This window comes from Pseudomonas sp. GW821-FHT11D10 (assembly GCF_058808435.1).
In genome coordinates, this window is the sequence record NZ_JBXARR010000005.1 from 341,561 (window position 1) to 399,231 (window position 57,671).

The 57,671-nt window shown below is 61.6% G+C and carries 46 protein-coding genes (2 of these 46 running past the window's edge); 14 read left to right on the forward strand and 32 right to left on the reverse strand.

The window, feature by feature from the left end; genetic code table 11:
• From urtB to cbiE, 16 genes are all read right to left on the reverse strand, one after another.
• Nucleotides 1-384 carry the beginning of an urea ABC transporter permease subunit UrtB gene (urtB, locus tag AC1RT4_RS17980; RefSeq protein WP_493086684.1) on the reverse strand. The gene continues 1,119 nt to the left of window position 1, outside the view, so only the first 384 of its 1,503 coding nucleotides appear in the window; its start codon is at nt 382-384; its stop codon lies off the left edge, out of view.
• Between the two features lie 81 nt (nt 385-465).
• Nucleotides 466-1,731 (reverse strand): urea ABC transporter substrate-binding protein, encoded by a 1,266-nt coding sequence (urtA, locus tag AC1RT4_RS17985; RefSeq protein WP_007950596.1) that lies wholly within the window; start codon nt 1,729-1,731, stop codon nt 466-468.
• Between the two features lie 205 nt (nt 1,732-1,936).
• A complete protein-coding gene (locus tag AC1RT4_RS17990) occupies nt 1,937-2,947 on the reverse strand; it encodes a FecCD family ABC transporter permease (protein WP_085609224.1) in 1,011 nt (336 codons plus the stop codon).
• Nucleotides 2,944-3,891 carry an ABC transporter substrate-binding protein gene (locus AC1RT4_RS17995; RefSeq protein WP_493086687.1) on the reverse strand — a complete coding sequence of 316 codons (948 nt, stop codon included), beginning with the start codon at nt 3,889-3,891 and terminating at the stop codon, nt 2,944-2,946. The genes AC1RT4_RS17990 and AC1RT4_RS17995 overlap by 4 nt, the downstream gene beginning before the upstream one ends.
• Nucleotides 3,888-4,676, reverse strand: coding sequence for an ABC transporter ATP-binding protein (locus AC1RT4_RS18000; RefSeq protein ID WP_493086689.1), 789 nt, complete (start codon nt 4,674-4,676; stop codon nt 3,888-3,890). The genes AC1RT4_RS17995 and AC1RT4_RS18000 overlap by 4 nt, the downstream gene beginning before the upstream one ends.
• A 12-nt stretch (nt 4,677-4,688) precedes the next feature.
• A complete protein-coding gene (locus tag AC1RT4_RS18005) occupies nt 4,689-6,815 on the reverse strand; it encodes a TonB-dependent receptor (RefSeq protein ID WP_493086691.1) in 2,127 nt (708 codons plus the stop codon).
• A 162-nt stretch (nt 6,816-6,977) separates the two neighbouring features.
• On the reverse strand, nt 6,978-8,357 hold the full coding sequence (locus AC1RT4_RS18010; protein WP_493086693.1) for a PepSY-associated TM helix domain-containing protein: 1,380 nt from the start codon (nt 8,355-8,357) through the stop codon (nt 6,978-6,980).
• 79 nt (nt 8,358-8,436) lie between these two features.
• Complete coding sequence (locus tag AC1RT4_RS18015) at nt 8,437-10,557, reverse strand: TonB-dependent copper receptor (RefSeq protein ID WP_493086695.1); 2,121 nt, start codon at nt 10,555-10,557, stop codon at nt 8,437-8,439.
• Between the two features lie 84 nt (nt 10,558-10,641).
• Entirely contained in the window at nt 10,642-11,088 is a 447-nt protein-coding gene (locus AC1RT4_RS18020; protein ID WP_493086697.1) for a DUF2946 domain-containing protein, read from the reverse strand.
• Between the two features lie 21 nt (nt 11,089-11,109).
• Nucleotides 11,110-11,589, reverse strand: a complete 480-nt coding sequence (locus AC1RT4_RS18025; RefSeq protein ID WP_134021659.1) for a copper chaperone PCu(A)C — start codon at nt 11,587-11,589, stop codon at nt 11,110-11,112.
• A gap of 48 nt (nt 11,590-11,637) precedes the next feature.
• A complete protein-coding gene (locus AC1RT4_RS18030) occupies nt 11,638-12,039 on the reverse strand; it encodes a DUF2946 domain-containing protein (protein WP_192563337.1) in 402 nt (133 codons plus the stop codon).
• 97 nt (nt 12,040-12,136) lie between these two features.
• Nucleotides 12,137-12,427, reverse strand: coding sequence for an addiction module antidote protein (locus AC1RT4_RS18035; RefSeq protein WP_085609233.1), 291 nt, complete (start codon nt 12,425-12,427; stop codon nt 12,137-12,139).
• Between the two features lie 3 nt (nt 12,428-12,430).
• A complete protein-coding gene (locus tag AC1RT4_RS18040; RefSeq protein ID WP_102620223.1) occupies nt 12,431-12,733 on the reverse strand; it encodes a type II toxin-antitoxin system RelE/ParE family toxin in 303 nt (100 codons plus the stop codon).
• 191 nt (nt 12,734-12,924) lie between these two features.
• Entirely contained in the window at nt 12,925-13,653 is a 729-nt protein-coding gene (locus AC1RT4_RS18045) for a cobalt-precorrin-6A reductase (protein WP_493086700.1), read from the reverse strand.
• The gene (locus AC1RT4_RS18050; protein ID WP_493086702.1) at nt 13,650-14,747 is read right to left on the reverse strand and encodes a cobalt-precorrin-5B (C(1))-methyltransferase; all 1,098 of its coding nucleotides are present in this window, start codon (nt 14,745-14,747) and stop codon (nt 13,650-13,652) included. The genes AC1RT4_RS18045 and AC1RT4_RS18050 overlap by 4 nt, the downstream gene beginning before the upstream one ends.
• Entirely contained in the window at nt 14,740-15,951 is a 1,212-nt protein-coding gene (gene cbiE / locus AC1RT4_RS18055) for a precorrin-6y C5,15-methyltransferase (decarboxylating) subunit CbiE (protein ID WP_493086704.1), read from the reverse strand. The genes AC1RT4_RS18050 and cbiE overlap by 8 nt, the downstream gene beginning before the upstream one ends.
• Before the next feature lie 185 nt (nt 15,952-16,136).
• On the opposite strand from cbiE, the gene AC1RT4_RS18060 reads away from it, so the two are divergent.
• The 6 genes from AC1RT4_RS18060 to AC1RT4_RS18085 all read left to right on the forward strand — a co-directional run bounded on the left by AC1RT4_RS18060 (nt 16,137) and on the right by AC1RT4_RS18085 (nt 28,713).
• Nucleotides 16,137-16,787, forward strand: coding sequence for a hypothetical protein (locus tag AC1RT4_RS18060; protein WP_493086706.1), 651 nt, complete (start codon nt 16,137-16,139; stop codon nt 16,785-16,787).
• A 144-nt stretch (nt 16,788-16,931) separates the two neighbouring features.
• A complete protein-coding gene (gene cobG, locus AC1RT4_RS18065; protein WP_493086833.1) occupies nt 16,932-18,230 on the forward strand; it encodes a precorrin-3B synthase in 1,299 nt (432 codons plus the stop codon).
• Nucleotides 18,223-18,849 (forward strand): precorrin-8X methylmutase, encoded by a 627-nt coding sequence (locus AC1RT4_RS18070; protein ID WP_011332253.1) that lies wholly within the window; start codon nt 18,223-18,225, stop codon nt 18,847-18,849. Before cobG ends, AC1RT4_RS18070 begins: the two co-directional genes overlap by 8 nt.
• A complete protein-coding gene (locus tag AC1RT4_RS18075) occupies nt 18,846-19,580 on the forward strand; it encodes a precorrin-2 C(20)-methyltransferase (protein WP_493086708.1) in 735 nt (244 codons plus the stop codon). The genes AC1RT4_RS18070 and AC1RT4_RS18075 overlap by 4 nt, the downstream gene beginning before the upstream one ends.
• Complete coding sequence (cobJ, locus tag AC1RT4_RS18080; protein ID WP_493086710.1) at nt 19,580-21,283, forward strand: precorrin-3B C(17)-methyltransferase; 1,704 nt, start codon at nt 19,580-19,582, stop codon at nt 21,281-21,283. The genes AC1RT4_RS18075 and cobJ overlap by 1 nt, the downstream gene beginning before the upstream one ends.
• Nucleotides 21,284-21,582: 299 nt before the next feature.
• Entirely contained in the window at nt 21,583-28,713 is a 7,131-nt protein-coding gene (locus AC1RT4_RS18085) for a TcdA/TcdB pore-forming domain-containing protein (protein ID WP_493086838.1), read from the forward strand.
• A 66-nt stretch (nt 28,714-28,779) separates the two neighbouring features.
• Here AC1RT4_RS18085 and AC1RT4_RS18090 read toward each other — a convergent pair whose 3' ends face one another.
• Nucleotides 28,780-29,376 (reverse strand): MarC family protein, encoded by a 597-nt coding sequence (locus tag AC1RT4_RS18090; RefSeq protein ID WP_493086715.1) that lies wholly within the window; start codon nt 29,374-29,376, stop codon nt 28,780-28,782.
• 232 nt (nt 29,377-29,608) lie between these two features.
• On the opposite strand from AC1RT4_RS18090, the gene AC1RT4_RS18095 reads away from it, so the two are divergent.
• Both AC1RT4_RS18095 and AC1RT4_RS18100 read left to right on the forward strand, forming a co-directional pair.
• Nucleotides 29,609-30,400 carry a hypothetical protein gene (locus AC1RT4_RS18095; protein ID WP_493086717.1) on the forward strand — a complete coding sequence of 264 codons (792 nt, stop codon included), beginning with the start codon at nt 29,609-29,611 and terminating at the stop codon, nt 30,398-30,400.
• Nucleotides 30,401-30,448: 48 nt separating this feature from the next.
• Nucleotides 30,449-31,150, forward strand: coding sequence for a hypothetical protein (locus AC1RT4_RS18100; RefSeq protein WP_493086719.1), 702 nt, complete (start codon nt 30,449-30,451; stop codon nt 31,148-31,150).
• A 13-nt stretch (nt 31,151-31,163) separates the two neighbouring features.
• Here the strand turns inward: AC1RT4_RS18100 and AC1RT4_RS18105 are convergent, their stop codons facing one another.
• The 13 genes from AC1RT4_RS18105 to gcbA form a co-directional block, all read right to left on the reverse strand.
• The gene (locus AC1RT4_RS18105) at nt 31,164-33,938 is read right to left on the reverse strand and encodes a hybrid sensor histidine kinase/response regulator (RefSeq protein WP_493086721.1); all 2,775 of its coding nucleotides are present in this window, start codon (nt 33,936-33,938) and stop codon (nt 31,164-31,166) included.
• A gap of 102 nt (nt 33,939-34,040) precedes the next feature.
• Nucleotides 34,041-35,333, reverse strand: coding sequence for a phosphoribosylamine--glycine ligase (purD, locus tag AC1RT4_RS18110; protein ID WP_007951030.1), 1,293 nt, complete (start codon nt 35,331-35,333; stop codon nt 34,041-34,043).
• Nucleotides 35,334-35,522: 189 nt separating this feature from the next.
• Complete coding sequence (gene purH, locus AC1RT4_RS18115; RefSeq protein WP_493086723.1) at nt 35,523-37,130, reverse strand: bifunctional phosphoribosylaminoimidazolecarboxamide formyltransferase/IMP cyclohydrolase; 1,608 nt, start codon at nt 37,128-37,130, stop codon at nt 35,523-35,525.
• An 82-nt stretch (nt 37,131-37,212) separates the two neighbouring features.
• On the reverse strand, nt 37,213-37,533 hold the full coding sequence (gene fis / locus AC1RT4_RS18120; protein ID WP_002555375.1) for a DNA-binding transcriptional regulator Fis: 321 nt from the start codon (nt 37,531-37,533) through the stop codon (nt 37,213-37,215).
• Nucleotides 37,530-38,540 (reverse strand): tRNA dihydrouridine synthase DusB, encoded by a 1,011-nt coding sequence (gene dusB, locus AC1RT4_RS18125; protein WP_007951027.1) that lies wholly within the window; start codon nt 38,538-38,540, stop codon nt 37,530-37,532. The genes fis and dusB overlap by 4 nt, the downstream gene beginning before the upstream one ends.
• A 185-nt stretch (nt 38,541-38,725) precedes the next feature.
• Nucleotides 38,726-39,991 carry a DUF3426 domain-containing protein gene (locus tag AC1RT4_RS18130; RefSeq protein ID WP_493086725.1) on the reverse strand — a complete coding sequence of 422 codons (1,266 nt, stop codon included), beginning with the start codon at nt 39,989-39,991 and terminating at the stop codon, nt 38,726-38,728.
• A 30-nt stretch (nt 39,992-40,021) separates the two neighbouring features.
• Nucleotides 40,022-40,900, reverse strand: a complete 879-nt coding sequence (gene prmA / locus AC1RT4_RS18135) for a 50S ribosomal protein L11 methyltransferase (RefSeq protein WP_007951025.1) — start codon at nt 40,898-40,900, stop codon at nt 40,022-40,024.
• A 166-nt stretch (nt 40,901-41,066) separates the two neighbouring features.
• The gene (gene accC, locus AC1RT4_RS18140; RefSeq protein WP_011332264.1) at nt 41,067-42,425 is read right to left on the reverse strand and encodes an acetyl-CoA carboxylase biotin carboxylase subunit; all 1,359 of its coding nucleotides are present in this window, start codon (nt 42,423-42,425) and stop codon (nt 41,067-41,069) included.
• 17 nt (nt 42,426-42,442) lie between these two features.
• On the reverse strand, nt 42,443-42,910 hold the full coding sequence (accB, locus tag AC1RT4_RS18145; RefSeq protein WP_007951023.1) for an acetyl-CoA carboxylase biotin carboxyl carrier protein: 468 nt from the start codon (nt 42,908-42,910) through the stop codon (nt 42,443-42,445).
• A 24-nt stretch (nt 42,911-42,934) separates the two neighbouring features.
• Nucleotides 42,935-43,390, reverse strand: coding sequence for a type II 3-dehydroquinate dehydratase (aroQ, locus tag AC1RT4_RS18150; protein ID WP_007951022.1), 456 nt, complete (start codon nt 43,388-43,390; stop codon nt 42,935-42,937).
• 132 nt (nt 43,391-43,522) lie between these two features.
• Nucleotides 43,523-45,280 carry a protein-disulfide reductase DsbD gene (locus AC1RT4_RS18155; protein WP_493086729.1) on the reverse strand — a complete coding sequence of 586 codons (1,758 nt, stop codon included), beginning with the start codon at nt 45,278-45,280 and terminating at the stop codon, nt 43,523-43,525.
• Nucleotides 45,281-45,338: 58 nt separating this feature from the next.
• Nucleotides 45,339-47,285 (reverse strand): methyl-accepting chemotaxis protein, encoded by a 1,947-nt coding sequence (locus AC1RT4_RS18160; RefSeq protein ID WP_493086733.1) that lies wholly within the window; start codon nt 47,283-47,285, stop codon nt 45,339-45,341.
• Nucleotides 47,286-47,335: 50 nt separating this feature from the next.
• Nucleotides 47,336-49,006, reverse strand: a complete 1,671-nt coding sequence (gene gcbA, locus AC1RT4_RS18165) for a diguanylate cyclase GcbA (protein WP_085609200.1) — start codon at nt 49,004-49,006, stop codon at nt 47,336-47,338.
• Nucleotides 49,007-49,434: 428 nt separating this feature from the next.
• Here gcbA and AC1RT4_RS18170 point away from each other — a divergent pair, with 428 nt between their 5' ends.
• The 6 genes from AC1RT4_RS18170 (at nt 49,435) to AC1RT4_RS18195 (ending at nt 56,126) form a co-directional block, all read left to right on the forward strand.
• Nucleotides 49,435-50,502 carry a DUF2333 family protein gene (locus tag AC1RT4_RS18170; RefSeq protein ID WP_192563354.1) on the forward strand — a complete coding sequence of 356 codons (1,068 nt, stop codon included), beginning with the start codon at nt 49,435-49,437 and terminating at the stop codon, nt 50,500-50,502.
• A gap of 3 nt (nt 50,503-50,505) precedes the next feature.
• Nucleotides 50,506-51,063 (forward strand): NUDIX hydrolase, encoded by a 558-nt coding sequence (locus AC1RT4_RS18175; protein ID WP_007951017.1) that lies wholly within the window; start codon nt 50,506-50,508, stop codon nt 51,061-51,063.
• A gap of 186 nt (nt 51,064-51,249) precedes the next feature.
• Nucleotides 51,250-51,621, forward strand: coding sequence for a translation initiation factor Sui1 (locus AC1RT4_RS18180; protein WP_007951016.1), 372 nt, complete (start codon nt 51,250-51,252; stop codon nt 51,619-51,621).
• 218 nt (nt 51,622-51,839) lie between these two features.
• Entirely contained in the window at nt 51,840-53,753 is a 1,914-nt protein-coding gene (gene speA, locus AC1RT4_RS18185; protein ID WP_011332271.1) for an arginine decarboxylase, read from the forward strand.
• A 232-nt stretch (nt 53,754-53,985) separates the two neighbouring features.
• Nucleotides 53,986-55,335: a type VI secretion system Vgr family protein gene (locus AC1RT4_RS18190; RefSeq protein ID WP_493086740.1), complete on the forward strand. Its 1,350-nt coding sequence runs from the start codon at nt 53,986-53,988 to the stop codon at nt 55,333-55,335.
• Nucleotides 55,332-56,126 carry a DUF4123 domain-containing protein gene (locus AC1RT4_RS18195; RefSeq protein ID WP_493086742.1) on the forward strand — a complete coding sequence of 265 codons (795 nt, stop codon included), beginning with the start codon at nt 55,332-55,334 and terminating at the stop codon, nt 56,124-56,126. The genes AC1RT4_RS18190 and AC1RT4_RS18195 overlap by 4 nt, the downstream gene beginning before the upstream one ends.
• 9 nt (nt 56,127-56,135) lie before the next feature.
• Here AC1RT4_RS18195 and AC1RT4_RS18200 read toward each other — a convergent pair whose 3' ends face one another.
• A complete protein-coding gene (locus tag AC1RT4_RS18200; protein WP_493086744.1) occupies nt 56,136-57,485 on the reverse strand; it encodes an MATE family efflux transporter in 1,350 nt (449 codons plus the stop codon).
• A gap of 37 nt (nt 57,486-57,522) precedes the next feature.
• Nucleotides 57,523-57,671 carry the 3' portion of a hypothetical protein gene (locus AC1RT4_RS18205; protein WP_007951010.1) on the reverse strand. The gene runs 145 nt beyond the window's last position, so 149 of the gene's 294 nt are visible here — the last part of the coding sequence; its start codon lies beyond the right edge, outside the window — the gene reads right to left on this strand; it ends in the stop codon at nt 57,523-57,525.

The window sequence follows — 57,671 nt, forward strand, 5'->3', positions numbered from 1 at the left end:
TTCGTCTTGTTCGCCAGCCAGTTGCTGGTCGAGGAATTTCAGCTGCGCGGGTTTGGCGCTTTTCTGCAATTGCTGCGCGGCGGTCAGACGGGTTTTGGCGTCGGCGGCGAGCAATTGGTGGCTGGCCAGCGCGGTGTCGATCAGACCCCGCAGGCGGTTGTTCAGGCGCAGGGTTTTGGGTTGGCCGTCAACGGTCAGCTCGCCTTGTTGCAGGGCGTTGATCAGTTCGACACGGGCCGGATCGGGCTGCGCGGCCCAGGCTTCCAGAAGTTTGGCCTGTTGCGTGGGGTTGGCGGCGACGAAGTCTTCGGCGTCGCTGGCGTGGGCGGTTATCGGTAGCAAAAGTGCGAGGGCCAGGATCAAGCGGCAAAGGGCAGTGGGCATAACGGGCGTTCCTGTATTGATCGTTCCCACGCAGACGGTTCGACGCCTCGACGTGGGAACGATCAGATTGAGCGGGTTAACTCAGTTGCTCTTCACCGCATACTCCGGCTTCTTGTCGTTACCCGGAATGAACGGGCTCCAAGGCTGCGCCCGAATCGGCCCCTCGGTCTGCCACACCACGTTGAACTGACCGTCGCTCTGGATCTCGCCGATCATCACCGGTTTGTGCAGGTGGTGATTGGTCTTGTCCATGGTCAGGGTGTAGCCCGACGGCGCGGCGAAAGTCTGGCCGCCGAGGGCTTCGCGGACCTTGTCGACGTCGGTGGACTTGGCTTTCTCCGCCGCCTGCGCCCACATGTGGATGCCGACGTAAGTGGCTTCCATCGGGTCGTTGGTCACCGCTTTGTCGGCGCCCGGCAGGTTGTGTTTCTTCGCGTAGGCTTTCCAGTCGGCGACGAATTTCTTGTTCGCCGGGTTATCCACCGACTCGAAGTAGTTCCACGCCGCGAGGTTGCCCACCAGCGGTTTGGTGTCGATGCCGCGCAGCTCTTCTTCGCCCACCGAGAACGCCACCACCGGTACGTCGGTTGCCTTCAGGCCCTGGTTGGCCAGTTCTTTGTAGAACGGCACGTTGGAGTCGCCATTCACGGTCGAGATCACAGCGGTCTTGCCGCCGGCCGAGAACTTTTTGATGTTGGCGACGATGGTTTGATAGTCGCTGTGGCCGAACGGGGTGTAGACCTCTTCGATGTCTTTATCCGCTACGCCTTTGGAGTGCAGGAACGAACGCAGGATCTTGTTGGTGGTGCGCGGGTACACATAGTCGGTGCCGAGCAGGAAGTAACGCTTGGCGCTGCCGCCTTCTTCGCTCATCAGGTACTCAACCGCCGGGATCGCTTGCTGGTTTGGCGCGGCGCCGGTGTAGAACACGTTCGGCGACATCTCTTCACCTTCGTATTGCACCGGGTAGAACAGCAGGCCGTTGAGTTCTTCGAACACCGGCAGCACCGATTTGCGCGACACCGAGGTCCAGCAACCGAACACCACCGCGACCTTGTCCTGAGTCAGCAACTGCCGGCCCTTTTCCGCGAACAGCGGCCAGTTCGAGGCCGGGTCGACCACCACCGGTTCGAGCATCTTGCCGTTCACCCCGCCTTTGGCGTTGATCTCGTCGATGGTCATCAACGCCATGTCCTTGAGCGACGTTTCGGAGATCGCCATGGTGCCGGACAACGAATGCAGAATCCCGACCTTGATGGTCTCGGCGGCCTGTACGGTCCAGGTCATGCCCATCGCGGCAATGGATGCCGTGAGTGTGAAAGCCTTGATCAAACTGCGACGCTTCATTGTGCGATCTCCATGAACGTTAAAGTTTTTTATGGTTGGCAGATGCGAACGACTGAAGGCTGTTTTGCAAGGGCTGTGCCCGGTCGGGTTTGGGCAGGGAAATGTCGGTTTAGAGCGGTCGCGCACGGAGTCGGCGCACCACGAGAGGACGTGTTGCATGCAAAGGTGCAACGGGGTGCGCCAGATTGGGGCGCACCCGGAGGATTCAGCGGCGGCGCATCAGGCCGATGAAGAACAGGCCGCCGAGGGCTGCGGTGGCGACGCCGATGGGCAGGTCTTCGGGGGCGATCAGTGTCCGCGCCGCGACGTCGACCCACACCAGAAACACACTGCCGAGCAACACGCACACCGGCAGCAGACGCCGGTGCTCGGCACCGATCAGGCGCCGGGCAATGTGCGGCACCATCAGCCCGACAAAACCGATGGAACCGCTGATCGACACCAGCACCCCGGTCATCAACGAAGCAATCACGAACACCCGCAGACGCACCGCCCGGGCATTCAGGCCGAGGGTGACGGCGGTCTGTTCGCCGGCCATCAAGGCGTTCAGCGGACGGGCCATGCCGATCAGCAGAATCAAGCCAAGCAACACACTGAGCGCCGGCACCGCCAGCAACTCCCAGCGCGCCAGACCGAGGCCACCGAGCATCCAGAACATCACCGCCGAACTGGCGCGGTGATCGCCCATGAACAACAGCAGGTTGGCGATCGCCATCATCACGAACGACACCGCCACGCCGCACAGCAGCAGACGATCACTGTCCAGCCGACCCTGGCGGTTGGCGATGCCCAGCACCAGAAACATGCTCAACAACGCGCCGATGAACGCGGCAATCGGCAAGGTCAGCAGGCCGACGATTTCACCGACGTGCAGCACCACGATCACTGCGCCGAGGGTTGCGCCGGAAGTGACGCCGAGCAGGTGCGGATCGGCCAGCGGATTACGCGTCACCGCTTGCAGCACCGCGCCGATCAACGCCAGCCCGGCGCCTACCAATGCACCGAGCAGCATGCGCGGTACGCGGATCAGCCAGACGATGTGTTCCTGGCCGGCGCTCCAGTCCGGCACGCCGAGGCCGAACAACTTGTGCAGCAGAATCCGCCACACCACGTCCACCGGCACCCGCGCCGGGCCGAAGCCCAGCGACACCACGCACGACACCAGCAGCACCGCGCCGAGGGCAATCAGCAGCCAGCCGTAACGACGATTGATCATTCGCCGTGGAAACCTTTGGCCAGGGTTTCAACCGCCAGCACGTTGTCGATCCCCGGCGTGGCCTGCACGTAAGGGATGACGATGAAGCGCTGGTTCTTGATCGCGTCCACCGATTGCAGCGCCTTGTTCTTCAGCAGGAATTCGATCTTCTGCTCGGCGGTGATCTCGCTGTAGTCGACGATCACGATCACCTGCGGATTGCGCTCGACCACGGTCTCCCAGTTGACCCGGGTCCAGCTCGCTTCGACGTCATCGAGAACGTTGCGCCCGCCGGCGGCGTCGATCAGCGCTTGCGGCATGCCGAGGCGGCCGGAGGTCATGGCGCGGTCTTCGCCGCTGTCGTACAGGAACACCCGTGGTTTCTCGGCGGGCAGGTCTTTGCGGACTTCGGCGACCTGACTTTGCATGTCGGCGATCAGCGCGTTGGCGCGATCCTGCACGTCGAAGATTTTGCCGAGGTTGCGCAGGTCGTTGTAAGTGTCGTCCAGCGTGGCGGCCGGGCGCTTCATCACGAATGCACAGGATTCGGTCAGTTCATAGACGTTGATGCCCAGCGGTTGCAGGGTCTGCGGCGTGAGATCGCCGCCGACGCGCATGCCGTAGTCCCAGCCGGCGAAGAAGAAGTCGACGTTGGCGTTGAGCAGGGTTTCCACCGACGGGTACTTGGCTGCCAGTTCCGGCAGACCGTCGAGCAGCGACTGCATTTCCGGTGTCACCGACTTCCAGCCACTGACGCCGCTGTAGCCGGCCATCTTCGACTTGAGGCCGAGGGCGAGCATCATCTGGGTCATGTTGATGTCGTGACTGACCGCGTGCTTCGGCGCTTGCTTGAAGGTGACTTCACGGTTGCAGCTCTGGATCGTCAGCGGGTACTTCGTGGCCTCGGCAAAGGCGTGGGTGGTGCCCAGCAGCAGAGTGAGGCAAAGCAGGGAGCGCACAGTCATGGTCGGGTTATCCAGGTGATTCGCGGGTAGCCGTGGAGGGGGTGGGAGTCGATCAATGCTTCGACGCCGAACACGTCGCGCAGCAGTTCGACGGTCAGGACTTGTTGCGGGGTGCCGCTGGCGACGATGCGACCGTGGTTGATCACATACAAACGGTCGCAGAACGCGGCGGCCAGGTTCAGGTCGTGGATGCTCGCCAGGGTCCCGATCTGCAAACGCTTGACCAGTTGCAGCAGCTCCAGCTGATAGCGCGGATCGAGGTGGTTGGTCGGCTCGTCGAGGATCAGCAGTTGCGGTTGCTGGGTCAGGGCCCGGGCGAGGATCACGCGTTGTTTTTCACCACCGGACAGGGTGGCGAACTCGTGGTCTTCGAAGCCGTCGAGTCCCACGGACTTGAGGGCCTGGGTGGCGAGCTGGCGGTCCTCCAGCGTGTCGCCATCGAACAGGCCCTTGTGCGGCGTGCGGCCCATGGCGACCACTTCTTCGACGGTCAGGCCGAAGGCGTCGGGGAATTCCTGCAGCACCACGGCGATGCGTTGCGCGCACCAGCGTGAAGATTGTTTCCACACGTTGTGGTGGTCGAGTCTGACCTCACCGTGTTCCGGCTGACTGAAGCGATAGGCGCAGCGCAACAGGCTGGTCTTGCCGCTGCCATTGGGCCCGATCAGCCCGACGAACTCACCGGCGGCCACTTGCAACGAGGCGTCACGCAGCTGGAACTGGTGATGGCAGTGGCCGTGGCCCAGAGGTGTCCAGGCGAGATGGGTGAGGGACAGTGAGGTCATTTCGTTCCTGTTCTAGAAGGTGTAGTCAGCGGTGACAAAGAACGAACGAGGCTCACCCAGAATCCACTGCTGGCCCTCATTGTATTGGCTTTGCGCATACGTCCGGTCAAACAGATTGTTCACCTGCAACCCAAGCGTGGTGTTACGCAGGGCTTTCCACGACAGCGTCGCATCGACCACGGTGTAACTCGGCAGCTCGTTGCGGTTGGCCATGTCGGCGTAGCGCGCATCGACGTAACGCACACCGGCACCGGCCTTCAGGTCATCAGTGAGCGCCTTGCTCAGCCAAAGATTGGCGGTGCGCCGTGGCACGTCCACCGGGCGATTGCCATTGCGTGACACCGGCACGCCGCCGACCACTTCTTCGAAATCGTCGTACTTGGCTTTGACGATCGCGGCGTTGGCTTGCAACTGCCAGGCGTGTGGCAATTGCAGATCGAGGCTGGCTTCCAGCCCGTTCGACGATTGCTGGCCGACCTGCTGCTTGAGCGTCGGGTTGCCCGGGTCGTCGGTCAGCAGCTTCTTCTTCACGATGCGATACGCCGCCAGCGTGAACTCGCCGCGCTGATCCCAGAACAGCTGCTTCAGGCCGATCTCGGTTTGCCGCGCGGTGGACAAGTCGTATTGCTGCTGGCTCGGGCTCAGGGAAATCAGACCGCCGATGCCATCGGTGCTGGTGGCGACCTGACCGTAGAACGAGGTGTCCTGCGTCAGCGCAAACACCAGACCGGCCTTCCAGTTGTTGCCGGTCAGGGTCTTGTCGCTCTGGCTGCCGTCGACCAGGTTGTTGCGATCCACGTGCACGTAGTCGCGGCGCACACCGGTCACCAGCGACCAGCGCTCGCTCAGTTGCGTGCGGTTTTCGGCGAACACCGACATCTGTTTGGTGGTGCTGTCGAACTGATCGCGATACGGATCGGCGCTCTCGAAATAACCGGGTTGCGGGTGATAGCGATCCAGCGGCTGACCGTTCGGCAATACGTCGTTGAACGGCGAGTTGCTGTCGAGCTGAAAGCGGATGCGGTTGTAGTCGACGCCGGTCACGGTCTGGCTGTCGAGGCCGAACAGCGAATGCTTGAAGGTGAAAGTCTGGCGGTCGCCGACCTGTTCCTGTTTGTGGCCGATGCCGAAGTAGCCGCTGCGGCTCAGCTGCTGGCTACCGGCGTCGAAGTTGTAGTTCTCGGCGTTCTGCCAGCGGCGCTGGGCCTTGAGGTAGTACAGCTCGTTGCTGGCGCTGACCGCCTCGTTGATCTGCCAATCCGTGGTCAGGCGCGTCCATTGATCGTTGTAGTGCTGCTTGTCGTCGCGCACGTTGTAGTTCTTGTTGCGCAGGCTGTCTTTCAACTGGCCGTTGATCAACGGTGTGCCGAAGTAGTTCTGCGGGCGCTGGTCGCCGTAATCGTGGGCGAGGGTGAAGGTCAGGTCGTCAGTGGCCTGCCAGCGCAGGGCGGCGCTGATGAAGTCGCTGGACGATTCACCGCGATCAACCCAGCCATTGCTGCGCAGGCGATTGAGGTTGAGGCGATAGCTCAGGGTGTCGGTCAGCGAACCGCCGCTGTCGAACGCCTGCTGCTGGCGGTCGAACGAGCCGTAGCCGACGCGCACGTGGTTTTCGATTTCACCTTCGAACGGCTTCTTCGGGATCACGTTGACCACCGCGCCGGTCGCGCCTTCGCCGTACAGCACCGAGGCCGGGCCGCGCAGCACGTCGGCACGCTCCACCGACCAGGTGTCGACCGGGAACGTCACGGTGCCCATGCCGGTGTACATGCGGTTGCCGTCATACAACTGCATCACTGAACTCTGTCCGGTAAAACCCCGGGCCTGCAACGAAGTGCCGCCATCGCCCGGCGTGCCAGTTCGGCTGATGCCGGTGCTGCGCGACACCGCGTCCTGCACGCTGCGATCACCACGGGCGCGGACTTGTTCGCCGCTCAGGCTTTCGACGCTGGCCGGGGTTTCCATGGCCGTGAGGTTCAGGCGCGAGCCGGCGCTGGTCGGCGTGGTCAGGCTGACAGTCTGGTCGTCACTGGCCGGGGCGGTGATGGTGCCGGTGGGCAGCGTCAGCGGGGCGTTGTCGGCGTGGGCGCTGTGGTTCAGGGCGAACAGACAGAGGCTGGACAAGAGGTACTTGTTCATCGGGGCGGTGAATCACTTCTTCAAAAGAAAAGCCCGCAGGCTCATGACGGTGCATGGCTGCGGGCAGAGCAGCAAATTTGCGTTATACAGTAACACTAAAAAATGCCGGAGTTTAAGCCCCGGCAGTTTAAAGACCTGTCTAGATCGCGCATCTCGCCTGTTTCATGATGAAGTTGAGGCAGATTCAGCTTGTCGGCCCAGACGCGACAACAGCAGCCGATCCAGTAACCACACCACCACCAGCGAAGCCCCCACCAGCGGAAACACCACCGCCAGAACCAGCATGATCGCCACCCCGGTTTTCCACTTCGGCAGATCGTGACGCAGCGGCGGCACGCCGAATTTTCCTTGCGGGCGGCGCTTCCACCAGATCACCACGCCGCTGACGGCGCTGAGCAGAATCATCAGGCAGATCAGCAGCACGATGATCTGGTTGAAGGTGCCGAACATCTTGCCTTCGTGGAGCATCACGCCGATCTCGGTAGCGCGGGCAACAGCGCCGTACTGCTCGAATCGCACGTCGGCCAACACCTTGCCGGTGTACTGATCGATGTGCAGGGTCGCATCGTTACGCGGGTCGTCGGCGAACACGGCGATGGTGAACACGCCGGTCGCGGTGGTCGGCATCGTGATGCTGTAGCCAGGCTCGACCTTGCGCTTGATGGCGATGTTCTGCACATCCTGCAGGCGGATGGTCGGGGCGGCGGGGCCGTGTTGCATGCCGCCGTGGGCCATGTGTTCGGCGTGGTCGCCGGACATCGGCATCGGCGTGTTTTCCATCGCCCACGGTACGGTCTGGCGGGCAGCGTTGTTGAGGCTGCCGGCCTCGACGTCGGAGGTCGGCACGTTGTCCCACATCGCCGCCGGGAACACGTTCCACACCTGGGCGTATTGCTTGCCCCAGAAGCCGGTCCAGGTCATGCCGCTGAGCAACATCACCAGCAGCAAGGCCGCGCCCCAGAATCCGGTAACGGCATGCAGGTCACGCCACAGGACGCGGCCACGACTGCTCAGGCGTGGCCACAGAATCCCCGCTGCCTGGCCTCGCGGCCACCACAGGAAAACCCCGGACACCACCAGCACCACGCCCCAGCCGGCGGCCATTTCGATCAGTCGGTCACCGACGGTGCCGATCATCAGTTCGCCATGGATCGCCCGGGCGATGGCTTGCAGGTTCTGCTTGGCATCCTGCTCGCCGAGGATGTCGCCGTGGTACGGATCGACGAACACGTTCAGCTCATGGCCGGCATTGGCCACGACAAATTGCGCGCTGCGCTCGGCATTCACCGGTGGCAGGTACTGGGTGACCTGGCCCTGTGGATAAGCGCTTTTGACCTTTTGCAGCAAGTCATCGGCCGGCACGGTGTGATGTCCGGCGGGGACGTTCAGCAGGCTGCTGTACATCAGCGAATCGAGTTGCGGCTTGAACAGGTAAATGATGCCGGTCAGGGCCAGCATCACCATGAATGGGGCGACGAACAATCCGGCATAAAAATGCCAACGCCAGGCCAGGTTGTAGAAATTCGGTTTGGGCTGTTTCATCACGTGTGCTCCGCTTGGCTTGGATCTTCTAGTTGTCTGTTGCCGCCCGCTCCCTGAAGGGAGCGAGCGCCCTTCAGGGTTAGAAACTCATGTCCACCTTGGTCCAGAACGTGCGCCCCGGTTCATTGATCGCTTGCGGGTCGTTCGCCGGGTAGCCGAACCCGGCGTTGCCCGCCAGGTTCAGGTGTTCGGCGTAAGCCTTGCCGAACAGGTTGTCGACGCCGGTACTGACCTTCCAGTTTTTGTTGATCCGGTAGGCACCGTTGAGCGAGAACACGCCGAAGCCTGAACTCTTGTCGTAATCCTTTCCGACCACGTTGCCCTTGTTCTGGTCGATACGGTTTTGCGCGGCGACCACCCTCCACAGTGCGCCGGCGCTCCAGTTGTCTTCGGTATAGGTCAGACCGAAGCGCGCATCCAGCGGCGGCATCTGCGGCAGGGCCTTGCCATCGCTGCTGTTCTTGCCCCAGGCGTAGGCCAGGGTCGCGTCGGCTTTCCAGTTGTCGGTGAGTTTGTAGGCGACACCGAGTTCACCGCCCATGATCCGCGCGTCGATGTTCTCGGCGCGGGAAGTGCTCATGCCCATCATCCCCGGGGTGTAATCGAACAGGATGTAATCGCGCACCTGGCCGATGTAACCCGAGGCCCAGGCTTCGAGCGCGGCGCTCTTGTAGTTCACGCCGAAGTCGAGCTGGGTGGTCTTTTCCGGCTTGATCGAATCGAACGCATTGACCGAACCGGCCGGGCCGGACTTGGGCGAAAACAGCTCCCAGTAATCCGGAAACCGTTGGGCGTGACCGAGGCCGGCGTAGAGCGTGGTCGGGCTGTCGGCCAGGTCATGCTCGTAACGGACGAAGCCGCTTGGCAGTGTGTCGGCACGGGTATCGCCGGCGGTCGGATTCGGACGGGACATCATTCCCGAGCCGGTGGTCTGGCGATAATCCTTGGCCGAGGCACGGTCGACCCGGGCGCCGGTGATCAGCCGGTCGCGATCGGCGGCGTACCAGGTCATTTCGCTGAACACGCCGTAGTTATGGAAGTCGGCGTCCTTGGTGAACGGCTGATCCTTGTAGGTATCGATGCCCATCCCGCTGCGCTGACGGTGTTCGTTGGTCTGCGCGTCGAGGCCGGTGATCAGCTGGATATCGGCCCAGCGCCAGGTGGCTTTGATCCGTGCGCCGAGGGTACGGCGGTCGACGTTGGACGCCATGGGACCGGCCATCATCCCGGTGCCGGACGGGGTGCGCAGGGTGTAGTTGTCCATCACGTGGTCGGCGTAGTTGTAGTAGACCTGCGCTTCGAGCTTCTCCAGCACGTCGCTGATGTTGGATTTCTCGACGCGCAGACCGAGGCTTTCGCGCAGGAACTGCGAGCCGTCCATGCCGCGTCCGGCGTAGCGTGCTTCGCCGTCACCCTTGCCGGCGGTGAGTTCGATCAGGGTGTCGGCGTCCGGGGTCCAGCCCAGCGCCACGTCGCCGTTCCACTTGTCATAGCGCGAGGCAACGATGTCGTTGTTGCCGTCGCGGTAGTCGTCGGAATGCGCGGTGTTGCCGATCACCCGCACGTAGCCCAGCGAGCCGCCGGCCGCCGCATCGACGACTTTGTCGAAGCGCCCGTGGGAGCCCGCCAGCACGCTGGCGTTCACCCGGGTGCCGAGCTCGCCGAAGCTTTCCGGCTCACGGTCGAACAGGATCGTGCCGGCCGAGGCGCCCGGTCCGTAGAGCACGGTTTGCGGGCCTTTGATCACGGTGAGTTTGTCGTAGGTCTCGGGCGAGATGTACGAGGTCGGCGCGTCCATCCGGCCGGGGCACGCGCCGAGCATCATGCTGCCGTTGGTGAGGATGTTCAGGCGCGAACCGAACATGCCGCGCAATACCGGATCACCGTTGGTGCCGCCGTTGCGCACCAGGGCGAAGCCCGGAATGGTCTTCAGGTAGTCGCCGCCGTCGCTGGCCGGCACCGGTTGGCGCGGGTCCTTCGGGTTGGTGACGATGGTCAGCGGCGAGCTCGGGGCGATGGCGGTGATCACCGTCGGACTCAGTTCGTCAGCGTGGGCGGCGTGTTCATCGGCGTGGACCAGCGGGGACAGCAGGACGCCGCAAAGGACGGCGGTAGCGTGCCTGAAACGAACGCGGGATTCGTTCAGGGCAAAGGACGCCGGGGCAGAACCCGGGCGTGGGACAGCAGAAAACCTGGACATGACAATTTCCATCAAACAGTCGTAAACGACACGGCCGGCAGCCTGAGGCTGTCTTCTCAACCGTGTGCAATCAGAGGTGGGTGTTTACGCTGCGACGGGCGGGGCGCGGGTGCGGGCGCCGGGAAAGAAGGTCTGCCGGGCATGGCCCAGGCGCGGGGAGGGTGGGGTGAAGGTGTTGACGAGCGGAATGCTGAAAGTGGCGAAGCTGCCGCCGCCGGTCAGTGCCGGGCAGTTGAACAGCAGGCTGCAATAACCGCACTTTTCCCACAGCACATGGTGCGAGGATTGCGGTGGGCAGTGCTCGGCGGTGGGCTGCGCGGTGTGCCCGGAATGATCCATGCCCGCCATGTCCATCGACATGTCCATGCTCATCGGCATGGAGGTCGAGGCGTGCTGATCCATCGGCATCGACTGGGAAATCAGCGGGCCGATGAAGATCATCAACATGGCGAACAGGGCGATCCAGCTGCCGCGGGTCAGGCGTTCAGTCTGACGGCGTTGCAGGGAGGGCCTGGCGCTCAGGGGGCGCATGGGCGGAGTCTGCCGGAACGGTTACTGGGCGTGCGCGTGGGCTTGCGTGGCTTCCGGCGACTTCTTCTGCACGGCGACTTCGACGGTCACGTCACCGGCCTTTTCGAAGTGCATCGTCAGGGGAAAGCGCTTGCCGTCGGTCAGCAGGCTGCGGTCGGTCGGATTCATCAGCATCACGTGATAGGCCATCGGCGCGAAGGTCACGTTTCCACCGGCCGGGATGGCCACGTTCGGCACCTGTTGCATCTTCATCAGATCACCCTGCATCACGTGCTCGTGCAGTTCGGCAGTCGGGGCGATGGGCGAGTCGACGCTGAGCAGGCGGTCAGCCGTCTTGCCGGCGTTGTGAATGATGAAATACGCGGCAACGGTCGGCGCGTTCGGCGGCAGTTCCTGCGACCACGGGTGGGCGATTTCCAGCTCGCCGGCCTTGTATTCGTGGGCATGGGCGAAGCACGCAGGCAGCAACAGCGCAGCGATGACGATGAATTTGTTCAACATGGCAGTTCTCCAGAACGATTTGAAACGCAGGTCAAATGCGGGAACAAATCAAACCAGAGGAGAGGCGCGGGGATTGAGGCTCGGCCATTGCTGGCGCGGTGTCGGAGTCTGCAGCAATGCGGGTGCCACGCTGCGATTGCTTTCGTATCGGGCGAAATACAGCTGCGGCGAATGCCCCGGCAACGCCACCACCGGCGCCGATCCGGAACAGCACCAGCAATGCTGCATGGTCGAATGATTGTCACCGCTCTGCGGCGCTTTCTGATCGAGGCTGCCGATGTCGATCGCCACCATCTTCGTCCCGCTGCCGGTGCAGAAACTGCTCCACAGCAACTGCTCGGCCGGTGTCTGCGCCGCCTGCGCCATCGCTCCCGTCAACGGCATGGCGAGCATGTTGAACAGCACTGCAAAGCAGGCGATCCAGGCAAATGCGAGCCGGTGTCGGTTCATGGGACAGATCCGTAGGGTGGGCGATCAGGCGCGGCTATTTAGCCTGATCAGGGCCGATAAGTAAAAAAGCGTCGTGCGGTTTGGTGTCGCAGAGGATTCAGCCTGCTACGGCATGTAACCGCAAGCCCAGCGCCTTCATGACTTTCATGATAGTCGCGAATTCCGGATTTCCAGTGCTGCTCAGCGCTTTATAAAGGCTTTCGCGGCCCAGACCTGCATCTCGTGCAACCTGGGTCATGCCTTGGGCGCGGGCAATGTCATTAAGCGCTGCACGGATGAGAACGCCGTCGCCAGCATCTTCGTCAAAACAAGCGTCCAGGTAAGCCGCCATTTCCTCGGGTGTTTTAAGAAACTCTGCAGCGTCGAAGCGGGTGAATTTTTCGGTCATGACTTACTCCTCATTACCGATGCTTTGCGCCATCCGGATGGCGCGTTTGATATCTCGTTTTTGTGTCGACTTGTCACCTCCCAGCAGTAGCAGATAAATCACGTCACCTTTACGTGTGAAGTACATCCTGTAACCGGGACCGTAATGAACACGCATTTCATAAACGGCACTGCCAACGAACTCGCAATCACCCATGTTTCCATGCTCTGCACCTCGAATTCTGGCGATGATGCGAGCTTTGCCATTGGTGTCTTTCATCGAGTCGAGCCAATCGGCAAATGCAGGGGATCGTTCAAATTCGATCATGTCGAAATCGTATTCCTTGGGATACAGACTGACAAGCCGCATTTTTCTTGAGCGCTGAAGTGCGCTTCAAGAATTTGCTCGCTGCAAATCTGTGGGGATTAAAGGAATCGAAATCTTGGCGTGAGGTGGCAAGAACGAACAGTCAGCTGCTTCCTGAAAATTTGCCGGTCAAATCAAGGATTAGCTCGAAATCAGGAATTATCTGACGTAGAGAGGGCTTTCAGGACTTCAGACGTACTCATGAATTCCCGATCAACCCCCGCCAACTCCGGCCGCTTCAACACCATCACCGGCACCCCAAGCTCCCGCGCCACGTCCAGTTTCGGCTCGGTTGCGGTGCTGCCGCTGTTCTTGCTGATCAGCACGTCGATCTGCCGGCGTTCGAACAGGGCCCGCTCATCCTCCAGCAGAAACGGCCCACGGGCGCCGATGACTTCGCAGCGCTCGTTGCCGGGGTAGACGTCGAGGGCGCGCAGGGTCCAGAACTGGTGCGCAGGGATTTCGTCGAGGTGTTGCAGCGGTTCGCGGCCAAGGGTGAACAGAGGGCGGCGGAAGGGTTCGAGGGCGGTGATCAGTTCGGCCCAGTCGGCGACTTCGCGCCAGTCATCGCCCGGCTCTGGTTGCCACGCGGGGCGGCGCAGGGCCCAGCAGGGGATGCCGGTGAGTTGCGCAGCGGTGGCGGCGTTCTGGCTGATCTGTGCGGCGTAGGGATGGGTCGCGTCGAGCAAAAGTGTGATGCCTTCGTCGCGAATGAACTGCGCCAGACCTTCGGCGCCACCATAGCCGCCGACGCGCACCTGACACGTCAGATCGGTCGGCACCCGGCCGACGCCGGCCAGGCTGTAAATGTGTTCCGGTCCCAACGTGCGCGCGATGGCCAGCGATTCAGTGACGCCGCCGAGCAACAGGATTCGCTTCATACAAAAGCCCCCGCATGGCCAACGATGCCGCCCTGACGATCAATCGCAAACACTTCGACCTGCACCTGCGCCGGCACCACGCTACGGGCGAACTCCAGGGCGTGGCGGCAAACCTCATCACCCAGCGCAACACCCGCCGCACTGGCCATCGCCAACGCCTGCTGACTGGTGTTCGCCCCGCGAATGGCTTGCTGCAATGCATCGTCAGCGCCAATCGCCGCCGCCCATTCGGTCAGTTGCGGCAGGTCGATGCTCGAATGGCGCGAGTGCAGATCCATGTGTCCGGCCGCCAGTTTGCTGATCTTGCCGAAGCCGCCGCACAGGCTGAGTTTATCCACAGGCACTTTGCGCAGGTGCTTGAGTACCGCGCCGACAAAGTCGCCCATTTCGATCAGGGCGATTTCCGGCAGGTTGTAGACCCGGCGCATGGTGTCTTCGCTGGCGTTGCCGGTGCAGGCGGCGATGTGCAGGTAGCCGTTGGTTTTCGCCACGTCGATGCCTTGATGGATCGAGGCGATGTACGCCGCGCAGGAAAACGGCCGGACGATGCCGCTGGTGCCGAGGATCGACAGGCCGCCGAGAATCCCCAGGCGCGGGTTCATGGTTTTCAGCGCCAGGGCTTCGCCGCCCTCGACATTGACCGTCACCTCGAAGCCGCCGCGATAGCCGGTTTCTTCGGCGAGCAGCGTCAGGTGATCGCTGATCATCTTGCGCGGCACCGGGTTGATCGCCGGTTCGCCGACGGCCAGCACCAGCCCCGGGCGGGTGACGGTGCCGACGCCGTTGCCGGCGATGAAGCGGATGCCCGGCTCGGCCATCAGTTGCACGCGGGAGTAGAGCAGGGCGCCGTGAGTCACGTCCGGATCATCGCCCGCATCTTTGATCGTCCCGGCTTCCGCGCCGTCTTCGGTCAGCCGGCAGAACTCCAGGCGCATCTGCACCTGCTTGCCCTTGGGCAACACGATCTGCACGGCGTCCGCCACCACTCCGCCGAGCAGCAGGCGGGCAGCGGCGAGGCTGGTGGCTGTGGCGCAGCTGCCGGTGGTCAGGCCGCTACGCAGGGGCGCGGGTTGTTCGGCGGTTTCGTCACGCATCGAAGGGTTTGACCAGATCGAGCAGGGTGATTGGCAAAGCCTGGCGCCAGGTATCGAACTCGCCCAGCGGCTGGGCTTGAGCGATGTGGATGCGGGTCAGCTCGCCGCCGTGGCGTTCGCGCCAGCTCATCAAGGTCATTTCGCTTTGCAGGGTCACAGCGTTGGCAACCAGTCGGCCGCCGGGTTTGAGTTGCGCCCAGCAGGTGTCGAGCACGCCTTCGCGGGTCACGCCCCCGCCGATGAAAATGGCGTCCGGACGTTCCAGCCCGGCGAGAGCCTGCGGGGCACTGCCGCGAATCAGTTGCAGGCCGGGAACGCCTAAGGCATCGCGATTGTGTTCGATCAACTGCTGGCGACCGTCGTCAGCCTCGATCGCCAGAGCGCGGCAACTCGGGTGAGCGCGCATCCACTCGATGCTGATCGAACCGCTGCCGGCGCCCACGTCCCACAGCAGTTCGCCCGGTGTCGGGGCGAGGCGGGCGAGGGTGATGGCGCGCACGTCGCGCTTGGTCAGTTGGCCGTCATGCTGGAAGGCCGAGTCCGGCAGGCCGGCGAGACGCGAAAGGCGTGGTGTATCTGGATCACCCAGGCATTCGATGGCGATCACATTGAGGTCGGCAACGAGCGGATCGTTCCAGTCGTTGGCGGTGCCATCGATCCGGCGCTCTGCGTTGCCGCCCAGATGTTCCAGAACACTCAGGCGACTGGCGCCGAATCCGCGCTCACGCAGTAACGCGGCAATAGCCGTGGGGCTTTGACCGTCATTGCTCAGCAGCAACAGGCGTACGCCGCTGGACAACTGTGCGTTGAGGGCGGCCAACGGTCGCGCAACCAAGGACACGATCACCACTTCCTGCAACGGCCAGCCCAGTCGGGCAGCCGCCAGTGAGCAAGAGGATTGCGATGGCAAAACCAGCATCTCGGCCCCCGGCACCTGCCGCGCCAGACTCGCGCCAACGCCGTAGAACATCGGATCACCGCTGGCCAGCACGCACACCGCTTCGCCGCGACGCTCGAGCACCGGGGCCAGGGAAAACGGGCTCGGCCACAACTGGCGCTCGCCACGGAGGCACACCGGCAACAGATCCAGCTGACGCTGACCGCCGATGATCCGCGAAGCGCCCATCAGGGCGCGCCGGGCATTCTTGCCCAGGCCCTTGAAGCCGTCTTCACCGATTCCCACTACTGTCAGCCAGACCGTCATGCCGTTCCTCAATTCATGTGCGTGTTCATGGGCGGCATGATAACGCGGTGGCTGTGCTCTCGCGCTGGTCTGTTGTCGGCCCCGGAAACTTCCTGTGGTTGAACGGCGATTGTCGGACGTGGTGTATTTGTTATGGTTCCGATGAACTTAAACAAAAGCCATGAATGGCAGGAAGTAATAAGGATATGAATGTGAAAGCAGGAACGCCCACCCATCATGCGACGCTGGTAGGGGATATTTTGTTGACGGGGTTAGAGGGGCAATCGCCGGGGGATTATCAATTCGCATTGAACTGTATTTACATCGCAAAGAAAGAAGCGGACAAACAGTACAACAGCGAAACACACCCCGGGCCCTGGATCGATTATTTCGCCGATCTGCTGTATTCGTACTTCTGGAAGAAGGACGAGATGGATATCGAATACGTCCAGCCGAGTTTTTCGGGAACTGTCGGTGAAATGTGGATGAAGCTGGCAAGGCCTTGGCTCAGTCCTGAACAGATCAGGGGTGTTGAATCGGGATTGTCGAGTCTGGAAGCGGATTTGATGCTGCTGGAATCAATCAACGGGCTGAGCGGAAAGGCTTTCGATTTCAAAGTGATCCCTGTCAGTTATAACGCCAACGGAGATCTGGAACTTGTCATTACAAATTTCAGGTTCATCAAGTCCACACTGACGACAAGTTTCCTGTTCTGGAAAGTTTATCAGCCGATGAATCAGCTGGATATTCGGGCTCGACGAGTATCGATGAGCCGTCACGCGATCGAAGTTCGTCGACCATTGGTGGAGAAGGCGATAAAAGAGATGTCGTTCGACTTTAGTCATATCGAAATCTAGCCGCTTAGGCGACAGAAAATCGGGCGATCGTGGTTATTCCATCCGGCAGGCATTTTCATGCGCTCGGGCAAAACAGGCATAATGGCGAACTTTCGCACCACCTGGTGCTGCCCGTCAGCCGGTCATCCCTTGAACGAACGCCCGATCTTCAACGCCATACGCCCCTCGGCCTGCCCGGGGTTGTTGCGTATCGTCCAGGCACTGGATGGCGGGATCTGCCGGATCAAGCTCGATGGCGGTTCGATCACGGCCGATCAGGCCGATGCGGTGGCCAACGCCGCCGAGCGGTTTGCCGGCGGGGCGATCGAGGCGACCAACCGTGGCAATCTGCAGATTCGCGGGATCGGCGAGCAGTCTGCCGCGCTGATCGAGAGCCTGCTGGCCGCCGGTCTCGGGCCGCGAACCGCAGCGGGCGACGATGTGCGCAACCTGATGCTTAGCCCGGCTGCGGGCATCGACCGGCAGATGCGCTTCGATACCCGCCCATTGGCCGGGCAGATCCTCGAGACCCTGCAAAGCCATCCGCGTTTCCATGAACTGAGCGCCAAGTTCGCCGTGCAACTGGATGGTGGTGAAGCGCTGGCGATGCTCGAACATCCTCATGACCTGTGGTTGTCGGCATTCGAAGATCGCGGCGACACGCTGCTGGCGTTCGGCCTGGCGGGTTGCCCGACGGATCGACCGCTGGCCGCCGTGGCGCTTGCAGACGGACATGCGCTGGTGGTCGCGGTGCTGGAGTTGTTCCTCGAACTGGCCCGACCGGAGCAGACACGAATGCGCCATCTGCTGGATGAATGCCCGGCGCCGGTGTTCCTGGAAAAACTCGCTCAGCGGATCAACCTGAAAGCCGCTGGTGATTGGCTGCGCGAAGCCAGACCGGAAGTTTTGCACCTCGGCATCCATCCTCAGCACTCGGCCGGTCAGGTCTATGTCGGTGCCGCACCGGCGCTCGGCCGCCTCGATCCGGACATGCTGCGTGGCGCCGCACAACTGGCCAGAACCTTCGGCGACGGCAGCCTGCGTTTCACCCCTTGGCAGAGTCTGTTGTTGCCCAATGTGCGGGAAACCGATGCGGTTCAAGTGCTCGATGAATTGGACAAGCTGAACCTGCTGACCCATGTCGAAGACCCGCTGGCGCACCTGATCGCCTGCACCGGTTCCAACGGCTGCGGCAAAGGCCTGGCCGACACCAAACACGATGCCCGTCTTCTGGCTACGCTTTTGCCACATGCCGTTGACGTGCACCTGTCCGGCTGCCCGCGTTCCTGCGCCGCCGCGCATCGGGCTGCGGTGACTTTGCTGGCGGTCGGCCCCGGTCACTACGATCTCTATTTTCGCGATGCAGCGCTGCCGGGTTTCGGCGCGCTGCACGCTCACAACCTTACTATCGAAGCGGCCGCGACCCTGCTCGCCGCCCGCTCACGGAGCCCCCTTGATGCTTGATTACATCCGCGACGGTCAGGAGATCTATCGCAACTCCTTCGCGATCATTCGCAGCGAGGCCAACCTGGCTCGCATCCCGGCCGACCTGGAAAAACTCGCGGTGCGGGTGATCCACGCCTGCGGCATGGTCGAGGCCATCGACGGGCTGCAATTTTCCGAAGGCGCGGGCAAGGCCGGGCGCGATGCGCTGGCCGCCGGCGCGCCGATCCTGTGCGATGCGCGGATGGTTTCCGAGGGCGTGACCCGCGCGCGCCTGCCGGCCAACAACCAAGTGATCTGCACCCTGCGCGACGACAGTGTGCCGGAGCTGGCGCGTGAGCTGGGCAACACTCGCTCGGCAGCGGCGCTGGAACTGTGGCGCCCGCATCTGGAAGGCAGCGTGGTGGTGATCGGCAACGCGCCGACCGCGCTGTTCTATCTGCTGGAAATGCTCGACGCCGGTGCCCCGAAACCGGCGCTGATCCTCGGCTTCCCGGTGGGCTTCGTCGGCGCTGCCGAATCCAAGGCCGAGCTGGCCGCCAACAGTCGTGGCGTGCCGTTCGTGATCATGCAGGGCCGCCTCGGCGGCAGCGCCATGGCCGCCGCTGCGGTCAATGCCCTCGCCACGGAGATCGAATGATGCAGGCTAAAGGACGTTTGATTGGCCTGGGCGTCGGCCCCGGTGATCCGGAACTGATTACCGTCAAGGCCCTGCGCCTGCTGCGCAAATCGCCGGTGGTGGCGTATTTCGTGGCGAAGGGCAAGAAGGGCAACGCGTTCGGCATCATCGAAGCGCACCTGCAGGACGCCCAGAATCTACTGCCGCTGGTGTACCCGGTGACCACCGAAGTGCTGCCGGCGCCACTGTCCTACGAACAGGTGATCAGCGATTTCTACGATGACGCGGCAGAGGAAGTGGCCGCGCATCTGGATGCCGGTCGCGACGTGGCGGTGATCTGCGAAGGTGATCCGTTCTTCTACGGCTCCTACATGTACCTGCACGATCGCCTCGCCAGCCGTTACGAAGCCGAAGTGGTGCCGGGCGTCTGCTCGATGCTCGGCGGCGCTTCGGTGCTGGGTGCGCCGCTGGTGTATCGCAATCAGAGCCTGTCGGTGCTGTCCGGTGTGCTGCCTCACGATGAACTCAAGCGCCGTCTGGCTGATGCCGACGCGGCGGTGATCATGAAGCTGGGGCGCAACTTCCCGAAAGTGCGCGACGTGTTGGCAGAGCTGGGCCTGGCCGAACGTGCGCTGTACGTCGAGCGCGCGACCATGGCCAACCAGAAGATCGTGCCGCTGGACGAGGTCGAGCCGATGTCGTCGCCGTACTTCTCGCTGATCATTGTTCCCGGCGAACGGTGGCAAGGCTGATGACCCAATCCACACCGGCCATCGTCATTCTCGGCCAGGGCGCGCTGGCCACGGCCCGTCGCCTTCAGCAGGTTTATCCGGCTGCGCAGATTCATGGTCTGAAAGGGCGCGTAGAAGGCGCCGACCTGACTTACAGCGACTTCGGCGCGACTTTGCGCGAGCTGTATCAACAGGACACGCCGATCATTGCCCTGTGCGCGGCCGGCATTGTCATCCGCACACTGGCGCCGCTGTTGCTGGAGAAAGGCGTCGAGCCACCGGTGCTCGCCGTGGCGGAAGACGGCAGCGCCGTGGTTCCGTTGCTCGGTGGCCTCGGCGGGGTGAACGTCATGGCTCGCGAGATCGCAGATGCGCTTGAAGTGCCTGCGGCGATCACCACCAGCGGCGAATTGCGTTTCGGCACTTGCCTGCTCAACCCGCCCGGCGGTTATGCCCTTGGCGATCTGGAGCAGGGCAAGCGCTTTGTCTCTGATTTGCTGGCCGGCCACAGCGTGCGCATCGACGGTGCTGCGCCGTGGCTTGAGCAAGCGCAACTGCCGGAAGATCCACAGGCGCAGCGCTCGATTCATGTCGGCAGCGATGCCCGCGCGGCGAGTACCAGTGAGTTGCTGATTTATCCACGCAGTGTGGCGGTGGCGGTGAATGCCGTTGTGGCTGACCTGCCGGATGCGATTCGCGATGCGTTGCAACAGGCCGGTGTGGCGATTCAATCGCTGGCCTGTCTGGTGGCAGCTGACGTTCAGATGGCGAGCCCGACGTTGCGTGAAGCGGCGCTTGAATTGGCGGTGCCGCTACGCTTTGTCGCGCCGGCGAATGACATCGGTGAACTGGCTCGCGATGCAGTCCCCGACGCTCGAATCATCACAACATCCCGTGACATGGCCATCGCCGTGGCCGAACAGCCGCTGGATGTTTCGCAGATCGGTCGCCCGCGCGGTCGTCTGGCCGTCATCGGCCTCGGTCCGGGTGCAGCCGAGTTGATGGTGCCAGCGGTGAAGGCCGAACTGGCCCGTGCCACCGACGTGCTGGGTTATGAAACCTACGTGCGCATGGCCGGCCCGTTCCGCGACGATCAAGTGCAGCACTGCACCGATAACCGCGAAGAAATGCAGCGCGCTCGCCATGCCTTCAGGCTGGCCGCTCAGGGCCGTTCGGTGATTGTGGTTTCGTCCGGCGATCCGGGTGTGTTCGCCATGGCGGCGGCGGTGCTCGAAGCGTTGCACGAGTCGACGGATCCGGCGTGGCACAGCGTCGATCTGGAAATCCTGCCGGGGGTGTCCGCGTCGCTCGCCACGGCTGCTCAGGCCGGTGCTCCACTGGGGCACGACTTCTGCGTAATGTCGCTGTCGGACAACCTCAAGCCGTGGTCGATCATCGAAAAACGCCTGGATCTGGCCGCCGAGGCGGATCTGGCATTGGCCTTCTACAACCCGATCTCCCGTGCGCGTCCATGGCAACTGGGGCGAGCGCTGGAAATCGTAGCGCAGCACCGCACGCCAGAAACGCCGGTGGTGCTGGGCCGCGATATCGGTCGGCCGGGGCAGACGCTGCGGGTGACGACATTGGGTGCGCTGACGCCGGATCAGGTCGACATGCGCACGATGGTGCTGATCGGTTCGTCCACCACCTGCACCTTCCCTCGTGCCGAGGGCGGGGAGTGGGTGTATACGCCGCGTTGGTACGGGGACAAGCCCGCAGGCTGATACCGTTATATTAATTATCGACGAAACCCAAAAGGCCGCGAATTCGCAATTCGCGGCCTTTTTGGTTTGTGCGTTTTCTGAAGGTTGTATTTATTTCAATAGCGTTTGTTTGAACGGCCTGGTGTTATTGGATGTTTCGTTGGACATCGTTTGAATGGCTTTGTGTTTGTCTATGGGTGTTGTTTTGCACTAGTTTCGGCTTTCTGAGGTTTGTTCAGTTTTTAGTGTTTCTTGTTGCAAGTTATTTGTCTCGCGGCGTCGGCGCGTGTATGCAATTTATTATGTCGAGGGAATATTCAATGCAGGAAGCTAAAGTTGATGGTGGGTATGTAAAGTTTGTCAATTTGTTCAAGTTATCTGATCTTGAACAAGCACTGTTGCCCTATAAGGGTTCCGCTCGTTATGACGAGGTGATCCGTTACTACTTTGCCTGCGTCGGTTTGCTCGACTCGCCACGGCTGTTGCAACCACTCGCGCTGTTCAAGCGGGCGCTTGAAGAGTTCGACGGACGGCGAGTGCGACGTGAAGTCGAGAAATCCCCCGCGCCGGGCCCGGAGATCGAGACAGCCCCCGATCTTTCAGAAATCAGTACCAGAGTCAGCGATTTCGAGTCGCGGCTCAATTACTCTGTGAAGTTGATGAAAACTCCCGCCACGGCAGTGCCGAAAATCCTGCACTTCATCTGGCTCGGTGGCGGCATCGGCGAGATTCAGCGCGATTACATCAATGTCTGGAAACAGGTGCTGGGGGGGCAGGGGTACCTGATCTATGTCTGGTATGACAGTGATGCGTTGCTGGCCTGGCAGGCCAATCGCTTGATGGTCGAGGCGGCCAAGGCTGACGCCATGGAACACGGGGGCATAGACAGTAGCTCCGACACAGTATTGGGCGAAATGTATGTCGCCCGCGCTATCGCTTTGAAACAACAGATGAGCGAATACATTAGTGCGGCGGTTGCGAGAGGCGAGCCCGCCGATGAGGCAAGATTGCAATTGTTGAACCGTGCCTATGGGCAGAATCTTCAGGATCTGCGGATCTTGAAGGCAAACAACAGAGCAAGTATTGATGCGCTGGTCGGCGATGATGTTCGCGTGCGCGATCTGGCCGGCCCGGATATACCTTTGAAGTTGCAGGATCTTTATCAGCGGGAAATGCGCATGCGCGGCAACTTCGCCGCTGCGTCGGATATTGTAAGGGCAGAAGTCCTGCACTTCGAAGGTGGCAGTTATAGCGATGTCGACAACTTGCCACCATTGCTGAAGGAAATCGCAGGTGTCGATATCAGTGGCTTTAGTACCGGTGCACGACTCGGTGTTTTGCAATTGATACTGGATCAGAATCCCGACTGGATGCCCGGTCGACAGGCACTGCGGGGGCGATACGGGGATAAGCTCTCGCAAATTCCCGAAGAGCATCGCCCGGTGCTGCAAGCGTTTGCCAAAAGCCGGCCGCTTTTGACTCAGGTGTTTCAGCCTCCGCAGGATCTGCTTGTCCGACCGTATGCGTTGCGCGCAGTGGCAATGGGACACACGATCAGCAATGCCTACATGATGGCTCATGCCGGTTCGGCGGTACTTGAGTCCGTGCTCAAGCGCTTCAGGTTCAACTATGAGCTGATCGATGACACCGCCCGATTGGCCATTGAAAGAGGCATCAGTCTTCAAGAAGGCGAGGCGATGAGCATGTTGGCCAACGAAGTACTGGAACGATCTTACGGGCCTTTGATTGAGTTGCCCGGAATGGAGTCCGTTTTTGCGGCTTATCTGGCGGATGCCGTTGCCGGATACCACAACGAAGGTATCCGTCCGGGAAACGAGGGGACGATCTATTTGACCGGGCCCGCCGGAATCAAGGATGGCACCAGCGATTTCGAAAAGACATTTTTAACGCCCGAGGGGGCGCAGGCGTCACGGCGGGAAATGGCCATCGCACCTCTGCAGACGGTCAATCAGCTCACTGAAGAGGAGCTGGATCACTCCTGGAAAGAAAACGAAACCGATACCCTGAAGTGGCTCGAGACTGAGCAGCAAAGCTGGCGCGACGGCCGATACAAAACCCGCTATGCCGGGAACATCGCCGAGTTGCTCAAGCAGACCACCGTCGAATTCGAACTCGGCTGGCCACTGGTCGAAGGACGTCATGTCCTGAATACCGAGCTGTTGCAGCGTATGGTGGATCACCTCGGGGAGCCGTTCACCAGGGCGATGATGAGCGGTCATGACGGTTCGATTGTGTTCGCCGACGGATTACCGCTGAGCTTCGATGATCGTCAGGCCATCCGTCATCAGGACACTCGCCTTCGGCCCCCGGCATTCCCGAAAAGTCCGATTGCCCAGAGTGTCGCGCTGGATGAGCTGTTGATCGGGCTGGGTACACGTTCCTGGCAACTCGCGCAGGTCACCCCGTTACAGCGTTTGACGATCGGAGCGTTGCTGGGCGCCGATTCATTGGATGCTCAGAGTTTTTCCGCATTGAGCGATACGCTGGACAATTTGATCAACAGCGTCAGTGAGCGCGGGACGTCCGGGCGCTACGCGGTGATTGAACAGCATCTTTATCGGCACCGGGCACCAGCGTTCATGGCAGGCATGTCCAGTGTGGATGATGAATTGCCAGCGCGCGCGGTCGACGCACTCAGCCTGAAAAAGAACGCGCTGGCCAACGCTGCGACGCTGTTTGACTGGGGGCGCCGGGTCGCGCAGATCCAGCGTCTGGCCACTCAGGAGCATCGCGATCAAATCCAGGAACGGGCGGAGCAGGTGCTCAATCAGTTCGAGGCCGGCACCGTCAAACTGGTGCCTCAGGATCTGTTGATGCACGGGCCGGGTGACACCGCCGCCGGACGCTGTTTTCCGCTGGCGCTGACGATGAGTGCCGCCCTCACGCAGGGTGAGGGTGCGACCCGACAATTGCGCGAGCGATTCTTTCTGGCGGTCCTTGAGCCGGAACACCCGGACTCGAAGGCGTTTCTGGCCGCGCTGGAGGAAATGCGTGGCGTGCACGCCGCAGAGGTGGGCACGGCGCTGGGGCGGCTCGATCTGGACAAGGTGGTCGCGACTCTCGAGGCGTCCGTGGGCCCGCGAACCCTGATGCTCAACTCGGACAATCACTCGATGCTGGTGGCCCGGACCGTCAACGGGACGGCTCACACTTACCACTTCTACGATCCGAACTTCGGTCTGTTCGAATTCGACAGCCCGGCGACCTTCCGGATGGCCCTGAAGCAATTTTTCAAGCAAGCAGACATCGCCCGTCATTACGCCGTGTACGGCAAACCTGGCCGGCCGGAATTCGATCTGATCGATGTGCAAGGTGAAAAGGTTGCCGCTCTGAACCTGTCGAACGGTATCAAGGTGGGTCAGTTGCTGCGCGATCACCCGCTGCCAGATAAACCGTTCAGGCCCGTTCGCCAGAGGATGAACAGTGCTCACGGGCGATCGCTCATGGACAATTCGCGCCTGGGCAGTGCATTGCTGTCTTCAGACAACGACTGGTGGGCCAAGCAGATTGCCGACGTCACTGCACGCTTGCAGGAGGACCATGAGTCGGTCACTCCGCTGGTGCCGTTGTTCGACTCGCTGGAGGTGACACCCGAGGGCGGTTACCGGGTAAACATGCTCGATCCGCAGAGTGGCGAGACGGTCGCCGTGGTCACCCGCCGGGATGATCGCCTGCTGCGGATCAGGAATTACCTGACGGATCTGTTTTCGGCGCTGGGGCACAAACCTGCGACCGGCGCTGTGGTGGATCCGACGGAGGCGGCGGCCGTGCACACGCTCAATGCCGGTTTTGCGGTACAGGCGCTGATGAACGCATTGCGCGGGCGCGAGGGTGATGAGCGCACATCGAGCACCGCGGTGCAGTGGCACGCCTACGTCAACTACGCACAACTGGTGCATGGCAATGTGGTCGACGTGGCGGGGCTGATCGGCCTGGTGCAAGCCGCGTTGCGTGATGAAAAACTGATCGCCCGCACCACTGCGAAGGTGGTCGGCGAAGCGCTCGAGCCGTTGACCGGCAGAACCCTCGGCGCGGTGGCCGGGCATGTGGCAAACGAGGGTGTCGGCGCGGTGCTGGGGCTGGCGAATGTCGGCTTTGATATCTATCAGTTGGCGAATGCTCGTAACGAGGTCGAGACCGCCACCTATGCCACCCAACTGACCTTCGACGCCAGCAGTCTGGCCCTGACCGGTGCGGGCCTTGGCGCAGCGGCCGCTGGCGCGGGTACGGCGGCTGCGGTGCTGGGAGGCGCCGGGGTGATTCTGGGTGGCCTTGCCGTTGGCGTGACTGCGCTGGCGCAGAATTTCGCGACCATCGCTGAAGAGGCCAAGGCGGTCGGATTGTTTTTCGCGGAGCTGGAGCAGGCACATCACGGGGACGGATATCACTACAGCGGCGAGCAAGGTGTCTGGTTGCCGCGACCGTCGCTGATCATCAACGCTCTGGATCTGAGCACCGGCAAATTGCTGCTCGACAGTTCTCGCCTGTATCCGCTGCACGATCATTTCGGCGTGCCGGACTTCGAGGTCGATTACGCGCGAGCCATCCACCTCAGTAAAGAGCTTGGCTACCCGGCCGAAATGACGTTCGCACCATCGGCCGAACAGGCGATTGTCCTGCCATGCACGCCGCTTGCCTGTTACCGCTACGAGTACCAGATATTGCCGTTCGCATCACAGCGCCACGACAAGGGCTTCGACATCGCGCGGCGTCTGGAGAAGAAAAAAGCCGACGGTCAATGGCTGTTCCTGTTTTCGTTCTATTCGTTTCCCAGCCACTACATCGTCCACCGGATGCACCCCGATTACCGGCCGACCGAGATCAGCGTCACGCTTGATACGCAGACGCGCAAACTGGTTGTGCCGGTGATTCCCAAGCCCTGGCACGAGCAGATCAGCTATCGGATTCAGGGTGGGGGAGGCACTTGCACGCTGGTGCTCAATCCAGGCGTCAACGTCGAACTGGTGTCAGTGGATGCGCAAAAGAACCGCTGGATCATTGTCGCACCCTGGGCCGGCGAGAAGGACATCGTGTTCGACGAGGACGGGCAGTTCAGTGTCAAAGGCTGCGAGTTCAAGATCACCGCAGGCAACGCGCCGGAGATTTCCCTGCTGATCGAAAATGGCCGGCTCTTCAGGATTGCCGACGGCAAACGGCACGAGCTGGAGCTGCTTCAGGAACAGGCGCCCAAAGGGCTGGATGACCAGACCCTGCAGGATCATCTGCAAGCGCTGGCACGGGCGCATCGGTTGGCGCTGCGCTATACGCCTATCCACAACTACCGGGTTCCTTTTGAAAACCCCAAGACGCCGCGTTACACCAACGGCTGGTACGACGCCACGGAGGATCGGGTCCTCTATATCCGCAATGATGAAGTGTTTGACGATGAGGGATTGTTCTCGGTGGTGACCGGTGGTTCGGCGTTTTTCCATGATCCGAGTGGCTACGATATCTGCCAGGTCGATGTCGGCACAGGGCTGCTCAGCCATCGTTATCGTTTGATGTTCCGGCTCAAGGGCGTCAGCACGATTCGCAGTGTCGAAGCCGATAGCCAGGGTGTTGTCCACGTGGTGCAGGAATATGTTTTTGAAGACGGCACGCTTGAACGCCTTAACTACCTGATAAACAGGGGTGAGCTGTGGTTGAGTTCGATCACTCACGGACTTGAACCCACCTACGAGGCGCTGCTCGACGATAGCCGGAACCTGGCGAATTGGGCTCCGGTGCTGGCTGACTGGGTGATGCACAAGCCGGTTCAGGATGACAAAGGCTATGCCACGATCGACTGGCGGTTCGCGCCTTACGTTTCGATCTGCTGGAAGATCGAAGAGAACGCCCGGGACATGGCCTGGGTTCGCACCCGTGACAAGCTGATCGTGCGCCCGGTACCGCGCCGCCACCATGCGCGCGCCTGGCCTGACTCGATCCAGAACCTGAACGAGCTGATGCTGCTGACGCTGGCCGACGACAGCGACGTGTTTGTCATTTACGACCGGCAGTTCCAGAACCTGTGCCGGGTTCAACGCACCGTGATGCAGGAACAGAATCAATGGTCGCACCGCTGGGTGCAACCCGAGCGCCTGAAACAGGTGACGGCTGAACACAATGGCTATCAGGCCCGTACCGAAAGCGGATTGTCATTCGCAATCGGCACTGACGGTGAAGTGCATTTTGCGGGGCTGGCGGAATCCTGGCTCAAGGGGCGCAAGCAATGGTGGCTGGCGTTCGAAGCTATCGCCCGGCAATACGCCGTCGAGCAGTTCCCGATTGTCGGCATTGCCAATGCCGACGGTGATTCACGCTTGCACGCCTGGTACATCGATAACCACTTGCTGTTATGTGAAGCGCAACAGACGCAGGTCCGCCTGCTGGGCATGACGCCGGACAATCAGTCGGCATGGCTGTTCGAACCCGAGAGCGGTGAGGTCTGGCGCCAGACGTTTATCGATCCGCAACATCTGCAGTCGGCATTTGGAGAAGGCACGCAATTGTTGCAGGCCCGAATGCTGACCAGGCCAGAGCGACTTTGGACGGCGTGGCATTTTACCGATGTGCGGGTCGACGGTGCCGGTCTTGTGGGCACGACGCGCGAAGGTGTGGTGCTGCAACTGGAGCATCAGGAGCAACCGCAGATCATCGGTGTGCAGCACGATTGGCTGGCGGCCCATGGCGAGCATCTGATTGGTGACTTGCAGGCTTTGCTGGCGAATGCAGCACATCGTCCGTTCATTTCTATCGCTTCTCACGACGTCAGTGTGCAGTGGTACATCGCTGACAGCGCGCGGTTGATCCAGATTCCCGCAGTCGACCTGCCGGAGGATTACGAGTTGCTCGGAACCCGACGGCATGCCGATGTCCTGCTGCATGAGCCGCAGGAGCGGGTCGTTCAAGGCTATCCGAGCATGCGCCAGATCAAACCGCTGGATTATGTCCAGCGCACGGGTGACGTGCTGGTGCTCGAAGGCCGGGTGGACGCCTACGATCCCCTGCCGCTGGTGCCGGACGATGTGCGCACTCTGGTTCTGCGGGTAGGGCGTGGCTGGATGAAGTGGCACCTGTCCGAGGCGCTGATGCGCAAGCTCGATTCGGTGGTGGTTGATTGCCGTTATCCGCTTGTGGGTTTTCCCGCGGTCATGAGTCGCTTGATCCTGACCATGGCCGATCCACACAAGCTCGAAGTAGGGATGGTCGACGAGCACCTGGTGGTGATCGACCCTGACAGTGAGCACTGTGTGCTGGTACGCAATGCGGATGCGTCAGATCCCTCGCTGCGGGGCGATGCGATGCTTGAGGTCAATGGTCTGCGTCCGTGCCAGGTGTCGACACTGGTTCGCTGGCTGAAGGCGCGCAAGGAAGGCGCCGAGGGCGTGACGCTGAAAACGTTGATCGATCAGGCGGATGCGAAGAAAGCCGTCGAGTCGGTGGGTTGACGGTCCGCGGTTAATGACGAAAAAAGACCGCCGACGTTACCGTCGGCGGTCTTTTTGTTTCACGGTTCAAGGCACCAGATAGCCTTTGACCCCGGTAAAGATGATCTGCGCCGCCAGTGCGCACACAAACAGCCCCATCAGGCGGCTGACGATCTGCAAGCCCTGGTCGCCGAGAATGCGTTCAATGCGGTTCGACAGGTACAGCACCACGCCAACCGTGAAGCTGGCGAGTACGATGCTCATGATCGCGAACAGCTTGTCGTCCCAGTGTGGCTGGCTGACACCCATCACCAATAGCGCACCGATGGTGCCGGGGCCGACTGTCAACGGAATGGTGAGAGGAACGATGGTCACATCCTGCTGCACATTGTCAGCTTGCACCGCAGGTTTGCCCTGTGCCATGCCCAATGCCGATATGAATAGCACGCTGCCGGCGCCAATGCGGAACGCGTCCACGGTGATTCCGAACACATCGAAAATCACTCGTCCGAACAGGTACAGCAAGACGCTGGAAACCAGTGTCGCGATGGCTACTTTCCAGGCCAGGCGCCGTTGTTCCTTACGCGAATAGCCGCGGGTCAGACTGATGAAACAGGACAATACGAAGAACGGGCTGTAGAGCACCAGCATCTTCAGGTAAACGCTGAACAGCACATGGACCATGGTTTCGACTCGCCGCTATGGAGTGGACGATGTGGAGTCTATCAGTCGTTTAGTTGTTTGTGTTTGGACAGTTGGGTTAATCAAGTTTCTTTTGTCTTGTGTCGATGGTTGCGGTTTTTGGAAAGTATAAGATATCAAGTTACAGGTTTTGCTTTGTTGTTTTTTTTGGATTTGGTTAATGTTGTTTTGCGGATTTATGAGGTGCTTGTAAATTAAATAATGGAAAATTGATATGTATAACAAGGTTGTTAGTGATAGTTATGTAAAAGCTTGTGTTGAAGCACTGGCTGAGTGTGATATCGGTGAATCGCTGATTATTAAGCCGCGTGGTCTTCAGATGCTAGGCGATGAAATTGAAGAGCCTTCGCGCGGTAGCATCGTCGGAGAGGGCGTGCTGGGCTTCTCCGGTAAACTCACCGGCGATAACAAGTCCGATGCGCAAAATGCCTTTTTGTTCGCTACCCGTGCAGCGAACAAAAAATATCCTGAAGAGTATCAAGGTAAAGAGTGGTATCTGTACTTTCGGGATGTGATGACCTTGGCAGGCTGGACGCCTGTCACCCGTTACTACAGCGATCTGGAAGTGGGCGGAACCAGTGTTCGTATGGACAAGCTGATTCTTGAAATTCTTGCATCGGTCGTTGCAGGTGCTGCCCTGCCTGGCCCGGCCACCGCGATGATGCTGAAAGTAGCGGGCGATGCTATCGCCGCCCTGCAAAAGCGTGACACCGCGGCACTCACGGTATACGAGCGTAACTTGCTCAATCAAGGGGTGGGTGGTCTAGCCAGCGCAGCCTGTGTCGAGGTTGAGGATGAAGCAATCATGGCAGTGGGTGCAGTACGCTTCCTGCGCCAGAATACTTCGACCAAAGTCATGTTTGTGGATGTAGATATTCGTAATGTAAAACTGTATCGCGGCGAAACCGTCTTCGCCAAAAATACACTGGTGGCTGATGGTGTCCGTGACATGATCAGGGATAGGTTGATTCCGCATAAAGACCAGATTGTTGATATCGAAATTTGATGAATTAAAAGGCGGCCGTAACAGGTCGCCTTTTTTTATGAGGTCTATATGAAGTGTGAATACTCTGTGGTGGTCGTCGGCGCTTGTTTGGTGTTGCTGCCGGCAGGGGATGATACGGGGCATTACAGTGATCTGGTCAATTCGATATTGTTGGCGCAGTTGGCCGCGAGCAAAAAAGTCGAAAACTCGAAAAGTGCTGACTGGTATAACGCTTATATTGAGTTGATGGATGATTATTGGCTTCGATATGCCCGCGTGCGACAAGATTGGTCCGTCAATGAGCAGGATGTCGAACCCGTCGGCGAATGGGTCAGCAGTGCAATCGCTAAGGGAGATCTGGAAAATGCCGATTCTGCGGTATTAACTTTGCAGCAATTGGCACTGTTGTCCGGTGCCGGGCCTGCAATGGCGCTACTGAGGGCTCACGTGCAGACGACAGCGTCCGCGGCCGATGACGCACCTGCTCCTGCCGAGGTGGTTCGATTGCTTGTGGTTGTTGCTTCTACGCCAACGCGTATTTCCAGCGTCTATATTGAACTCAAGACTCATGTGCGTATCGATCTCAATCCACTAGCCCAGCGTTTCGAGGCAAAGGAAATACAGGGAACAGTCTGTTTGCGTTACGCCAAGGCCAGTTTGTCGGAAACTCTCTACGGACCTGTGCGTGATGCGATCGCCTTAAAAGTCAGGGATAAGCATGAGGCTCATGTTTTGAAGATGACGCTGTCGGATAGCGAGGAAAATGCTTGATCGGCAACACCGTTCAGAACGTTGAGGCTGTGCGGTTCTGCTGATCACGCTGAGCCACCCAATGTTCGATCAGCTCACGCAGTTGCGACAGTTCCACCGGTTTGGCCATGTGCCCGTCCATCCCGGCCTGGCGCGCGCGTTCCTTGTGTTCGGCAAGGATGTGCGCGGTCAGCGCCACGATCGGCGTGCGGATGCGCTGATTGCCGACTTCCCACGCCCGCAGTTGCTGGGTGGCAGAGAAGCCGTCGAGGATCGGCATTTCGCAGTCCATCAGCACCAGGTCGTAGCGCTGGGCTTTCATCGCCTGCAAGGCTTCTTCGCCATTGCTGGCGGTGTCCGGCTGCAGGTTGAGTTTGCCGAGCATGCCCCGGATCACCTTGGTCGAAATGGTGTTGTCTTCGGCCACCAGAATGCGGAAGTCGCTCGGCACCTTGACCGGTGCGGCGGGGCTCGCGACCTGTGGCTGGAACACCACCTGGCCACGGTTGCGCTGGTTCAGTTCGTCGGCGAGCGTGGTCTTGAGGGTGTAGCCGGCCACCGGTTTGGCCAGGATGCGCTTGATCCCCGAGTTGCGCGCGATGATCTTGCTCGGCGCATTGCTGATGCCGGTGAGCATGATCAGCAGGATGTCGTGGTTCAGGCTCGGGTCTTCCTTGATCTTGGCCGCCAGTTGCATGCCGGTCATGCCGGGCATGTTCTGGTCCAGCAGGACCACGTCGAAGTAATCACGCAAATGCGCCTTGGTGCGCAGCAGGGCCAGCGCTTCCTTGCCCGACGGCACGGCGCTGACGTTCAGGCCCCAGGCGCTGCATTGCTGCACCAGCACCTTGCGGCAGGTGTCGTTGTCGTCGACTACCAGCACGCGTGCGCCTTGCAGCGGGCTGTCGAGGTCCGAGGTCGGATGCTCCAGGCGATCAGGGTCCAGCGGCAGGGTCAGCCACAGCGTGCTGCCCTGGCTGGCGCCGCTCTTGATGCCGAACTCGCCCTGCATCAAACGGATCAACTGACGGGCGATCACCAGCCCGAGGTTGCCGCCCAGACGGTTGGCCGACAGGAAGTGCTTGCTGTGCAATTCGGCGTGCATCAGCGCGTCGCGCTCTTCCTGATCCATCGGCTGGCCGCTGTCCTGCACGGCAATGCGCAGGCGGGGCCCGGTGCTGCGTTCGTCGAGGGCGACCACCACCAGCACTTCGCCTTCTTCGGTTTTCTTCAGGGCGTTTTCCAGCAGGCTCAGCAGTGTCTGGCGCAGGCGTGTCGGGTCGCCGCTGATGACCCGTGGCACTTGCGGCTGGATGAAACTGATCAGTTCGACGTTCTGCTGTTCGGCCTTGGCGCGGTAGATGCTCAGGCAATCGTCGATCAGCGCGTTGAGGTCGAACTGCACGTCGTCCAGTTCGATCTGCCCGGACTCGAGCCGCGAGATGTCGAGGATCTCGTTGATCAGGGTCAGCAGTTCGTTGCCGGCGCTGTGGATGGTCTGCACGTAATCGCGCTGCTTGACCGACAGCGGCGTGCCGAGCAGCAGTTCAGTCATGCCCAGTACGCCGTTCATCGGCGTGCGGATTTCGTGGCTGATCTTGGCCAGGAACTCGGCCTTGGCATTGATCTCGGCGTTGCTCGCCGCAAGGTCACGGCTGATGCTGAAACGGCTTTCGGTGATGCTGCGCTGACGCTCGCCGAGGGCGATGCTCATCAGCAGGCCACTGATGCAGATGAAACCCATCAGGGTCATGATCAGACCTTGCGGCGCCACCAGGGTCAGCCCCAGCAAGGCCGGGAGGATGATCAGCGTGCCGATGTTGAACACCACCATCGCGGCGACGAACAAGCGGGCAGGGCGGTAGCCTTTCTGCCAGTGATAGAACGCCACCAGCAACATGCTCAGTCCGGCCAAAGCCACCAGCGCGTAGGTGATGATGTTCAGCGGCAGGGTGTTGACGAACAACAGCAGCAGGCTGCAGATCACGATGAACAGGATGTCGCCGATCAGCAGCTTGTTCAGCGGATGCGGGCCGAGCGGGGCGAAGAAGCGGTAGGCGAACATCAGGCCAGCCGGAGCGGTCAGCAGCAGGGCCAGATAGGCGCCGGGGGTCTGGATCGCATGCCAATTCGGCAGCCACGGACCGGCGAGGTTGAGCAACAGCAACAGGCTCAGGCTCAACAGGCCTTCACACACCGCGAGCCACAGGCTGCTGCGCGAGCGGGTGTAGGCGTAACGGATCAGGTTATGCAGGATCAGCATCGCCAGACAGCCGAACAGCAGGCCGTAGATCAGCGTCTGGTTGTGATTGGCCGCGGCCATCACCGCCGATTGCAGAGTGATGTACGGGCGCAACTGGTGATCGGAAACCAGTCGCAGGTAGACGTCGAGGGGTTTTTCGCTTTGCGGCAACGGCAGCATGAAGTCGCTGCTCGGCAGCGGTCGTTCCACCTGGGGCTGGGTGGTGCCGGTGTCGCGTTGCTCGATCAGGCGATCGCCGTCGAGGACATACAGATTGAGGTGCGACAGGTCGGGGGCGAAGATCCGCAGCACTTGTTCGTGCTTGCCGGGCGCCAGCCTGAAGCGCAGCCACAGGGCGCCATCGGGTTCGGCCGCGGTGAGGCGGTCAAGCTCGATAGGGCTGAATTGATTGGTGTAGCGGGCGGAGCGGATGTCGCTCAGCTGGAGGTTGCCCTGATCGTCAAGCAATACCGACCAGCCACTGCCTTGCGCGGCCTGGGCCGGGAGCATGCAGAGCAAGGTCAACAGCGTGACGGTGAAGCCTATGGCAATCCTGAGCCAGCGCACGGCGAAATCCCTTCGTAGGTTGATGCCAGAATATAACGATGCGCAGCGTCGGAACAGTCCGGCAAGGGCGATGAGCCCCTGCCGGAAACACAGCGTAGCTTATTACTGAGACTCACCGCGTTCACGGGCAATGGCGCGGTAGCCAATGTCGGTGCGGTAGAAGCAGCCTTCCCAGTCGATGGCCTTGGCCAGTTTGTAGGCCTGCTCCTGGGCGGCGCCAACGCTGGCGCCCATGGCAGTGGCGCACAGCACCCGACCACCGGCCGTCACGACGTTGCCGTCCTTGAGCGCAGTACCGGCGTGGAAAACCTTGCCTTCCAGTGCGGCGGCTGCGTCCAGACCGTTGATCGGCGCGCCCTTGGCGTAGTCGCCAGGATAACCGCCGGCGGCCAGCACGATGCCGACGCTCGGACGTGGATCCCACTGCGCTTCAACCTTGTCCAGCGCCTGAGCCAGTGCGGCTTCGACCAGCAGCACCAGGCTCGACTGCAGACGCAGCATCACCGGTTGGGTTTCCGGATCGCCGAAACGGCAGTTGAACTCGATGACCTTCGGATTACCGGCCTTGTCGATCATCAGACCGGCGTACAGGAAACCGGTGTAGACGTTGCCTTCGTCGGCCATGCCGCGCACGGTCGGCCAGATCACCTGGTCCATCACGCGCTGGTGCACGTCAGCGGTGACAACCGGAGCCGGGGAGTAGGCACCCATGCCGCCGGTGTTCGGGCCGCTGTCGCCGTCGCCGACGCGTTTGTGGTCCTGGCTGGTGGCCATCGGCAGAACGTTCTTGCCGTCGACCATGACGATGAAGCTGGCTTCTTCGCCGTCGAGGAATTCTTCGATGACAACGCGCGAACCGGCGTCGCCAAAGGAATTGCCGGCGAGCATGTCGCGCACGGCGTCTTCGGCTTCGGCCAGGGTCATGGCGACGATCACGCCTTTACCGGCGGCCAGGCCGTCGGCCTTGATCACGATCGGTGCGCCTTTTTCACGCAGGTAAGCCAGGGCCGGCTCGATTTCGGTGAAGTTCTGGTAGTCGGCCGTCGGGATCTTGTGGCGCGCCAGGAAATCCTTGGTGAAGGCTTTCGAGCCTTCCAGCTGCGCGGCGCCGGCGGTCGGACCGAAGCAGTCCAGGCCACGGGAGCGGAACAGGTCGACAACGCCGGCCACCAACGGTACTTCCGGACCGACGATGGTCAGGGAAACGTTTTTCTCGGCAAAGTCAGCGAGCTGCTCGAGGGCCAGCACGTCGATGGCGACGTTTTCGCACTTGGCTTCAATCGCAGTGCCGGCGTTGCCTGGCGCCACGAAAACTTTCTGCACACGCGGATCCTGAGCCACTTTCCAGGCCAGTGCGTGTTCGCGGCCACCGCTGCCAATGATCAAAACATTCATTTCAAAAACCTCGGATGACGCTAATTCTGTTTTAGAACCTGAAGCGCTTCACGCTCCAGGAGGTCGCAATGAAGTCGGTAGATGCAAGGCGGAGACGACCTCGGTGAGCGGAGTTGCCTTTTGGCAATGAGCATCATCGAGGTCGGCTCCAACGCAGCAGATGCCGGCTTCAGTGCGGCCGTTGTCTGATTAGTGACGGAAATGACGCATTCCGGTGAACACCATCGCGATGCCGGCTTCGTCGGCAGCAGCAATCACTTCAGCATCACGCATCGAACCACCTGGCTGGATCACCGCCGTGATACCGACCTTGGCCGCATTGTCCAGACCGTCGCGGAACGGGAAGAACGCGTCCGACGCCATCACCGAACCAGCCACTTGCAGACCGGCGTGCTCAGCCTTGATCGCCGCGATACGCGCGGAGTTCACGCGGCTCATCTGGCCGGCGCCGACACCGATGGTCTGACGGTTCTTGGCGTAGACGATGGCGTTGGATTTGACGAACTTGGCCACTTTCCAGGCGAAGATCAGGTCGTGGACTTCCTGTTCGGTCGGGGCGCGCTTGGTCACCACTTTCAGGTCGTCGGCGTCGATCATGCCGATGTCGCGGCTCTGTACCAGCAGACCGCCGTTGACGCGCTTGTAGTCCCAGGCCGGAACGCGATCGGCCGACCACTCGCCGCAGGCCAGCAGGCGTACGTTGGCCTTGGCAGCAACGATGGCGCGGGCTTCTTCGCTGACGCTTGGGGCGATGATCACTTCAACGAACTGACGCTCGACGATCGCCTTGGCGGTCTCGGCATCCAGTTCACGGTTGAAGGCGATGATGCCGCCGAACGCCGATTCGGTGTCAGTGGCGTAGGCCAGTTCGTAGGCCTGACGGATGCCACCTTCGGCGTCCGGGCTCACGGCCACGCCGCACGGGTTGGCGTGCTTGACGATCACGCAGGCCGGTTTGACGAAGCTCTTCACGCATTCCAGCGCGGCGTCGGTGTCGGCCACGTTGTTGTACGACAGTTCCTTGCCTTGCAGCTGGGTGGCGGTGGCGATGCCGACTTCGGCAGGCTTGGCCTCAACGTAGAACGCCGCGCTCTGGTGCGGGTTCTCGCCGTAGCGCATTTCCTGGGCCTTGATGAACTGGCTGTTGAAGGTGCGCGGGAATTCGCTGCGACCTTCAGTGCTGAGGGTATCAGCGGCCTGGTTCACGGTGCCCATGTAGTTGGCGATCATGCCGTCGTAGGCTGCGGTGTGTTCGAACGCCTTGAGCATCAGGTCGAAACGCTGAGCGTAGGTCAGGCCGCCGGCCTTGAGGTTTTCCAGGACGTTGGCGTAATCGCTGGCATTCACCACGATGGCCACGTCTTTGTGGTTTTTCGCCGCCGAACGGACCATGGTCGGGCCGCCGATGTCGATGTTCTCGATGGCGGTCGGCAAGTCGCAGCCTGGTTTGCTGATGGTGGCTTCGAACGGGTACAGGTTGACCGCCACCAGATCGATCGGCTTGATGCCGTGCTCGTTCATGATGGCGTCGTCGATACCGCGACGACCGAGGATCCCGCCGTGGATTTTCGGGTGCAGGGTTTTCACCCGACCGTCCATCATCTCTGCGAAACCGGTGTAATCCGCGACTTCCACTGCGGCCACGCCGTTGTCCTGCAGCAGCTTGAAGGTCCCGCCGGTGGAAAGGATTTCCACGCCCAGGGCTTCCAGCTCCCTGGCGAATTCGAGGATCCCGGTCTTGTCGGAAACACTGATCAAGGCGCGGCGGATCGGCAGGCGGGTAGTCTGGTCGGTCATCTCAATTTCCATCAAAAGCAAGGGAAGTCAGCAAAAAAGGCGACCGGTTTTACGCGGGCGCCTTTCTGGTTTGATTGAATGCTTACAGCAGATCGTACTGCTTGAGTTTCTTGCGCAGCGTGCCGCGGTTCAGTCCGAGCAGCTCGCTGGCCTTGGTCTGGTTGCCCTTGACGTAGTTCATCACGCTTTCGAGCAGGGGAGCCTCGACTTCGGAGAGCACCAGGTTGTACACGTCCGTGACGGACGCGCCCTCAAGGTGGGCGAAATAATTGTGCAGCGCCTTCTCGACACTCCCGCGAAGGGTCTGGCCTTCTTCGCTCGGGGTATTGAGGTGCTGTTTCAAATTCACGTTGTCGCTCACGGGTGTTGTTCCACTCACTAAAGTCTCGGTCATCATCGTCATGCGGCCACCCCTTCTCCGTCCCCTGTCAGGCTCTTGTAACGTTCGGCGAAGAACTCCCGAACGTTGGCGCATTGTGTTTCCGTACCATCCAAACGATTGAAGTGGGCGCGAAATTCCCTGGCGCCCGGCAAGGTTGCGAGATACCAGCCCACATGCTTGCGGGCAATTCGCACACCCATCACGTCCCCATAGAAGGCGTGAAGGGCGGCCAGATGCTCAAGCAGAATGCGTTCCACCTCGATCAGTTCCGGCGCCGGCAGTTTTTCGCCGGTACGCAGGAAGTGTTCGATCTCGCGAAAAATCCATGGCCGCCCCTGGGCAGCCCGGCCGATCAACAGGCCATCGGCACCGGTCGCGTCGAGCACGTAGCGGGCCTTTTCCGGCGATACGATGTCGCCGTTGGCAAAGACCGGAATCGACACCGCCTGCTTGATCGCGGCAATGGTGTCGTACTCGGCTTCGCCGGTGTACAGGTCGGCGCGGGTGCGGCCATGCACCGCCAGCGCCGTGATCCCGGCCTGCTCGGCGATCTTCGCCACGGTCAGGCCGTTCTTGTTGTCGCGATCCCATCCGGTGCGGATCTTCAGGGTCACCGGCACATCAACTGCCGCCACGACGGCGTGCAGGATCTCGGTAACCAGTGCCTCATCCTTCAACAACGCGGAGCCGGCGGCCTTGTTGCAGACCTTCTTCGCCGGGCAACCCATGTTGATATCAATAATCTGTGCGCCCAGTTCGACGTTGGCCCGGGCCGCATCCGCCAGCATCTGCGCATCGCCACCGGCGATCTGCACCGAGCGTGGCTCGGGATCGCCTTCGTGGATCATGCGCATGCGCGACTTGCGGGTGTTCCACAGGCTCATGTCACTGGTGACCATTTCCGAAACTACAAGCCCTGCGCCCAAACGCTTGCACAACTGACGAAAGGGCTGGTCGGTGACACCCGCCATCGGGGCGAGGATCAAGCCGTTCTGCAATGTATATGGGCCGATGCGTACCGCCGACATAGGACTTCCCTGAAGTGGGGCCGGATCATGAGAGTTCGAAAAAGGGTTGGCATGATACCCGCTCTCGATGACTGGATAAAGGCTGAATTGAACAAAATCTGAACAGTTATTCTGTTATTACCGCCGGTTTGGTCGTGCGCTGCGCAGTCAGAAAACTGCCGTCAATCCGGGAGCGGTGAAGCGTTTCACTCGGGCGAGTGGAAACTCAGGCTGTAGTTCACGGCTTTCGGGCCTGGATCGAGGATGTCCAGGGCGATGTGGATCGGCGTCTGCGGCGGCATTTCCGCCATGCCTTCGAGGTCGCCGTTGAGGTATTCGCCGGGTTTGAAACGACGACTGGCGATCAGGTGACCGTTGAGGTCGGCGAAGCGCAGCTCCAGCAGCGGAAACGGCTGTGAGAACGGCGCGCGGTTATAGATGATTGCGTCCACCACCAGTGCACCGCTGAATTCCGGGTGGCTGCGCACCACCAGGTTGCTGCTCTTGATCTTGGCGATATCCACTTTGGACGGCACCGTGCAGCCGACTTGCGGGCACAGTTGCTGGAACCATGGCCGGTATTGATCCTGGCGCGCCAGTTCATCGAAGTGATAGGCGATGTATTGTCCGCCCAGGCCGGCGGCGGCCAGCACGATCAGCAACAGCCAGAGCAGGCGACGGCCCCAGGGTGAGCGGCGTTTCTGCCAGTCCAGTTGCAGCGGATCGTCGGTCAAGTCCTGCAACGCTTCGGCGCGAACACTGGATTCAACGCGTTCGCGTTTTTTGCGTGCAGGTTCGATCAATGGCAATTCGTCGTCGACGTCGTCGCTGGCCGACAGGCGTTCGCGACGGGCATTCGGGTCGATCGGGTCGTGCAGGCGCAGTTGCGGAATCGGCGGTTCGTCGTCGAGATCCACCGGCTCCAGCGACAGCGAAGGCTCGGTGCGCTCCGATCGAATCGGCTCGGGCTCGATGGCTTCGGGTTCTTCTTCGACTTCGGGTGCGCGTTCATCCGCCGGTTCGCTGAACAGGCTGTCCGGCCACGTCGTGTCTTCCGGTTCGTGGCAGTCGCGGCGAGCGCTCAGGGCGTCTTCGCGCGGGCGGCCGAACTCGGTGGTCGGCTGGATTTCCCGTTGTTCGAGGCGGGCCAGTTCTTCGTCCAGATCCAGGCTGTCCAGATCCAGCTCGGCGGCGCTCCATTGCTTCTGGCTGATGGCGCGCGGCTCGGGCGTTTCGACGATGGCCGGTGGCTCGACAGGCGCAGTCTCGCTGATCGGCGGCTCGCTGATTAACGGCGCCGCCGGCGTGACCGCTTCCTTGCCTGCGTGTTGCTCCAGCAATTGCTTGGCGGCATTGAACACTTGCAGGCAGGAGCCGCAACGAACCACTCCGCGGGCCACACTCAACTGAGCGTGGCTGACGCGGAAACTGGTTTGGCAATGCGGGCATTGGGTGACGAAGCTGTCGGTCATGCGGCGATCCGGATTGAGCAGGCGGTCATTCTAGCGCCGACGGCCGGTGATGCGCACCCAGCCATCACGATTGGCGATCGGGTCGAGATCGAAGTCCTGCGCGTAGGCGGCGGCGACTTCGTCACCTTGTTCGGCGAGGATCCCGGACAGCGCCAGACGCCCGCCGGACTTGACCAGGCCGGACAGTTGCGGCGCCAGGGAAACCAGCGGGCCGGCCAGAATGTTGGCCACCAGTACGTCGGCTTTGACCTGCGGCAGGTCTTCCGGCAGGTACAGCGGGAACAGTTCGTCAGCGATGTTGTTGCGCCCGGCGTTGTCGCGGGAGGCTTCGAGTGCCTGCACGTCGATGTCGGTGCCCACGGCTTCTTTCGCGCCGAGCAGCAGGGCGGCAATCGCCAGAATCCCCGAGCCGCAGCCAAAATCCAGCACGTTGCAGTCTTTCAGGTCCTGGCCGTCCAGCCATTCCAGGCACAGGGCGGTGGTCGGGTGGGTGCCGGTACCGAACGCCAGGCCAGGGTCCAGCAGCAGGTTGACTGCGTCCGGCTCCGGTGCGGCGTGCCAGCTCGGCACGATCCACAGGCGCTGACCGAAACGCATTGGCTGGAAACCGTCCATCCAGCTGCGTTCCCAGTCCTGGTCTTCGATCACTTCGCTGTGGTGCTCGGGCAGCGGGCTGCCGGTCAGCAGTTCCAGATGGGCCAGTACCGGGGCGGCTTCGGTGCCGCCCTCGAACAGGGCCAGCAGGTGGGTGTGCGCCCACAGCGGGGTGGTATTGAGTTCCGGTTCGAAGATCGGCTGATCTTCGGCGTCCATGAAGGTCACCGAAACGGCGCCCACTTCAAGGAAAGCGTCTTCGTAGGTTTCGGCTTGTTCTGGGCTGATGGCGAGACGGACTTGCAGCCAAGGCATGGCGGGCACCTGTGAAAAAGATTGATTGCAGCCTAGCGGCCAGCGAGAAGCGCGCAAGTTTACGCGAGCGCGACGGTTTTGTGGGAGCGGGGAATGTGTGAGCAGATGAAACCTGCAGAAACAACAAAGCCGCCCGAAGGCGGCCTTGTCAGGTGCGGGCTGAAGCTTAGTGCTTCTCGCCAGCCAGCTTGTGCTCGAGGTAGTGAATGTTCACGCCCCCTTTGCAGAAGCCTTCGTCACGGGTCAGATCACGGTGCAGCGGGATGTTGGTCTTGATCCCGTCGACCACGATTTCGTCCAGGGCATTGCGCATGCGGGCCATGGCTTCGTCGCGGGTCGCGCCGTAAGTGATCAGCTTGCCGATCAGCGAGTCGTAGTTCGGCGGAACGGCATAACCGCTGTACAGGTGCGAATCGACGCGAACGCCGTTGCCGCCTGGAGCGTGGAAATGCTTGACCGTACCCGGGCTCGGCATGAAGGTTTTCGGGTCTTCGGCGTTGATCCGGCATTCCAGCGAGTGACCGCGGATGACCACATCATCCTGGGTATACGACAGCTTGTTGCCAGCGGCGATGCTGAGCATCTCCTTGACGATGTCGATACCGGTGACCATTTCCGAAACCGGGTGCTCCACCTGAACACGGGTGTTCATTTCGATGAAGTAGAAACGACCGTTCTCGTACAGGAACTCGAAGGTGCCGGCGCCACGGTAGCCGATGTCGATGCACGCCTTGACGCAGCGAGCCAGGACTTCCTTGCGCGCGTTCTCGTCGATGCCCGGTGCCGGCGCTTCTTCGAGAACCTTCTGGTGACGGCGTTGCAGCGAGCAGTCGCGGTCGCCCAGATGGATGGCGTTGCCCTGGCCGTCGGACAGAACCTGCACTTCGACGTGACGCGGGTTGGTCAGGAATTTTTCCAGATAGACCATCGGGTTGCCGAACGCCGCGCCAGCTTCGGAGCGGGTCAGTTTCGCCGAGGCGATCAGGTCTTCTTCCTTGTGCACCACACGCATGCCGCGACCACCACCGCCACCGGCGGCCTTGATGATCACCGGGTAGCCGACTTCACGACCGATGCGCAGTGCCGTTTCCTCGTCTTCCGGCAGCGGGCCGTCGGAACCTGGAACGGTTGGCACGCCCGCTTCGATCATCGCGTGCTTGGCCGATACCTTGTCGCCCATCAGGCGAATGGTTTCGGCTTTCGGGCCGATGAAGGCGAAGCCGGAGTTCTCGACCTGCTCGGCAAAGTCGGCGTTTTCCGCGAGGAAACCGTAGCCTGGATGAATGGCGGTAGCGCCAGTCACTTCAGCGGCCGCAATGATTGCCGGGATGTGCAGGTAGGAGTGCGCGGCAGAAGCCGGGCCGATGCAGACGGATTCGTCTGCCAGACCCAGGTGCATCAGCTCTTTGTCGGCCTTGGAGTAAACGGCGACGGTCTTGATGCCCATCTCTTTGCAGGCACGCAGAATCCGCAGGGCGATCTCACCGCGGTTAGCGATCAGAACTTTTTCCAACTTCGCAGTCATCAAAGGCTCTCCGCAGTTCAAACGATGGTGAACAGCGGTTGGTCGTACTCAACCGGCTGGCCGTCTTCGACGAGGATGGACTCGATCACACCGCTGGTTTCAGCTTCGATGTGGTTCATCATCTTCATGGCTTCGACGATGCACAGGGTGTCGCCTTTCTTCACGGTCTGGCCGACTTCAACGAAGGACGGCGAGGTTGGCGAAGATTTGCGATAGAAGGTGCCGACCATCGGCGAACGGGCAACGGTGCCGTTCAGCGCTGGAGCAGCAGCGGCAGCTGGAGCTGCTGCAGCGGCAACTGGAGCGGCAGCGGCGGCAGGTGCAGCGGCCGGAGCCTGCATCGGAGCCGGAGCGTAGTATTGCTGCGCCGGGGTCTTGCTGTGACGGCTGATGCGTACGGACTCTTCGCCTTCCTTGATCTCGAGCTCGTCGATGCCGGACTCTTCCAGCAATTCGATCAGTTTCTTAACTTTACGGATATCCATGAATCATCAACTCCCAAGGGTCGGTCAGGGGCGTATAGCTTGTTGTTCAAGCTGCTCTAGTGCAGCCTCCAGGGCCAGTCGATAACCGCTGGCGCCAAGGCCGCAGATCACTCCTACCGCTACGTCGGAGAAGTAGGAGTGATGGCGGAAAGGTTCGCGTTTGTGCACGTTGGACAAATGCACTTCGATGAATGGGATGCTCACTCCCAGCAGCGCGTCACGTAATGCGACACTTGTGTGTGTAAATGCTGCCGGGTTGATCAGAATGAAGTCCACGCCCTCGCCGCGTGCGGCGTGGATGCGGTCGATCAATTCGTACTCGGCGTTGCTTTGCAGATACAGCAGATGATGGCCGGCTTCACGGGCGCGGCGTTCCAGATCCTGATTGATCTGCGCCAGGGTGGTCGACCCGTAGGTCCCGGGTTCCCGGGTGCCGAGCAGGTTCAGGTTGGGGCCGTGCAGCACCAGTAGCGTTGCCATCTGCGTGTTCCTTGTTATGGGTGAGCCTTCGTCAGAACCCGGCGACTATGCCGCAAAGACTTTGTGACTGTCCAGTTCTCTGCAATAGCCAGCACGATGTCCGATGTTTGCGCAAAATATGTGACTGACTGATTAAATCCGGTCATTCGCTTTGGCGACACGTTCGGCGAAGTCGCTGGCGTTGATCTCACCGATCACCCGCACATCGCGACGCTCCAGCCCGTCCTTGCCGAAGAACATCAGCGCCGGTGGGCCGAACAGGCTGTAGCGGTCGAGCAGGGTGCGCTGTTCGGCGTTGCTGGCGGTGATGTCGAAGCGGATCAGCCGATAGCCCTTGAGCCGATCCACGACTGTCGCGTCATTGAGCACTTCGTGTTCGATGACTTTGCAGCTGATGCACCAGTCGGCGTACCAGTCGAGCAGCAGCGGGGTGCCGGCGGTTTTCGCTTCGAGCAACACCCGGTCCAGTTCCGCCGGGGTGCTGACGGTCTGCCATGAACCGCTGTTTTGTGCGCTCGAGCCACTGTCGGCAAGGCGTGCCGGGGCTATCGGATTCAACGGGTCGGTCTGCCCGCTGAACGCGCCGTACCAGCAGGCCAGCGCATAAAACAGCAGGAACATCCCCAGCAACTGGCCGAGGCGTTTGCGCGGCGGTTTGTATACGAATTCCAGAGCGCCGAGGAACAGGCCGACGCCGCCGGCCAGCAGGCCGATCAGCAGCAGCGTGATCTGCCCCGGCAATACCCGGCTGAGCAGACCGATCGCCAGCCCGAGCAGCAACACGCCGATGCCATTCTTCACGTACATCATCCACGGCCCGCTTTTCGGCAGCCACGCCGCGCCGCCGGTGGCCACCAGCAGCAACGGTGCGCCCATGCCCAGGCCGAGCATGAACAGCTTCAGGCCGCCGCCCAGCGCGTCGCCACTGGCGCTTATATAAAGCAGAGCGCCGGCCAGCGGAGCGGAAACGCACGGCGATACCAGCAGACTCGACACCACACCCAACACCGCCGCGCCCCACAGCGATCCGCCTTCGGTGCGCCCGGCAATCCGGTCGAGGCGGCTGCTGATGAAGTGCGGCAGTTTCAGCTCGAACACGCCGAACATCGCCAGTGCGAATACGGCAAAGAACATCGCGAACGGCACCAGCACCCACGCCGATTGCAGCCGCGCCTGCAAATTCAGTTGCGCACCGAACAGCCCCATCAAGGCCCCGAGCAGCGCAAAGCACGCAGCCATCGGCAGCACATAAGCCAGCGACAGATTGAAGCCGCGCAAACCGCCGACCTGCCCGCGCAACACCACGCCGGACAGAATCGGCAGCATCGGCAATACACAAGGCGTGAAGGTCAGGCCCAGGCCCGCCAGGAAGAACAGCGCCAGATCTCGCCAGTCCCAACCCGTCACCGGAGCGGACGCGTCATTTGCTGCTGTATTGCCCTCAATGCTCAGGCGTTCGGTTTCCGGTGGATAGCACAAACCCTTGTCGGCACAGCCCTGATAGGTGACGGCCAGCGTGAACGCCCGGGAATCATTGCGCGGCAGTTCCACGTCGAGAATGCCGTGGTAGACCTCGACGTCGCCGAAATACTCGTCGTGTTTCTGTTCACCTTGGGGCATTTGTGCGGCGCCAAGTTTTACCTCGGCAGGCTCGGCACGAAACTGGAAACGATGGCGGTAGAGGTAATAGCCTTCGGTGGCGACGAAGCGCAGTTTGACCGATTGCGGCGTGCTCTCGACCAGGCTCAGTTGAAAGGCTTCGCGCACCGGCAGGAAATCGGCGCTGTTGTTGACCGAGCCCAGTGTGGCGCTGGGTTTGCTGTCGAACAGACCGGCGGCGCCGGCCGGAAGGGCGAAGACGAAAAACAGCAGGCAGAGCAGACGGCGCATGACAATCTCGCGAATCAAAGGTGCGGGAATGATAGCGGACTTGGCCCTGCGCTGTGTGTCACACGCGGAACGCCTGCACGGCGGTGTGCAGCTGACCGCCCAGCAACAGCAGGTTCTCGCCTTGCTCGCGACCCTGGCCGATGCGCAGCAGATTGTCCCCGCCCAGTTGGTGAATCCGTTCGCTGTGATCGCGGATCTCGCTGACCGCGCCGCTCTGTTGCGCGGTGATGTCGGCGATGCGGATGGCCGTGTCGGAGATGGTCTGGATCGCGCCGACAATCTTGTCCAGCGCCCCGTCCGCCGATTGCGCCTGATTGGCCGTGGCCTCGGCGTGTTCGACCTGCGCGCGCATGCCCTCGACTGATTGCCGGGCGGCGGTTTGCAGGCCGGCGATCAGGGTCTGGATTTCGGCGGTGGCGCCGGCGGTGCGCTGCGCGAGTGAGCGCACTTCCTCGGCCACCACGGCAAACCCGCGGCCCATCTCCCCGGCGCGGGCGGCTTCGATCGCCGCGTTGAGCGCCAGCAGGTTGGTCTGGTCGGCAATCGAGCGGATCACCGTCAGCACGCCGCCGATGGTTGCCGACTCTTCGGCCAGGTGTTCGATCATTTGCGCATTGCCTTGCACTTCGCCGACCAGCGCGTGCAGACCAGTGAGGCTCTGGCCGATCACCTGCTGCCCGTGTTCGACGGCCAGCCCGGCATGACGGCTGGCGTCCGCAGCCTGGCGCGCATCGCCGGCCACTTGCTGGATGGTGGCTTCCAGTTCGCCGAGGGAATCACGGATCAGTGCGGTATCGCCGGCCTGATGTTCGGCACCGCTGTGCAAGTCATTGCTCAGTTCGGCGAGGGTGCGGCTGCTGCCCGCCACTTGCTCGGCATTGCCGCGAATGGTTCCGACTAGATCCACCAGATAGGCACGCAGGCGATTGAGAGAGGCTTCAATGTCGTGCAATTCGCGGTTGGTCTTGCCCAGATGAATGTCGCGGCTGAAATCGCCTTCGGCCCAGGTCGACAGCGCCGGGGCGAGGTTGGTCAGGGTGCGGGCCAGGCGCCGCTGCAGGGTGTCGATCAGCAGCGCGATCAGCAGAATCAGGCCGATCATCACGCCTTGCATCAGCCGCACTTCGCCCTGGATCTGCCCGTGCTGGGCGCGCACCACCGGTTCGAGACCGGCGATGGCCTGCTGCACAGCGGCGATTTTCTGGTGGGTCGCGGTGCTCAGGTCGGTGCGTTTCTGGATCTGATCGCGGGTGCGCGCCAGCTCTGCCGGGTAACGACCGAGCAAACTGTTGAGCTCGCGTTTGAGGCCGACGCCGGCATCTTCGGCAGCGGCTTTTTCCGTACTTTCGATGCCCATCATCGCGGCGAAATCGTCGCTGCCGGATTCAGTGCTGGCGACCACGCCGAGCAAGGGCAGGGCGTCGATCGCTTGGGCCTGGGCGCGAATGTTGCTGACTTCGCGCTCGACATCGGCGGCCAGTTCACTGCGTCCGCTGCTGACCAGTTTGTCCCGGGCCAGCGACAGTTTGCCCAGATGTTGAGAGGCGACCAGCAGGGGCGTGAGATAGGTCGCGTTGCCGCCAGCGTAGGTGCTGAGCTGATCGAGGCTGGCGCTCAATTCCCGCTCGGCCTGCAACAGCAGGGCCTGTGGATCGCCGGCCAGTTTGCCGGCGGCCAGCAGGTCGGTCTTGCTGAATTCATCGAGGCCGGTGAGGCTCGGGCGCAAGGTGTCGGCCAGCGCCGGCGGCAGCTCGCCGAGCTCCTTCTGCAACTGATCGATGGCCTGACTGGCGCTGCTCAGGCGCAGGGCGTCGCCGCTGGCGAGGTAATCCTCGACGTTGCGTGCCACGTCATTCTGAAATTGCTGCGACAGCCCAAGGTAACGCTCCATCAACAGATACGGGCGCTCCAGGGCTTTCTGCGACCACCACAGCGTGGCGCCGAGGGCCACGCAGACGGCGACCAGCAACAGAGTATTGAGATTGGTGAGCAACTTCAGGCGCATGACGGCTACCAACGGCAGAATGGTAAGCGCCTGAATTTATTGCGGTTCTGTTACAGGGTTATGACCGATTGGGTCGAATCCGATGAAAAAGTGGCACTTTGCTTTGAGTCGCGCGCGGTCTGCACCCGATTGCGTCCTTCGCCCTTGGCGCGATACAGCGCCTCGTCGGCCTGGCTGGCCATCATCAGGCTGTCGGAGTCGTCGTGCATCTCCACCACACCGGCGCTGAAGGTGCACCACAGATCCTGCGGCTGGGCCGGATAGTGGATCTCGGCAAAGCGCTGGCGGATTTCGTCGAGCACTTTGTGCGCGGCTTCTATATCGGTGTCGGGCATGACGATGGCGAATTCCTCGCCGCCGTAACGGCCGATGAAATCGGTCTTGCGCAGACGCTGCTTGAGGAACAGCGCCAGGCTCTTGATCACCCGGTCGCCCATGGGGTGGCCGTGGCTGTCGTTGACCCGTTTGAAGTGGTCGATGTCGAGCATCGCAAAGCTCAACGGCTTGTTCTCACGGCGGGCGCGGAACGAGCAGTCTTCGAGCAGTTGCAGAATGTGCGTGTGGTTGTACAGGCCGGTGAGGCTGTCGCGAACCATCCGTGCTTTCAGGTTGCGCGCGCGGGCGGCGCGGTTGCGCACGGTGGTGATCAGGTGGCGCGGCTTGATCGGCTTGGTCAGGAAGTCGTCGCCGCCCTCGCTCATGGCGTCGAGCTGCTTGTCCAGATCGTCTTCGGCCGACAGGTAAATGATCGGTACGCTGACGTAACGGTCGTTGTGGCGGATGACCTTGGCCAGCTCCGTGCCGGTGCAGGCCGGCATGTACATGTCGAGGATGATCAGGTCCGGCTGGAAGTCCGCCAGCTCGGCCATCGCCTGGATCGGTTCGATCAGGGTGCGGGTGACGATCCCGGCGCTGTTGAGCAGGCGCTCGGTGTGCAGGGCCTGGGCGCGGGAGTCGTCGATGATCAGCACTTTATAGGGTTCGTACTGGGCGACGCAGGTCAGGACTTCGATCTTCTCCAGCAGGCTCGAGGCCTCGAGGGTGCCGGTGAGGAATTCCTGGCCACCGGCACGCACCGCCGCGAGGCGGGTCGGGGTGTCGGTTTCGTGCAGGCTGAAGAACAGCAGCGGCAGCGGTTCTTCCAGACCTTGCTGGGCTTCGGCGGCGAGTTTCAGGCCGACGCCGGCGCCGCTGAAATCCACGTCCATGACGATCGCGGCCGGCAGGCGCTCGACCATCGACGAGCGAAACGCCGACACGCTGTCCAGCGCCTGAGCGCTCAGGCCGAAAAACTCCAGCTGTTTGGCCAGCCGCTCGGCGCGGTCGTGATCCTGCAGCATCACGTAGATCGGTTTGCGCAGGGGCGGCAGGAAGGTCTGATCGAGCTGATCGCCATGGCGCAGGCCGGTGCGCGACAAACGCTGCATCAGACGGTTGAGATCGGTGATCAGGCCGCTGCTCAGGCGTCCGCGATTGGCGTCCACCGCTTCCAGCGACTGGCTGATGTGGCGGGCCAGCTGCGTGTGTTCGGGCTGTTCGAAACGCTCGGCAAAACGCAGCAGGCGCAGATTGGCCTCGCTCAGTTCGGCGAGATCGGCAGTGGACCACTCACTGCGTTGCAGGCGCTGCCATATCTCAAGAATCTGACGTGCCTGATGAATTACCCGCTGGGCAAAGTGGTGCTTGAGGCGCTCACGGCTGGGGTCTTCTGGCTCGGTCATATCCTGACTACTAGTTAGGGTGCATGCTGAGATCGACTGGTGGCTCTATGCTAGCACCTCTTTTCCCTTACATGAGTGTCGTACGTCAATAATCTGCGGTACGACATCATTCAGTTTCTGACTGCCGGGTTTCAATTTGAACCTGATCGTCGGGGAAGTCCCCATCTACCGGGCATTTGCCGATCTGCACACCGGTGAATTTATCGGAGGCCGAGAAAGGCGGGGCAGGGTATTTGTTCTGTCCGGTTGCGGGTATCGGCGGCGGATTGGTGATGAAACGGGTATCGGGGAATCCCTTAGGACGGTCTGTCCCGGCCTCGTGTCGGGTGGCGAGACAACGCCTGTCAATATTGACGGGTGCCGGGTCGAGGCACGTTGTTGTATGGTTGTGGTCGAACCGTTGAACCCAAGATTGAAAGGATATCGCCATGCTGGACTGGAAGAACCGCGCGGGCAGCGCGCCTGAACGTGCCGCCGAGCCCAAGTCGGCCGCCCGCAGCTATGTCGGCGGGCTGTTGTTCAGCCGGGCGCTGGCCACGCTGGTCGCCATTTACCTGTTGGTGACTATTGCCCTTGGCTGGTACTGGAGCCAGGAGCCGGCGCTGTTTCCCGTGGCGCAGAACGCTCAGGTTGCTGCCGAGAAAGAGGGCAAGCAGATGGTGGTCGGCTACACCACCGTCGAAACCCTGAAAACCGTGGCCGGCACTTTGCTCGACAAGCCGGGCGGTTACATTTCCAACGACCGTTTCCCGCCGGGCCTGTGGATGGACAACATGCCGAGCTGGGAATACGGCGTGCTGGTACAGGTGCGCGACCTGACCCGTGCCCTGCGCAAGGACTTCGCCCGTTCGCAGTCGCAATCGGCTGAAGACGCCGACCTGGCCAAGGCCGAGCCGCGCTTCAACTTCGACAACAAGAGCTGGATCCTGCCGTCGAGCGAGTCGGAATATCAGGAAGGCATCAATTCCCTGAGCCGTTATCAGGCGCGTCTGTCCGACCCGACCCAGAAAAACGCACTGTTCTACGCCCGTGCCGACAACCTGAACAACTGGCTGGGCGATGTCGGCACCCGTCTCGGTTCGCTGTCGCAACGTCTATCGGCCAGCGTTGGCCGGGTCAAGCTCAACACCGCACTGAAAACCGAAGTGCCGGCCGTGGGTGAAGTGCCGCAGGTCGACGAGGAAGTCGTCGAGACGCCGTGGATGCAGATCGACAACGTGTTCTACGAAGCCCGTGGTCAGGCCTGGGCGCTGTCGCACCTGCTGCGCGCGATCGAGGTCGATTTCGCCGACGTGCTGGCGAAGAAGAACGCGACCGTCAGCGTGCGTCAGATCATCCGCGAACTGGAAGCCTCCCAGGAGCCGATCTGGAGCCCGATGATCCTCAATGGCAGCGGCTTCGGTGTGCTGGCCAACCACTCGCTGGTCATGGCCAACTATATTTCCCGGGCAAACGCCGCCGTGATCGATTTGCGTCAACTGCTCAATCAGGGCTGAGTCATGGACGAGAGCGCCAAAGAGGCGGCCCACCGCGCCGCCTCGGATGCCGAACAGATCGCCTGGGTCGACGAGCAGGACAACCTGCTCGGCGCCCTGGTGCGTTCCGACCTGCGCGAGCGCGGGCTGATCGGCCGTGGCACCTACATCATGCTGTTCAACTCCGCCGGTGAACTTTGCGTGCATCGGCGCACGTTGAGCAAAGCCATCTATCCCGGTTACTGGGACGTGGCGGCGGGCGGCATGGTGCAGGCGAACGAGACCTACGCCGAGTCGGCGGCCCGTGAACTGGAGGAAGAGTTGGGAGTGAGCGGCGTCGAGCTGACCGCCCATGACCATTTCTACTTCGAGGACACCGGCAATCGCCTGTGGTGTTCGGCATTTTCGGCGGTGTGGGACGGGCCGTTGATCCTGCAACCTGAAGAAGTGCTCGAAGCGCGCTTCATTCCGGTCGAGCAGGTCATGCTGGAAATCCAGCAAAAGCCTTATTGCCCGGACTCTCTGGCCGCGTTGAAACGCTATCTGAAGGCGCAACAAAGCGACGTCGCAAAGAACACATAAATTGGCGCCGATTGGCACTTAGCAATCGGCGTTTTTGCCGTTACACTGCGCGACCTTTTCAAGCTGTGCCGGCCCGCTTTCAGGAGCTCATGGCACAGTAGCGCTGCCCCTGCCTGAGTGGGGCTTCGCGGTCGATAGCCTTGCCCAAGGCTGCGATCAGTCTTTGTCCTCCCGAGAGGATTGCCGGTGGCCAAAAAAGCCGCATCCTTCGCCGCCCTGGGCGGCCTGGTATTTTCCACCGACGCAGGTCGTCATTGCCCGGAATGCAGCAAGCCGGTGGACGCCTGTATCTGCAAGCAAACCGTGATCCCGGCCGGCGACGGCATTGCCCGCGTGCGCCGCGAGAGCAAGGGCCGTGGCGGCAAGACGGTGACCACCATCACCGGCGTGCCCCTGGCCGAAGACGCACTCAAGGAGCTGGCGACAACGTTGAAGAAACGTTGCGGCACCGGCGGTGCGTTGAAAGACGGGATCATCGAGATCCAGGGCGACCATGTCGAGCTGCTCCTGGCCGAGTTGGTCAAGCACGGTTTCAAGGCGAAGAAGTCCGGCGGCTAGCAGCCTCTGTGAAACCCACCGGCGGCTTGATTCAGCTCCAGAATTCCTGGGTCTGACGTCGTTTCCATGGTTTTCACAGAGCCTGTTCATGACCGGTTTCTAAACTCAACGCTGTCAGCGCGGTCTACCGCCCCGCTGACGAACCGTCATTTTCATTCTTTAGACTGCGCCGGCCTGAGATCAGGCGACGCACTATGACTTCTTTATAGGGGACTTCGATGTCCGTACGACGCACACGCAAAGACGATGGCAGCCAATGGACAGTTGCGGACAGCCGCAGTGTTTACGGGATTCGCCATTGGGGGGCCGGGTATTTCGCGATCAATGACGCCGGTCGCGTCGAAGTTCGTCCGAACGGCCCGAGCAGCTCGCCTATCGATCTGTTCGAACAAGTCGACCAGTTGCGCAAGAGTGGCTTGTCCCTGCCGCTGCTGGTGCGTTTCCCCGACATCCTGCAAGACCGCGTTCGTCAGCTGACCGGCGCTTTCGACGCGAACATCGAGCGTCTGGAATACCAGAGCAAATACACCGCGCTGTACCCGATCAAGGTCAACCAGCAGGAAGCGGTGATCGAGAACATCATCGCCACCCAGAACGTTTCCATCGGTCTGGAAGCCGGCTCCAAGCCTGAGCTGCTGGCCGTGCTGGCACTGGCGCCGAAGGGCGGCACCATCGTCTGCAACGGTTACAAGGACCGCGAGTTCATTCGTCTGGCGCTGATGGGCCAGAAGCTCGGTCACAACGTGTTCATCGTGATCGAGAAAGAATCCGAAGTCGGTCTGGTGATCGAAGAAGCCGCCTCGCTGAAGGTCAAGCCGCAGGTCGGCCTGCGCGTGCGTCTGTCGTCGCTGGCTTCGTCGAAGTGGGCGGACACCGGTGGCGAGAAATCCAAGTTCGGTCTGTCGGCGGCGCAACTGCTGTCGGTGGTCGAGCGCTTCCGCGCGGCGGGTCTGGATCAGGGCATCCGTCTGCTGCACTTCCATATGGGTTCGCAGATCGCCAACCTCGCTGACTACCAGCACGGCTTCAAGGAAGCGATCCGTTACTACGGCGAACTGCGCAACCTCGGTCTGCCGGTCGATCACATCGACGTCGGCGGCGGTCTGGGTGTGGACTACGACGGTACTCACTCGCGCAACGCCAGTTCGATCAACTACGACATGGACGACTACGCCGGTGTCGTGGTCGGCATGCTCAAGGAGTTCTGCGATGCGCAGGCCCTGCCGCATCCGCACATCTTCTCCGAAAGCGGCCGCTCGCTGACCGCGCACCACGCGATGCTGGTGGTGCAGGTGACCGACGTCGAGAAACACAACGACGACGTGCCGCAGATCGAGAACAAGGAAGCGCTGCCGGAAACCGTGCAGTGGCTGGTTGACCTGCTCGGCCCGACCGACATCGAAATGGTCACCGAAACCTACTGGCGCGCCACCCACTACATGAGCGATGTGGCCGCCCAGTACGCCGACGGCAAACTGACCCTGGCCGAAAAAGCCTTGGCCGAGCAGTGCTACTTCGCGGTGTGCCGTCGCCTGCACAACTCGCTGAAGGCGCGTCAGCGTTCGCACCGTCAGGTGCTGGACGAACTCAACGACAAGCTGGCCGACAAGTACATCTGCAACTTCTCGGTATTCCAGAGCCTGCCGGACACCTGGGCAATCGATCAGGTCCTGCCGATCATCCCGCTGCACCGTCTCGACGAAGAGCCGCTGCGTCGTGCCGTTCTGCAAGACCTGACCTGCGACTCCGACGGCAAGATCAATCAGTACGTCGACGAGCAGAGCATCGAGACCAGCCTGCCAGTACATGCGCTGAACGAAGGTGAAGACTACCTGCTGGGCGTGTTCCTGGTCGGCGCCTATCAGGAAATCCTCGGCGACATGCACAACCTGTTCGGTGACACCGACTCGGTGAACATCTACCAGAACGCCGACGGCAGCGTGTACCACGCCGGCATTGAAACCCACGACACCATCGAAGACATGCTGCGTTACGTGCACCTGTCGCCGGAAGAGCTGATGACCCACTACCGCGACAAGTGCGCCAGTGCCCGCATCAGCGCCAGCGAGCGCACCCAGTTCCTCGATGCATTGCGCCTGGGCCTGACCCGCTCCTCCTACCTGTCTTCCTGAGGCCAGGTTCCGCTTTCATCTGGTTGTCTGAAATTGTTCCGCTCACCGCGGACGTTTCAGACAACCAGGTGAGACGCTTCTTTTTCTCTTCGCGAAACGGCTTGCTTCCAGGCGAGCAAAGTGACGTCGTCTGCTTTTCGCGTAGGTCATTTCCGAATTTGTAGTTCGGCCCTCTACTCGGCCATGGGTCTCGGCGAGAATCCCCGCCCGCCCCCCTGTAGAGAATTCCCCCATGTTCGATCCAGCCGACGAGCCGTCGTTTCGTCTCGATGTAGCGGGCCTGTCCGACTCGCTTGAAGTCCTGGCATTCACGGGTTGCGAAGCCATCAGCGAGCCTTTCGCGTTCGAGATCGACGTGCTGGTCGATGACCCTCATCTTGACCTTGCAGGCCTGATGTATCGTTCCGCACGTCTGTGCTTCGGGCCTTCGGGCAATGGTGTACACGGGCAGTTGCACAGCCTCGTCCAGCATGAACACGGGCACGGTGCCCGGTTGTGCCGGGCGCGGCTGGAACCGCGGTTGAGCTGCCTGGGCCTGCGCTTTAGCCAGCGTATCTTCAGCGACCGCTCGGTGCCGCAGATTCTTGATCAGGTGCTCAGGGAGCACGGTATCAGTGGTAACTGGCGCCGATTCGACCTGCAAGGCGCGTATCCGCCCCGGACATTCTGCACCCAGTACGGCGAGTCGGATCTACAACTGGTACAGCGGTTGTGCAGACAGGCACGCATTCACTATCACTTCGAACATGGGATCCGGGGACATTGCCTGGTGTTCGGGGACGATCCGGCCCGGCTGCCACGCGCCGGGAACCTGCGATGCGAGGGCGAGGATGGGGAGTCGTCGCCGACAGTGAACCGCTGGCAACTGGGCGAGCATGCCCGCCTGCACGCAGTAGGCTCGCGGCGGACACGTACGGCACAGGGGCATTCCGATTCGCCAACCCTGCGCAGTGGTCACTGGTTGACGATTTCCGGCCAGCCCCTGGCAGACGCGAATGCGCGCTGGCTGGTGAGTCGAGTCGAGCATCGGGCCGATCAGTCGCTCGAGCCGCCCTACAGCAACCGGATTTTTGCCGTTGACCGGTTGCCGGTGTCCCGATCATCCGTTGAATACCGCGGGGCGCGCATGTGCAGCCCGCAACGTGCGTGGGTGGTCTCGGTCGAGGAGGCGCAACCGGATGCCGTGCGGCCGGTGGCAGTCCAGTTCGACTGGCTCTATCAGGGGGAAGGGGCCCGCCCCAGTCACTGCTGGCTGCCGCTGGCTCCGGCGTTGGCCGACACGCCGATGGCATCATTGAAGGACGGGGTGGAAGTGGTGGTGAGCTTTCTGGAAGGTGACCCTGAGCAGCCCGTGATCAGCGGCGTCTTGCAGGTCCCGGCATTCACCGAAGCCATCGAGGATGATGCACCGTCACCACTGCCCGAGCGTCTGGCGAGCGCGGGCCTGCCTCAATGGCTGAAAGCGGCCGAGCCGTTATTGTTGTTGTGCCTGATACCGGGCGGCGGCAGTTATCGCCATTGCGCGGCGTCACTGTGCAGCTGTCGATTGGTCGCCGGGCTCAAAACGAGCGACGGAAGATGAGCGTCGCGGCCCCCGGACAGCGCGCTCAATGGTTGTTGCTGGATATCGCACAGGCACCACAGGCCGTGCAGACGTTACGCCAGGGATTCGCCGGCGTGCACAGCCTGAAGCTGTTTGACGGTACGGAGTTCCAGCCGGTCTGTGACCAAGGCCCGTGGCTGATCGACCTGCGCGATTGTCCGGCGCTGTCGGCACTCTGTCATACCGATCCGCTGACCTGGCAAGGGCTGCTGCTGGGCAGCGAGGCCTCGGCGCAGGTATTGCGCGAACACTTGCAGCGGATGCTGACCGTGTCCATCGGCCTGAATCACCGGGCACTGCTCAATTTCTACAATCGGCAGACCGCCAGCTACTTTTTCGATGCCTGCGATGCCCGGCAATTGAGCTGCTGGCTCGGGCCGATCGGGTGGCTGCGCTGGTTCGGCGGGACCTGGGCCGATCTGGCCGGTGGCAGTCAGGGCTGGCAGCAATTGCGCAATCCGGGGCTGGCCGTGGAGCCGCTGCGGATCGAGCAAAGCCTGACCCGCCGACAGCGCGAGCGCCTGCACCGTTGCCTGCTGGATCAGCATGTCTGGCGCTGGAGTCAGGCGACAGGGAACGATTATCGGCTGATGTCTTCCTTTCAGGAGCAAGGCCTGGAACTGGGGTTCAGCGAGCAGGCGCTGCTGGACGACTGGTTGTGGCTGCGTTTGCAGCATCCGCGTGCCGAACTGACGCCGCTGCCGCAAGGATTGACCCCACGGGAGCGGCTCGAACTGTTGCGTCGGCGTTGGCTGAACGACCCGTCGTGAGGCGCCGCTTCAGTGAGCGGCACCGTTGAACCAGCCATCGGTGCGCCGCAGCCACCACGCCAGTCCTCCGAGCGTCAGGCTGCGCAGCACCATGAACAGCAGGAATGAAATCCATAGGCCGTGATTGCCCAGACCTTGCAGCGCCCAGGCGACCGGCAGCAGCAGGATTACGGTCGCCAGCATGCCGTTGCGCATTTCCCGGGCGCGGGTGGCGCCGATGAACAGGCCGTCGAGCAAGTAGCTCCAGACCGCGATCAAAGGCAGGACGGCCAGGTAGGGCAGGTAGATGAACGCGGTCTCGCGCACGCTCTGGATGTCGGTCTGCATTTCGATGAGCAAGTGGCCGGCCAACAGAAACAGTGCCGCAAAGCCCAGGCTCGCGAGCAACGACCAGCCGCCGGCAACCACCAGCGAGCGGCGCAGGGCCAGACGATCACGGGCGCCGATGGCGTGGCCGCACAGGGCTTCGACGGCGTGGGCCAGACCGTCCAGCGCGTGGGCGGTCAGCAGCAGGCCGTTGAGCAGCAGCGCATTGGCCGCGACCGTGGCATCGCCGAGCCTTGCGCCCTGCACGGTGATCAGGAAAAACACCGATTGCAGGGCCAGGCTGCGGATGAAAATGTCGCGGTTGACCGCCAGCAGCGGACGCCAGCTCTGCCAGACTTTCAGGGCAGCCCAGGCGATGTGGCCGGGATAGGCGCGCAATGCCTTGCGAGTCATCCACAGGCCGAGCAGGGCACCGCTCCATTCGGCGATCACTGACGCGCGGGCCGAACCGACCACGCCCCAGTCCAGACCAATCACAAACCACAGGTTGAGCACGATGTTGATCAGGTTGGTGCTCAGCAGAATCGCCAGCGGTGCCCGGGCGTTCTGGGTGCCGAGGAACCAGCCGACCAGCGCATAACTGGCCAGCGCCGCCGGCAGCCCGAACAGCCGGGTGTGGAAAAAGTCGCGGGTCAGTTGATCCAGTTCCGCCGACGGTTGCATGAAGTGCAGCGCAACGCCGCTCAGCGGTACGCCCAGCGCGCCGAGCAGCAGCGCCAGCCCCATCGCCAGCAGCAGGCCCTGAAGCAGAATCTGCCGCAAGGCCGCACCGTCGCTGCGACCGGCGGCCTGAGCGGCGAAACCGGTGGTGCCCATGCGCAGAAAACCCATGGCCCAGGCCAGAAAGGTGTACAGGCTGGCGCCCACGGCCACCGCGCCCAGTTGATGCGCATGTGGCAGATGCCCGATGACGGTGCTGTCGACCAGCGCCACCAGCGGCACGGAAATGTTGGAGAGGATCATGGGGGCGGCGAGGGCCCAGACCCGGCGATGGGTCGGGCGGTCGCGCCAGTCGGTGATCAGGTTGGACATGCGGGCTCCTTGGGGAGCGGCATTGTAGCGGGAGGTGTCAGTGAATGATCCAGCTCAGCAGCCACAATCCCAGCAGCAACCAGATGATCCCGGCAATGATCGAGGCATTCATGAACGCGCGGATTGCCGACCACAACAGCATCAGGCCGACGATCAGCGCGATGATGCTGATGATCGACGTGTCCA

Excerpts from the sequence above, each read along its gene's own strand:
- AC1RT4_RS18095 (WP_493086717.1), top strand. The coding sequence starts at position 29,609 with ATGTATAACAAGGTTGTTAGTGATAGTTATGTAAAAGCTTGTGTTGAA.
- gcbA (WP_085609200.1), bottom strand. The coding sequence starts at position 49,006 with ATGACCGAGCCAGAAGACCCCAGCCGTGAGCGCCTCAAGCACCACTTT.
- AC1RT4_RS18160 (WP_493086733.1), bottom strand. The coding sequence starts at position 47,285 with ATGCGCCTGAAGTTGCTCACCAATCTCAATACTCTGTTGCTGGTCGCC.
- AC1RT4_RS18045 (WP_493086700.1), bottom strand. The coding sequence starts at position 13,653 with ATGAAGCGAATCCTGTTGCTCGGCGGCGTCACTGAATCGCTGGCCATC.
- AC1RT4_RS18050 (WP_493086702.1), bottom strand. The coding sequence starts at position 14,747 with ATGCGTGACGAAACCGCCGAACAACCCGCGCCCCTGCGTAGCGGCCTG.
- AC1RT4_RS18025 (WP_134021659.1), bottom strand. The coding sequence starts at position 11,589 with ATGTTGAACAAATTCATCGTCATCGCTGCGCTGTTGCTGCCTGCGTGC.
- AC1RT4_RS18155 (WP_493086729.1), bottom strand. The coding sequence starts at position 45,280 with ATGCGCCGTCTGCTCTGCCTGCTGTTTTTCGTCTTCGCCCTTCCGGCC.
- AC1RT4_RS18020 (WP_493086697.1), bottom strand. The coding sequence starts at position 11,088 with ATGCGCCCCCTGAGCGCCAGGCCCTCCCTGCAACGCCGTCAGACTGAA.
- AC1RT4_RS18030 (WP_192563337.1), bottom strand. The coding sequence starts at position 12,039 with ATGAACCGACACCGGCTCGCATTTGCCTGGATCGCCTGCTTTGCAGTG.
- AC1RT4_RS18000 (WP_493086689.1), bottom strand. The coding sequence starts at position 4,676 with ATGACCTCACTGTCCCTCACCCATCTCGCCTGGACACCTCTGGGCCAC.
- AC1RT4_RS18005 (WP_493086691.1), bottom strand. The coding sequence starts at position 6,815 with ATGAACAAGTACCTCTTGTCCAGCCTCTGTCTGTTCGCCCTGAACCAC.
- fis (WP_002555375.1), bottom strand. The coding sequence starts at position 37,533 with ATGACGATGATGACCGAGACTTTAGTGAGTGGAACAACACCCGTGAGC.
- purH (WP_493086723.1), bottom strand. The coding sequence starts at position 37,130 with ATGACCGACCAGACTACCCGCCTGCCGATCCGCCGCGCCTTGATCAGT.
- AC1RT4_RS18170 (WP_192563354.1), top strand. The coding sequence starts at position 49,435 with ATGCTGGACTGGAAGAACCGCGCGGGCAGCGCGCCTGAACGTGCCGCC.
- AC1RT4_RS18190 (WP_493086740.1), top strand. The coding sequence starts at position 53,986 with ATGTTCGATCCAGCCGACGAGCCGTCGTTTCGTCTCGATGTAGCGGGC.
- AC1RT4_RS18070 (WP_011332253.1), top strand. The coding sequence starts at position 18,223 with ATGCTTGATTACATCCGCGACGGTCAGGAGATCTATCGCAACTCCTTC.
- AC1RT4_RS18200 (WP_493086744.1), bottom strand. The coding sequence starts at position 57,485 with ATGTCCAACCTGATCACCGACTGGCGCGACCGCCCGACCCATCGCCGG.
- AC1RT4_RS18130 (WP_493086725.1), bottom strand. The coding sequence starts at position 39,991 with ATGACCGACAGCTTCGTCACCCAATGCCCGCATTGCCAAACCAGTTTC.
- accC (WP_011332264.1), bottom strand. The coding sequence starts at position 42,425 with ATGACTGCGAAGTTGGAAAAAGTTCTGATCGCTAACCGCGGTGAGATC.
- aroQ (WP_007951022.1), bottom strand. The coding sequence starts at position 43,390 with ATGGCAACGCTACTGGTGCTGCACGGCCCCAACCTGAACCTGCTCGGC.
- AC1RT4_RS18010 (WP_493086693.1), bottom strand. The coding sequence starts at position 8,357 with ATGAAACAGCCCAAACCGAATTTCTACAACCTGGCCTGGCGTTGGCAT.
- AC1RT4_RS17990 (WP_085609224.1), bottom strand. The coding sequence starts at position 2,947 with ATGATCAATCGTCGTTACGGCTGGCTGCTGATTGCCCTCGGCGCGGTG.
- AC1RT4_RS18100 (WP_493086719.1), top strand. The coding sequence starts at position 30,449 with ATGAAGTGTGAATACTCTGTGGTGGTCGTCGGCGCTTGTTTGGTGTTG.
- AC1RT4_RS18035 (WP_085609233.1), bottom strand. The coding sequence starts at position 12,427 with ATGACCGAAAAATTCACCCGCTTCGACGCTGCAGAGTTTCTTAAAACA.
- cobJ (WP_493086710.1), top strand. The coding sequence starts at position 19,580 with ATGACCCAATCCACACCGGCCATCGTCATTCTCGGCCAGGGCGCGCTG.
- AC1RT4_RS18075 (WP_493086708.1), top strand. The coding sequence starts at position 18,846 with ATGATGCAGGCTAAAGGACGTTTGATTGGCCTGGGCGTCGGCCCCGGT.
- prmA (WP_007951025.1), bottom strand. The coding sequence starts at position 40,900 with ATGCCTTGGCTGCAAGTCCGTCTCGCCATCAGCCCAGAACAAGCCGAA.
- AC1RT4_RS18175 (WP_007951017.1), top strand. The coding sequence starts at position 50,506 with ATGGACGAGAGCGCCAAAGAGGCGGCCCACCGCGCCGCCTCGGATGCC.
- AC1RT4_RS18090 (WP_493086715.1), bottom strand. The coding sequence starts at position 29,376 with ATGGTCCATGTGCTGTTCAGCGTTTACCTGAAGATGCTGGTGCTCTAC.
- dusB (WP_007951027.1), bottom strand. The coding sequence starts at position 38,540 with ATGTCGGCGGTACGCATCGGCCCATATACATTGCAGAACGGCTTGATC.
- AC1RT4_RS18015 (WP_493086695.1), bottom strand. The coding sequence starts at position 10,557 with ATGTCCAGGTTTTCTGCTGTCCCACGCCCGGGTTCTGCCCCGGCGTCC.
- accB (WP_007951023.1), bottom strand. The coding sequence starts at position 42,910 with ATGGATATCCGTAAAGTTAAGAAACTGATCGAATTGCTGGAAGAGTCC.
- AC1RT4_RS18085 (WP_493086838.1), top strand. The coding sequence starts at position 21,583 with ATGCAGGAAGCTAAAGTTGATGGTGGGTATGTAAAGTTTGTCAATTTG.
- AC1RT4_RS18040 (WP_102620223.1), bottom strand. The coding sequence starts at position 12,733 with ATGATCGAATTTGAACGATCCCCTGCATTTGCCGATTGGCTCGACTCG.
- speA (WP_011332271.1), top strand. The coding sequence starts at position 51,840 with ATGTCCGTACGACGCACACGCAAAGACGATGGCAGCCAATGGACAGTT.
- purD (WP_007951030.1), bottom strand. The coding sequence starts at position 35,333 with ATGAATGTTTTGATCATTGGCAGCGGTGGCCGCGAACACGCACTGGCC.
- cbiE (WP_493086704.1), bottom strand. The coding sequence starts at position 15,951 with ATGACGGTCTGGCTGACAGTAGTGGGAATCGGTGAAGACGGCTTCAAG.
- urtA (WP_007950596.1), bottom strand. The coding sequence starts at position 1,731 with ATGAAGCGTCGCAGTTTGATCAAGGCTTTCACACTCACGGCATCCATT.
- AC1RT4_RS18195 (WP_493086742.1), top strand. The coding sequence starts at position 55,332 with ATGAGCGTCGCGGCCCCCGGACAGCGCGCTCAATGGTTGTTGCTGGAT.
- AC1RT4_RS18060 (WP_493086706.1), top strand. The coding sequence starts at position 16,137 with ATGAATGTGAAAGCAGGAACGCCCACCCATCATGCGACGCTGGTAGGG.
- AC1RT4_RS17995 (WP_493086687.1), bottom strand. The coding sequence starts at position 3,891 with ATGACTGTGCGCTCCCTGCTTTGCCTCACTCTGCTGCTGGGCACCACC.